We start from the raw sequence: 54,830 nt of genomic DNA, 5'->3' as shown, positions 1-54,830 counted from the left end.
CGCGAAATGACCGTGAACCCGTTCTTCCAGGCCAGCCCGCTGGTCTACGAGCTCCCGCCGTTCGCCGAGATCCGCGAGGAGCACTACCTGCCCGCGTACGAGCGGGGGATGGCCGAGCAGCTGGCCGAGATCGCGGTGATCACCGCGGACCGGGGCCTGCCGACCTTCGAGAACACCCTGGTGGCCCTGGAGCGCTCCGGGGAGCTGCTGCGCCGGGTCGACGCGGTGTTCCGCAACCAGTCCTCCTCGGACACCACCGACGTGCTGGACGAGGTGGAGGCGAAGGTGAGCCCGCTGCTCGCCGCCCACCACGACGCGATCCACCTGGACCTCGCGCTGTTCGCCCGGATCGAGGCGCTGCACGAGGACCGCGCCGGGCTCGGCCTGGACCCGGAGTCGCTGCGCCTGCTGGAGCGCCGGTACACCGCCTTCGTGCGCTCCGGCGCCCGGCTGGGCGCGGCCGAGCAGGCCCGGCTGCGCGAGCTGAACGCCGAACTCGCCGCGCTCGGCACCACGTTCCAGCAGAACGTGAACGCCGCCACCCGGGCCGCCGCGCTGGTCCTGGACTCCGCCGAGGAGCTCGCCGGGCTGTCCGGGGGCGCGATCGCAGGGGCCGCCGAGAACGCCCGGGTGCTGGGCCACGACGGCCGGTACGTGCTGAGCCTGAAGAACACCTCCGGCCAGCCCGAGCTGGCCCAGCTCACCGACCGCGCGGTGCGCGAGCGGCTGCTGGCCGCCTCGCTCGGCCGGGGCGTCGAGGCCAACGGCCCGCTGGCGATCCGGATGGCCGGGCTGCGCGCCGAGCGGGCCGCGCTGCTCGGGTATCCGAGCCACGCCGCGTACGTGGTGGCGGACGAGACGGCCGGCACCGTCGAGGCGGTCTCCTCGCTGCTGGCCCGGCTGGTGGAGCCGGCGGTGGCCAACGCCCGCCGGGAGGCCGCCGAGCTGGCCAGGGCGGCCGCCGCGGACGGCATCACGGAGATCGCCGCGCACGACTGGGCGTACTACTCGGAGAAGGTCCGGCAGAGCTCCTACCAGGTGGACGCGGCCGTGCTGCGCCCGTACTTCGAGCTGGAGCGGGTGCTGCGGGACGGCGTGTTCTTCGCCGCGAACCTGGCGTACGGGGTGACCTTCACCGAGCGGCCGGAGCTGACGGCCCACCACCGGGACGCCCGGGTCTTCGAGGTGTTCGAGGAGGACGGCACCCCGCTGGGCCTGTTCATCGGCGACTTCCACGCCCGGGCGTCCAAGCGCGGCGGCGCCTGGATGGACGCGATGGTGGCCCAGTCCGGGCTGACCGGGCAGCGCCCGGTGGTGCTGAACAACCTCAACATCCCGCGCCCGGCGCCCGGCGAGCCGGTGCTGATGGACTGGGACGAGGTGCGCACGCTGTTCCACGAGTTCGGGCACGCGCTGCACGGGCTGTTCTCGGACGTGCGCTACCCGCTGTTCTCCGGCACCTCGGTGCCCCGGGACTTCGTCGAGTTCCCCTCGCAGGTCAACGAGATGTGGATGGTCCGGCCGGAGGTGCTGGCCAACTACGCCCGCCACCACGCGACCGGGGAGCCGCTGCCGGCCGAGCTGGTCGAGCGGATGACGGCGGCCGAGGGCTTCGGGCAGGGCTTCCGGACGGTGGAGTACCTGGCGGCCACGCTGCTGGACTGGGCGTGGCACACCGTGCCGCGCGGCGAGGAGGTCGCGGACGCCGAGGAGTTCGAGGCGCGGGCGCTCGCCGCGGCCGGGATCGCGGTGGACGCGATCCCGCCGCGCTACCGGACGACGTACTTCCAGCACATCTTCTCCAGCGGCTACAGCGCCGCGTACTACGCGTACATCTGGTCGGAGGTGCTGGACGCCGACACCGTGCAGTGGTTCGAGACCAACGGGCGCGCGGTGCGGGAGAGCGGTGAGCTGTTCCGGCGCGAGCTGCTGGCGCGCGGGTTCAGCCGGGACCCGCTGGAGTCCTTCCGCGCGGTGGTCGGCCGGGCTCCGGAGACCGGGCCGCTGCTGGCCCGCCGGGGGCTGGTCTGACCGTCACCGTCACGGTCGGGCCGCGGTGAGCGTGACCGTCACGGTTGTGCCCCGGCGGGTGTGCGGGAGCCGGACGCGGACGGTTCCCGCGCGCCCGCCGGTCGGCTGGTCGACCTCGACCCGGGCGCCGGCGGGGGAGACGGCGACCCGGGCCCCGTGCGGGAACGCGGCCGGGGGGAGCAGGAGTTCGCTGCCGCGCCCGGTGCCGTCGGCGTGCCAGCGGACGGTGGCGCCGTCGGCGCGGGCGTCGGTGCGGACGTCCGTGCCCGCGACGGCCACCGGGTACGGGCCGAAGGCGGGTTCGTCGCCGGGGGCGGGGCGCCCGGCCGGGTCGAGCGCGCAGTAGCCGCCGTTGCCCCGGCACCAGTACCACATCGTCCAGCCCTCGGCGAAGCCGTCCATCGCGGCGGTCTGACGGCGGACCAGCTCGGTGTTGCCCGGGGTGCGGGAGTCCGGTGGGCCCCACTCGCCGACCAGGACGGGCAGGCGGTGGGCGGCCGGGTAGCCGGTGATCGCGGCGGTGTACCGCTCCACGAAGCCGTCGGCGGGGTTCCAGTCGGCGCCGCCCTCGACCGCGGTGTCGTAGAAGTGCGGCGCGTAGCCGAGCCGGGCCGCGCCGGGGCGGGGGTCGGCGAAGCCGGGCAGGCTGGTGGGCACGCCCTGGCCGACCAGCACGGTCGGCTCGACGAACAGCCAGGCGCGGGAGTCGGCCCGGCGCACGGCGGCGATCAGGCGGCGGTACATGTCGGCCAGCCGGCCCTGCTCCAGGGCGGAGGCGGCGGCGGCCAGCACGGCCGGGTCGCTCGGGTCGCCGTCCACCGGGCCGAACGGCTCGTTGAACAGGTCGTAGCCCAGCAGCGAGCGGTGGCCGCGCAGTTCGCGGGCGAGCCGGGTGTAGAAGTCGGCCTGCCAGGCGCGCAGGTCGGGGTCGTCGTAGAGGTGGCGGAAGGCGGCCTGGACGGCGGGCTGGAAGTAGCCGGCGAACCAGTCGTCCGGGTCCGGGGTGAACGGCAGGCCGTCGTCCCGGGTGGCCCAGACGGGGACGCCGTTGGTGCCGCCGCCGAACGCGGGCCCGTAGACGTCCTGGTGGAGGTCGACCAGGACCAGCAGGCCCAGCCGGTCGGCCCGGTCGAGGAGCCGCTGGACGCGGTGCAGTTCGGTGGGGTCGAGGCGGCCGCGCCGGGGTTCCAGCCTGGTCCAGGAGACCGGCAGCCGGACCAGGGTGAAGCCCTGGGCGGCGACGGAGTCGAGGTCGGCCGGGGTGGCCTCGGCGTACTTGTCGAGGTTGAAGCCGCGCAGGAGGAGCCGGCGGCCCTGGGCGTCGGTGAGGGCGGTGCGGCCGTCGGCGGCGGTGGCCGTTCCGGTGGGGAAGCGGTCCGGGGGGCCGTCGTGGGCCGAGGCCGGGACGGCGGTCAGGACGGCGGTGGCGGCGAGCAGCAGGGCGACGGCGGTGCGGCGCAGGCGCATCGGGGACCTCGCACGGCGGGGGGTGGGGTGGGGCCCGATGATGCCCGGACTTCCGTGCGCCGCACAAGAGTTCGGTCTACGGGGGACTCAGTCCGCGGCCGGTTCGGGCGCGGTCGGCAGGACGGCGGTCGGCCGGTCCGCGGCGGCGGCCAGCCGGCCCCAGAGCAGGTCGGCCAGCGCCTGCACCATCCGGGCGCGCGAGCAGGGTCTGGTCTCCAGCCACCAGTCCCCGGCGGCCAGCACCATCCCGGTGATGCCCCGGCCCCAGGCCTCGGCGAGCAGGTCGCGGTCGGCGCCGAGGTCGACCTGGCTCTGCACGGCCCGGGTGATCTCCTCGGCGATCTGCCGGAGCGCGGGGGCGAGGGCGTTGCCGGCGCCGCTCGGGTCGCCGGGCTCGGGGTGGGTGAGCAGCCGGTAGACCTGGGGGCGGGCCTCGATGCCGGCGAGGTAGGTGTCCAGGACGTGCTCGACCCGGTCGCGGCGCTCCAGCGGCTCGGCGAGGGCGGCCCGGACGGCGGCCAGCAGTCCGCCGGTGTGGCGCTCGGTCAGGGCTCTGATCAGGCCGTTCCGGTCGCCGAAGTGGCGGTAGAGGATCGGCTTGGTGATGCCGGCCTCGGCGGCGATGGCGTTCATGCTGGCGCCCGGCCCCTCGCGCTGGACGACCCGGTCGGCGGCGTTGAGCAGCTGCTCGCGGCGGGGCTCTCGGGACATGCGCTGCTCCTCGGAGTTGGGGTCTGTCTGGGCGTTGACACCGGTTACCAATCAGTAGCAGACTCCGACGATGTTACCCGAGGTAACACCCCGGTCGGCCGCACACGTCTTCGGAGGCACGCACCATGAGCAGCACGTTCTCGCTGGACCCGGGCGCGGACCAGCTCGCCGTACGCGACTGGCTGCACGGCTTCGCCGCCGACGTGATGCGCCCCGCCGCGGCCGAGTGGGACGAGCGCGAGGAGACCCCCTGGCCGGTCATCCAGGAGGCCGCCAAGCTCGGCATCTACTCGCTGGACTTCTACGCCCAGCAGTACTTCGACCCCTCCGGCGTCGGCATCCCGATCGCCATGGAGGAGCTGTTCTGGGGCGACGCGGGCATCGGGCTGTCCATCGTCGGCACCACCCTGGCCGCCGTCGCGGTGCTGGCCAACGGCACCGACGAGCAGATCGGCACCTGGACCCCGCAGATGTTCGGCACCCCGGAGGACGTCAAGGTGGCCGCCTTCTGCTCCTCCGAGCCGGACGCCGGCTCCGACGTCTCGGCGCTGCGCACCCGGGCGGTGTACGACGAGGCCAAGGACGAATGGGTGCTCACCGGCACCAAGACCTGGGCCACCAACGGCGGGATCGCCGCCGTCCACGTGGTGGTCGCCACCGTCGACCCGGAGCTCGGCGCCAAGGGCCAGGCCTCCTTCGTCGTCCCGCCGGGCACCCCGGGGCTGAGCCAGGGCCAGAAGTTCAAGAAGCACGGCATCCGCGCCTCGCATACCGCCGAGGTGGTGCTGGACGGCGTCCGGGTGCCCGGCAGCTGCCTGCTCGGCGGCAAGGAGAAGCTGGACGAGCGCCTCGCCCGGGCCCGCGAGGGCGTCAAGCGCCCCGGCGGCAGGGGCAACGCGGCGATGGCCACCTTCGAGGCCTCCCGTCCGGCCGTCGGCGCGCAGGCGATCGGCATCGCCCGGGCCGCGTACGAGGTGGCGCTGGACTACGCGAGGACCCGGGAGCAGTTCGGCCGGCCGATCATCGACAACCAGGGCGTGGCCTTCCAGCTCGCCGACATGAGGACCCGGATCGACGCGGCCCGGCTGCTGGTGTGGCGGGCCTCCTGGATGGCGGTCAACAACCAGCCGTTCACGGCGGCCGAGGGCTCGATGTCCAAGCTGTACGCGGGCGAGACCGCCAAGTACGTGACCGCGCAGGCGATGCAGATCCTCGGCGGCAACGGCTTCACCCGGGAGTACCCGGTGGAGCGGATGCACCGGGACAGCGCGATCTACTCGATCTTCGAGGGGACCAGCGAGATCCAGCGGCTGGTGATCGCCCGGGCGATCTCGGGGGTGCCGATCCGCTGACCGGTCGCCGTGGTCGCCCTGGCCGGTGGGCGGCCCGAGAGCGGGTGGCCCGTCAGCGGGCGGCCCAGAAGGTGAGGCCGGCGGCGAGCGCGCCCACCACCGCGCCGACGGCCGTCTGCGCGGCGGTGTGGTCCCGCAGCACCACCCGGGACCACCCGATCAGCGGGACCAGCGCGCCGAGCAGCAGCCAGAGCGGGCCGAGCGCGATGGCGAGGCAGACCACCGCGCCGGTGGCCACGGCGGTGTGCACGGAGACCTTCCACCAGACGGTGATCACCAGGATCGGGACCAGCGAGGCGAACATCGCCAGCACCAGCGCGGTCAGGTCGGCCGGGGCGTCCAGTCCGATCATCACCGCGAAGCTGAGCAGCACCGAGCCCATGATGAGCGGGAAGAGGGTCAGCCGGCGCTGCCGCCGGCCGACGTGACGGTCCGCCACGGTGCCCTTGCGCATGCCGTGGCCGATGATCAGGGTCGGGACGACGGCGGCGAACAGGGCGGCGAACAGCGCCCAGCCGATGCCCGCCCAGCCGTAGCGGAGGCCGCCCAGCAGCGGGAGCAGCACGAGGATCACGTTCTTCGGCTCCAGGCCGTCGGTGATCCGGCGGGCCAGGGCCGTCCGGCGGGTGGGGGCGGGCGGGGCGGGCACGGCCTGGGCCTCGGTCGTCATCGGGGTGGGTGCTCCGGGGGCGGGAAGGGGTGGACGGGTTCCGGCCGGATGATCGTACGGGTGCTGCTGCGACCCCTTCCGCCGGGCCCGCACCGTTCCCGCGTGGAAGCGTTCCCGCTCGGACCCGTTCCCGTTCAGAACCGGGCGGGCCGGCCCTCCAGGAAGGCGGCCAGGCCCTCGCGGACGTCCGAGCCCTCCCGGGCGCGGAGCAGCCAGGGGGCCAGGACCTCGTCGGCCCGCTCGGGTGGGGCGTCCAGGACGGCCTTGGCCGCGCCGACGGTCTGGGCGGAGCGACGGGTCAGCAGCCGGGCGAAGTCCAGGGCGGCGGCGTCCAGTTCGGCGTCCAGCAGGACGCGTTCGGCCAGGCCGAGCGGCAGCGCGTCCCGGCCGGCCACCAACTCGCCGGAGAACAGCAGGTACTTGGCCCGGGCCGGGCCGATCAGCCGGGCCAGCCGTACGGTCGGCACCGCCGGGTAGACCACGCCGAGCTTGGCCGGGGTGATCCCGAGCCGGGCGTCCTCGGCGACGAACCGCAGGTCGCAGGCGACGGCCAGTTGGCAGCCGCCGCCGACGCAGGCGCCGTGCACCACGGCGAGGGTCGGGTGCGGGAAGGCCGCCAGCGCCTCCTCGGCGGCGACGTTGGTCGCGTGGTAGGCCTCCGCGCGGTCCGGATCGCCGTACACCTCGGAGAGTTCGGCGATGTCCGCGCCCGCGCTGAAGGTGTTGCCGGCGCCGGTGAGCAGCAGGACGCGCACGCTCGGGTGGCCGGCCAGCTGCTCCAGCACCTTGGGCAGCGCCTGCCAGACCGCCAGGGTCACCGCGTTGCGGCGGTGCGGGCGGGCGAACTCCAGGACGGCGACGCCGTCCTCGCCGACGTACGCGTTGAGGCCCTCGGCCTGCGCGGGCAGGGCGGAGCGGTCCCGCGTGAGCAGCGGCTGGTCCATGCGCACCTCCGGTCGGTCGTGGTGCGCCAACTCTCTCAGGCGGCGCGGGTGCAGTAGTCGCCGAGGCCGTGCTCGAGCAGGGCGAAGGCGCGGCGGGCCTCCTCCAGGACGGCGGGCAGGGCGTCGGCGGCGCGCTCGCCGGCCAGCATCCGCCGGTGGTTGGCGGCGATCAGCGCGACCCGGACGGCGAGCAGCTGGGCGGTGGCGACCCGGGCGGTCAGTTCGTCGTGGGCCGGGTCCTGGGCGAGCAGTTCGGCGGCGAGCGCGGCGTGCGCCAGCCGGTCGAAGCCGTGGGTGGCGCGGGCGGTCAGCGCGGGGGTGCGGTGGATCAGCCGGACCACGTCGAGCACGATCCGGTCGTCGTTCAGCCCGGCGGCCGGGTCGAAGCGCTCCAGTGCGGCGAGGAACTGCTCGCGCAGCGCCGTCACCGCCGAGGTGCCCGGGGCGCGGTCGCGCACCGCCTGGGCCGGCTCGTCGAGGTGCTGCTCCATCGGGCCCATGACCAGGTCTTCCTTGGTGGGGAAGTAGTTGAAGACGGTCATCTTGGACACCTCGGCGGCGGCGGCGATCTCCGCGACCGAGACCTGGTCGAAGCCGCGCTCGGTGAACAGCGCGACGGCCGTGCGGAAGATCCGCATGCCGGTCTGGAACTTCTTGCGCTCGCGCAGCGGGAGGGCGTCGAGGTCGACGTCGGGGCCGAAGTCCTGTGCGGGTCGCATCGCCATGGGGGGACTGTACCAGGATCAAATGTTGACCTGGCAGAAAGATTGGTTGAGATGAAGAATTGACCGAGTCCAAAAACGCTGCGATGGTGAGGGCGTGCCGCCGGCCGCCCCGGCCCCGGCGTGAACCCGACGGACCCTGGGGGGACCCGACCATGGCCACCGCCGCCGCCGTATCCGCTGCCGCACCCGCGCCGCCGGACACCGCGCTGATGACCCCGGCCCAGCGCAAGCTGGGCATGCTGCTCTGCCTGGTCACGATCGTGCTGGCGGTGCTCGACATGAACATCGTGTCGGCCGCCACCGTGCCGATCGTCCGCGACCTCGACCCCGTCCACGGCGTGGACCGGCTGCCCTGGCTGGTCAGCGCGTTCGCCCTGGCCGCCACCGCGCTGCTGCCGCTGTACGGCAGGCTCTGCGACGTGTACGGCGCCAAGCGCGTGCTGCTCGGGGCCGTCGGCACCTTCCTGCTCGGCTCGGCGCTCTGCGGGGCGGCGCAGTCGATGGACCAGCTGATCGCCTTCCGGGCGGTGCAGGGCGTCGGCGGCGGCGGGCTGATGAGCGTCACCATGGTGGTCATCGCCCAGTTCAAGGACCCGGAGGAGCGCGGCGGCGCCAAGGGCGGGGCCGTGGGCGGGATCGTCGCCGGCCTCGGCATGGCGGTCGGCCCGCTGGTCGGCGCGCTGTTCACCGACCACCTCGGCTGGCGCTGGGTCTTCTACGTCAACCTGCCGCTCGGCCTGCTGGTGCTGGTCGGCGTCGCCCTGGTGGTCAGGCTGCCCCGGGCGACCGGCCGCCGGAGCCTGGACTTCGTCGGCGCGGCCCTCGCGGCGGCCTTCGCGACCGGGCTGCTGCTCGTCACCGAGTGGGGCGGCAAGGACCACGCCTGGACCTCCCCGGTGATCCTCGGGCTCGCCGCCGCGACCCTGGCCGCGCTCGGCCTCTTCCTGTGGCGTCAGGCCACCGCCGCCGAGCCGGTGCTGCCGCTGTCGCTGTTCCGGATCCGCGCGGTGCGGCTGGGCTTCGCGATCCAGGGGCTGGTCGGGATGGGCATGGTCGGCTCGATCATGTACGTGATGCTCTACCTGCAGATCGCCCGGGGCGTCGCCCCGACCTCGGCCAGCCTCTACCTGGTCCCGATGGCGGCCGGGATGACGGCGGCCGGCCTGCTGGTCGGGCGGCTGACCGGGCGCGGCCACCCGCCCCGGACCTTCCTGGCGGCCGGCGCGGGCTGCGCCACGCTCGCCCTCGCCCTGCTCGGCCTCAGCGGGCCGGACACCGGGCTGTGGGCGGTGCTGGCCGAACTCGCCCTGCTGGGCTGCGGGCTGGGGCAGCTGATCGGCCAGCTGGTCACGGTGGTGCAGGAGACCGCGCCCCGGCACCAGCTGGGGGTGGCGACCACCGGGATCCGGTTCTTCCAGAGCCTCGGCAGCGCGCTCGGCGCGGCGCTCTTCGGCACCGTGCTGACCCGGGTCTTCGAGGCGGGCGAGCCGGGGCGGCCGCTCGGCGCGGTCCGGGCGCTGACCGGGGCGGCGCGCGAGCACGCGGTGCGCAGCTTCACGGACGCGGTGGACGTGGTCTTCCTGTCGGCGGGCGGGGTGCTGGCGCTGGCGCTGGTGTGCGTGCTGCGGCTGCGGCCGGCCGAGCTGGCGGGGCCGGCCGGCTCGGCGGGCTCGGCCGGGGCGGCGGGGGTGGCGCCGGCCGCCTGACGGGTCGACGGCCGGCGGGCTGGTGGGCTGGTGGGCCGCCGGGACGGTGCGGTGCGGTTCGGTTCGGTGCGGGGCCCGGTGGGCGGGGGAGTCCACCGGGCCCGGCGCCGTTGCCGGTTCAGGCCCGGCCGGTCCACTCACTGGCCAGCACGGCCCAGATCTCCTTGTCGTAGCGGACCCCGTTGTACGGGTACCACTCGCGCAGCACGCCGTCGCGGGTCATGCCGACCCGCTCGGCGACCGCCCGGCTGCGGGCGTTGACGGAGGAGCACCACCACTCGGCGCGGTGCATGCCGCGGGTGGTGAAGGCGTAGTCGAGCAGCTGCTTGACGGCGGCGGTGATCAGCCCGTGGCCCTCGCCGGCCGGCTCCGTCCAGGCGCCGATCTCGCAGACGCCGGACCGGGCGTCGAAGCTCACGAACATCACGCCGCCGACCAGGGTGCCGTCCAGCCAGATCCCGTAGATCCGCTTCTGGTCGGCGGCCAGGCCGTCGGCGTAGCGCTGGAGGGTGGCGCGGGCGGACTCCAGGTCGACGGAGAAGGTGGCCCAGGGGATCCACGGGTCGGTGTGGGCGCGGGCGCGGTCGAGGTGGGTCAGGAACTCGGGCGCCTGCCAGGGCTCCAGCGGGCGCAGTTCGGCGTTCTCGGTGAGCGGTACGGCAAACACGGGCGGCCTTTCACGGGTGGTGCTGAGGTTGGCTGGACTATTCATAACAAACGTTTGGTACGTAAGATAGCCCCCATGACACCGGCCCGTGGAGACCATGACGCCCGACGCTCGGAAGTCTCCGAGGGGGTGTGGCGGGTGCTCTCCACCCGGGGCTTCGAGGGGCTGACCCTGCGCGCGGTGGCCGCCGAACTGGGTGCCTCCACCGGGCTGTTGACGCACTACTTCCCGAACAAGCGGGCGCTGCTGAGCCACGCCCTGGAGGAGCTGGACCGGCGCTCGCTGGCCCGGCCCCGGCGCACCGCCCCCGCCGACGGCAGCGCGCCGCCGGCCGGCCTGGCCCGGGTGCGGGCGTCGCTGCTGGACGTGCTGCCGCTGGACGGCGAGGCCGCCGCCGACAACCGGATCTGGGTCGGCTCCTGGGACCACGCCTTGGCCGACCCGGAGCTGGCGGCCGCCCACGCGGGCCGCTACGCGCGCTCGCGCACCGCGCTCACGGCGCACGTCGCGGACGCCCAGCAGCTGGGGGAGCTCCCGGTGCGGGCCGACCCGGCCGCGCTCGCGGCGGGGGCGCAGGCCTTCGTGCTGGGCCTGGTGGTCCAGGCGCTGTTCGCCCCGGAGGAGTTCCCGGCGGAGCGGCAGACGGAGCTGCTGGACGCCTACCTGGCCGGGCTGGCCGGGCTGGCGGGGTAGGCCGGGGTGCTTCCGGGCGCGCCGGCTCGGCCCGGGGCGGGCTCCGGCGTGTTCGGGGTGGGGGATTCACCGGGAATTCCGGTTGTTCCGGTTGGCCCCGTTTTTCGCCCCGTTTTCGCGGCGGCCCCGACACGCATGGTCACGAGTTCTGTGCGATGAGTGCGCGGAACGGTTGGTGTACGGGATTACCGACTGGTCCGGAGCGGACACGGAAAGTGTCCGCCGGAGTGGTGGCCTGCGGAATTGCGGGGTGGTGCCCCCAGCAGGATTCGAACCTGCGACCTACCGCTTAGAAGGCGGGTGCTCTATCCGCTGAGCTATGGGGGCGGGACGGGCGGTGCCCTGGCGGGCGCGACCGTGGCCGGGATCGGGCTGGCGAGCGCCGGGGCGCGCGCTGTCCGGCCCCGTACCTGAGGGTGGGGGTGGGGGTGGTGGGCCCTCGCCCTGTCGGGGACAGGATAAGGGTGACCGGTTCCCAGGCCGGGTGTGACGACACCGCCGTTGGTGTGTCGGTTCGGTGGAGCGGTCCGATAATCGCAGGTGAAGGCCGTGAGTGCAGCGGTCTGGGAGTGTTCCGCGCCGGACGTTGTGCAGTCGTTACGGGGCTGCCTCCTCACCCGTTATGGATTCGGCACGGAGAATGCGGCGCCGACGGTGCGGGTGGGGGCCTTAATCGCGGTTGCGCCGGTCGTATGACGTGCGCGGACGGCCGTCGGGGCGCCTTCCGGAGCGCGTTCCCGGGCGGGTTCCGGGGTGCGCCGGCCGGGCGGCGAGCAGCGAGTTTGTTGTCATGGCCGCGAAGAAGCGGGGTCGAAGCGGCGGCGGAAGGCTGAAATTCACCCCTGCGGGTGACAACAGTTCCACAGGCCCGAGTTATCCACAGGATTTCGGAAGTCGGTGGCCCGGATTTCCCCTGAAGTGCACGCTCAAGGCGCACCGGTCGATTCCGTACGGTGCATCGGCGAGAACGGAGGGTGCGCCGTGAGCGAGACGCATGTGACGGTGATCGGCAATGTGGCGACGGAGGTGAGCTACGCCGAAACCAGCGGCGGGGTGCCGATGGCGAACTTCCGGCTCGGCTGCACCGAGCGGCGGTACGACCGGCAGCGCGAGTGCTGGGTGGACGGCGAGACGCAGTGGGTGGCGGTGACGGCCTGGCGGGCGCTGGCGGTCAATCTGATCGGCTCGCTGTCCAAGGGCGATCCGGTGCTGGTGAGCGGCCGGCTGCGGGTGCGCGAGTGGACGGAGGGGGAGGTGAAGCGGAGCCGGGCCGAGATCGACGCCCGATCGGTCGGACACGACCTCACCCGTGGTACCACGGCGTTCCGGTGGGCGGCGGGGGTGCGCGGGCAGCCGCCGGGCGGCGCCGGTCCGGCAGGGGCGGAGGGCGGGGGCGAGGCCGTGCCGGGGTGGATCGTCAGCGCGGTGGAGGCGCGCAGGGGCTCCGGGGCGCCCCCGGCGCCGGCCCCGGCGGCGGTCGCGGCGCCCGTCGTCCGGGCGCTGCCGCCGGGCGGCTGGCCGGCTGCGGGGGAGTCGGGCGAGGTGTCCGGGGCGGAGCGGGGAGGTGGCGCCGAGGATGCCCTGACCTGATCGGTCGGTGACCTTCCCTGTCGACAAATATGTTGATCGAGAACGTCGTTGTGCCCGCACGCGCAATCCGACCGGATAACAGAAAGCGGCCCGGGACTTTCTGGCCGACCGTCAGCTTGTGTGGGACTTGAGGGGATTGATAACGATCCAGATACGGAATCGTCCTGATTTCGCATGGGGGTTTCCGGGCCTCTGGGGCTCAATAGGATTCGTCTGGTTCATACCCGTAGCAGTGCCACAGGGGGCACGCGCGGAACGGCAAGTCGGCGGGCCGCCCACTCGGTGCGGCCCGGCCCGGAGGGATCCCAGATGTTCCAGAGGCAGGGGCGGAGTCTGTCCCGGATAACCACTGTCATGCTCACGACCAGCTTGGCGCTTGGCGGAGGCCTGTTCGCGGCCGGTGCGGCGGTCGCGGCCGGCGCCCCGACCTCGGGCGTGACGGCGGAAGTCCAGAACGAGATGCTCGGCGAGAAGATCGACGTCGAGGGCAAGGGCACCGTCGACGGCGGTCTGTTCACCCTCAAGACGGCTGCCGGGGAGAAGCTCCGGACGTACTGCATCGACTTCGACAACCCGGTCTACCTGGACAGCGGCGCCAAGTACCACGAGGCGGACTGGGCGTCGAGCTCGCTCAACAGCAACGCGAACGCCCCCAAGATCCGCTGGATCCTGGACAACTCGTACCCGCAGGCCAGCCTGACGTCCCTCGCGACGGCCGCCGGCGTCGACAGCCTGACCGACGCGGACGCCGCCGCCGGCACCCAGGCCGCGATCTGGAAGTTCTCGGACAACAAGAACGCCGTCCCGCGCAACGACAAGGCCAAGAAGCTGCGCGACTACCTCGTCGGCGACGCCAACAAGGGCGTCGCGGCCGAGCCGAAGCCCTCGCTGACCCTCTCCCCGGACTCGGTCTCCGGGAAGTCGGGCGGCAAGCTCGGCCCGTTCCTGCTGAACTCCAGCGCGAACGAGGTCAAGCTGACCGTCACCGGCGACGCCGCGGACAAGATCAAGCTGCTGGACAAGGACAGCAAGCCGGTCAACGGCAGCCTGGCCGGTCCGATCGGCAAGGACACCCCGCTGTTCCTGGACGTGCCGGCCGGCACCCCGGACGGCAAGGCCGCCATCAACGCCACCGCCGAGGCCACCGTGCTCAGCGGCCGGGTCTTCATGAGCGGCGTGGACTCCCGCGGCCGCCACAGCCAGACCATGATCCTGGCCGGTTCCACCAAGGTGAACGTCGCCGGCGGCGCCAAGGCCACCTGGAAGCAGGGCAAGGGCGCGCTGATCGACAGCACCGCCAAGGAGGAGTGCGCCACCGGCGGCGTGCGGGTGTCCGTCACCAACAGCGGTGACGAGGCCGCCACCGTCACGGTCGGCAAGCAGCAGGTCGCCGTCCAGCCGGGCAAGACCGAGAGCGTGCTCGTCAAGGTCGAGGAGAAGGCGCACTACGACTTCACCGTGACCGGCCCGAACGGCTACACCAAGCAGTTCACCGGCGTCCTGGACTGCAAGGTCGGCGTGACGCCGACCCCGGCCCCGACCACCCCCGCCGCGACCGGCACGCCGTCCGGCACCCCGAGCGCGGCCCCGTCGGGCACCCCGAGCACCGGCGCCGGCCAGCCGACCCCGGCGACCACCAGCGCCGCCCCGGGCACCGGTGGCCTGGCCCAGACCGGTGCCAATGACTCCACCCCGATCCTCGCCGCCGTCGCCGGTGGCCTGGTCGTGGCCGGTGGCGCCGCCGTCTTCGTCCTGCGCCGCCGCGGCCGCCACGGTCGCACCACCGCCTGAACCGTCCGAACCGCCTGAGGCGCCCGAAGCGCCCGAAGCGACGGAACCGCCCGAGCGGGCCGGGGGTCACCGACCTCCCGAGGCCCTGAGAGCGGCAACCGGCCCGGCTCCCCGCACCCGCTGCGGGGAGCCGGGCCGTCGCGTTTCCCGGGCGGGCCTCCGGGGGCGTCGGCCACGGGGCGGCGGGGCCCGGGGTGGGCGGGGTGCCGGCCGGGGAGAGGCGGCCGGGAGGGCGGGAGCGGGGCACCGGGCGGCCGCCGTCCGGGCGGCGGGGCCGGGGCGGGCGGGAGCGCTTCCGGATACCCCGGTGGGGTCATCCAGGCGATTCGGGCCTCAGGGCCGGGTGCGGCACAATGGAAGGCTGCAAGCCGAATACTCCCGACGACGCCGGAGCGATCTCACGTGGCGGAATACATCTACACGATGCGCAAGGTGCGCAAGGCTCACGGAGACAAGGTCATCCTTGACGACGTGACGCTCAGCTTCCTCCCCGGAGCGAAGATCGGCGTCGTGGGCCCCAACGGCGCCGGTAAGTCCACCGTGCTGAAGATGATGGCCGGCCTGGAGCACCCCTCCAACGGCGACGCCTTCCTCTCGCCCGGTTTCACCGTCGGCATGCTGCTCCAGGAGCCGCCGCTGGACGAGACCAAGACCGTCCTGGAGAACGTCGAGGACGGCGTCAAGGAGATCAAGGGGAAGCTCGACCGCTTCAACGAGATCGCCGAGCTGATGGCGACCGACTACTCGGACGCCCTGCTGGACGAGATGGGCAAGCTCCAGGAGGAGCTGGACCACGCCAACGCGTGGGACCTGGAGGCCCAGCTGGAGCAGGCCATGGACGCCCTGGGCTGCCCGCCCGGCGACTGGCCGGTCACCAAGCTCTCCGGTGGCGAGAAGCGCCGCGTGGCGCTCTGCAAGCTGCTGCTGGAGTCCCCCGACCTGCTGCTGCTCGACGAGCCCACCAACCACCTGGACGCCGAGTCGGTGAACTGGCTGGAGCAGCACCTGGCCAAGTACCCCGGCACCGTCGTCGCCGTCACCCACGACCGGTACTTCCTGGACAACGTGGCCGGCTGGATCCTGGAGCTCGACCGCGGCCGCGCGATCGGCTACGAGGGCAACTACTCCACCTACCTGGAGTCCAAGCAGTCCCGCCTGAAGGTCGAGGGGCAGAAGGACGCCAAGCGCGCCAAGCGCCTCAAGGAGGAGCTGGAGTGGGTCCGCTCCAACGCCAAGGGCCGCCAGGCGAAGTCCAAGGCCCGTCTGGCCCGCTACGAGGAGATGGCGGCCGAGGCGGACAAGATGCGGAAGCTGGACTTCGAGGAGATCCAGATCCCGCCGGGCCCGCGCCTGGGCAGCATCGTCATCGAGGTCGAGAACCTCAACAAGGCCTTCGGTGAGAAGGTCCTGATCGACGACCTGAGTTTCACCCTGCCGCGCAACGGCATCGTCGGCATCATCGGCCCGAACGGCGCCGGCAAGACCACCCTGTTCAAGATGCTCCAGGACCTGGAGACCCCGGACAGCGGCACGGTCAAGGTCGGCGAGACGGTCAAGATCAGCTACGTCGACCAGACCCGCGCCAACATCGACCCGAAGAAGACCCTCTGGGAGGTCGTCTCCGACGGTCTGGACTGGATCAACGTCGGCCAGGTCGAGATGCCGTCCCGCGCCTACGTGTCGGCCTTCGGCTTCAAGGGCCCGGACCAGCAGAAGCCGGCCGGCGTGCTCTCCGGTGGTGAGCGCAACCGCCTGAACCTGGCGCTGACCCTCAAGCAGGGCGGCAACCTGCTGCTCCTCGACGAGCCCACCAACGACCTCGACGTCGAGACGCTCTCCTCGCTGGAGAACGCCCTGCTGGAGTTCCCCGGCTGCGCCGTGGTCATCTCCCACGACCGCTGGTTCCTGGACCGGGTGGCCACCCACATCCTCGCCTACGAGGGCGAGAGCAAGTGGTTCTGGTTCGAGGGCAACTTCGAGTCGTACGAGAAGAACAAGATCGAGCGGCTCGGCGCCGACGCCGCCCGTCCGCACCGGGCCACGTACAAGAAGCTGACCCGAGGCTGACACCCAGCCGTCACAACGGCCCGGCAGACTGCCCTCCGGGGCGGCCTGCCGGGCCGCGGCCCGTCGCCGACCGCCCGCCGCCCGGCGGTGGACGGCGGCGGGCGACCGGACACCGAGGAGAACTCCCGTGGCTCGCCACATCTACGCCTGCCCGCTGCGCTGGTCCGACATGGACGCCTTCGGGCACGTCAACAACGTGGTCTTCCTGCGCTACCTGGAGGAGGCCCGGATCGACTTCATGTTCACCCAGGCCGCCGCGGCCGGTGCCGGGGAGTTCGCGGGCGGCTCGGTGGTGGCCCGCCACGAGATCGACTACAAGCGTCCGCTGGTGCACCGGCCCGAGCCGGTCACCATCGAGACCTGGGTGACGAAGATCGGCGGCGCCTCGCTGACCGTCTCGTACGAGATCAAGGACGTCGCCGAGGACGGCGGCGACATCGTGTACGTCCGGGCGTCCACCGTGGTCGTCCCCTACGACCTGGCCGAGGGCCGGCCGCGCCGGATCTCGCCGGTGGAGCGGGAGTTCCTCGGCCGCTTCATGGACGAAGAGCCGGTAGTCGCCGCCGTCTGACCGCACCCGACGATTCGAGCTGAACCACTGTGACCATCACCGCCCGTCTCGCCCTGACCGACACCGGGGAGGCCGCCGACCTCTCCGCCTTCCTGCTGCGCCTGCTGCGCTTCGACCGGGCGGCGGCCGTCCGGATCCAGGCGGTGGGCCCGGGCGAGGGGGACGGCGTGCTGGCGGTCTTCGGACGGCTGCCGCTGGGCGACTCGGGCGTGCTGGCGATCCGCACGGCCCGGCTGGACGGTCTGGACGAGCCGGTGGACCTGACCGTCTCCGCGGGCCAGCTGCTGGACGGCGTGGACGCCGGGTCGGGCGCCGTCGCGCTGCCCGCGCCGGTGACCGGTCCGGCCTGGGCCGGGCTGCTGCCGCCGCGCACCGGCTGGCGCCCGGTCGGCACTCCGCCGGCGGCCGAGGTGTGCCGCGAACTGATGGCGGCGGTCAGGGAGTTCCGCGAGCGCAGCGAGGCCGTCCCGGAGCACCACCGCACCCGCGCGGTGCTGGACCGGCTGGCGGACGAGGTGTGGTCCCGTCCGGTCTCGGTGCTGCCGGAGCTGCCGCTGCGCGCCGTGCACGCCTCGTACCGGATCGGCTTCCTGAGCCCCGAGGCGCCGCTCTCGGTGCACCGGGCGGGCGGCTGGCTGCGGTTGAGCTCCCCGGTGGGCTCGGTGGTGGTGCGGACCGCGGCCGCGCCGGGCGCGGGGCTGGGCCTCAGCCCGCTCCGGTAACAGCGGTCCGGGGCCAGTCCCGCTCCGCCGACGAGTGGTCCGGCCCCGGCCCGCCCCGCCGAGGAGCGCTCCGGGCTCAGCCCGGGGTGTTGATCATCGAGGCGGCGGCGTAGACCAGGTACTCGAGCAGCTGCTGCTCGTGCTCGGCCGGCAGCTCCAGGTCCGCGACGGCCGCCCGCATGTGGGTGAGCCAGGCGTCGTGCGCGGCCTTGTCGACCTTGAACGGTGCGTGCCGCATCCGCAGCCGCGGGTGGCCGCGCCGCTCGCTGTAGGTGCGCGGGCCGCCCCAGTACTGCATCAGGAAGAGGGCCATCCGCTCCTCGGCGGGCCCGAGGTCCTCCTCGGGGTACATCGGCCGCAGCAACTCGTCCTCGGCGATGCCTTCGTAGAACCGGTGGGCCAGCCGCCGGAAGGTCGGCTCACCGCCGACCTGGTCGTAGAAGGTCTCCTCGCTCAACGTGCCTCGCTGGATCTCTCTCACCCGACCATGGTCGCAGACGCCGACGGGGTCGTACACCGGGACCAAAGGCGTACGACCCCGTCGGGAGGGGACCGGCGGACGTCGGCGCGGACGTCGGCGTAGCAGATCAGCGCCGGACGGTCAGTCCTCCCAGCGGAACAGCTTCCAGGAGATGCCGGTCAGCACGGCCGCGAAGAGCAGCAGGCCGCCCATGGTCGGCACGGCGTCCATGACGCCGCCGCCGCGGGTGAGCACCGACTGGGCGGATTCGACCAGGTAGTGCAGCGGCATGACCTTGGAGACGGCCTTCAGCCACTCCGGGGCGCCGTCCAGCGGGAAGAACGAGCCGGACAGGAAGGACATCGGCAGCACGATGATCTGCGAGATGCCGTTGGCCGCCTCCTCGGTCTTGGCGACCGAGCCGGCCAGCAGGCCGATCGACATGAAGGCGAGCGTCGCGCAGGCCACCAGCGGGATGACCAGCCACCAGTTGCCGGTGAGTTTCAGCCCGAAGAAGCCGGTCGCGACCACCAGGAAGACGGCGGTCTGCAGGAACGCGGTCAGCAGCGAGACCAGGACCCGGGAGCTGATCACGGTTCCGGCGCTGAGCGGGGCCAGCCGCAACCGGCGCAGCACCTTGGTCTTGCGCCAGTTGACCAGGGTCAGCGCGGCACCGAACACCGCGCCGGTGGCGACGGCCCAGCCGAGCAGGCCGGGGGTGAGGAACTGGATCGGCTTGAGCGACTTGTCCTCGACCTGCTGGGAGTCCAGCACGAAGGCCGGCTTCTGCCCGGTGGCGGCCTGGTTGGCGCTCTGGACCACCGAGTTGAGGATGCCCTGGAGCGCGCCGGCCCGGACCTGGTCGGCGGCGGTGTAGCGCAGCTCGACCGTGCCGTTCGGGCCCTGCTTGATCAGCGCGTCGTAGTCGCCCTTGCGGACCTTCTCCAGCGTGCCGGCCTCGTCGTCGGTCTTCGTGATGGTGAGGACCTTGTCCAGCCCGGCCCGGTCCTCGCCCTGGATCGAGTCGAACAGCTTCACCGCGCCGACCTGCGCCACCTTGGCGTGCGGGCTGCCGGAGCCCTTGGTCACGGAGCCGAAGAAGACCAGGAACACCAGCGGGAACAGCAGGATGAAGAAGGCCGCGGTGCGGTCGCGCTTCATCCCGAGCAGCATGGCGCGGGACAGGCTCCAGAACGCGCTGACCCGCTCCCGCTCGCCGGCGGCCGGGCCGCCGCGCCGGGCGGGGGCCTGCGGCTCGGTGGGGGTGGTGGCGGTCATGCGCGGAACTCCCGTCCGGTCAGCTGGAGGAAGACGTCCTCCAGGGTGGCGCCGCGCACTTCCAGGCCGCGCAGCGCGTTCTGCTCGGCGAGGACGCTGAGCACCGGAGCCGGGAGGCGGGTGGAGACGGAGAGCGAGACGCTGTCGTCCTCCAGGGTGGCGATCTCCGCGCCGGCCGCGGTCAGCAGCTCCCGGGCGCGCTCGAGCGGGAGCTGGCCGGAGGCCACGCTGATCCGGACGGTGTCGTCGATCTCGCGGATCAGCGCCGCCGGGGCGCCGGTGTGCAGGATCTTGCCGTGGTCCATGATCGAGACCCGGTCGCAGAGCACCTCGGCCTCGTCCAGGTAGTGCGTGGTCAGCACGACCGTGCGGCCCTCGGCGTTGATGTCCCGCAGGAGGTCCCAGAGGTTGCGCCGGGCCTGCGGGTCCAGCCCGGTGGTGGGCTCGTCCAGGAAGACGAGCTCCGGGTCGTGGGCCAGCGCGCAGGCGATCGACAGGCGCTGGGCCTGGCCGCCGGACATCTGGTCGGTCAGGGTCTCGGCCTTGTCCGAGAGGCCGACCCGCTCCAGCATCGCGTCGGCCCGCTTGGGGCCGACCCCGTAGAACGACGCGAAGGTGCGGATGGTCTCCCGGGCCGTCAGTTTCCGGAAGAAAGCGGAGGCCTGGAACTGCACGCCGATTCGCGGCAGCAGTTTCGGATTTCGCGGCCAGGGCGCCATGCCCAGCAGCTCGACCCGGCCCTCGTCCGGTTTCCGGACGCCCTCCAGGATCTCCATCGTGGTGGTCTTCCCGGCGCCGTTCGGGCCCAGGATCCCGTAGAACTCGCCGGCCTCGACGGTGAACGACACCCCGTCGACGGCCTGCACATCCCCGTACCGCTGGCGGATGCCGTCAGCGGATATAGCAGCAGTCATGTGGCCTGAGCCTAGGGGCAGGGAAGGCTCCGGCGCACGCCCGCGGCGGCGAATTTGCGGATATTTTGAGGATGACCCAAACAAATCCGGGCCGGGCGGATGTCGAATTCCGCCCGGCCCGGCCGGAGTTGTCACCGACGTGTGGTCAGGTAACGATTTGACGGGTTTTCAGTCGGAGAATCCCCTCCGACCGGCGGCCGGTCAGCCGCGGTGCACGGTGATGGTGGTCCAGGCGCCGATGTGGATCCGGTCGCCGTCGTTCAGCGGTACCGCGGTGTGCGGCGGGACGGGCTCCGCGCCGCCGTTCATGGTGGTGCCGTTGGTCGAGTCCTGGTCCACCAGGACCCAGCTGCCGTCCGCCTGTTCGGCGAGCAGCGCGTGCTGGTGCGAGGCGCCCGGGTCCTCCGGCGGGACGGACAGGTCGATCTCCGGCACCGTGCCGCGGTGCTGGCTGCGCCGCCCGATCCGCAGCTGGCCGCGGCCGGTCAGCGGGATCCGGCGCTCGGGGCAGTACGGCGGGAAGAACAGGCCGGCCGCCTCGGGGCCGCTGCGGGCCATCATGTCGGTGAAGTAGTCCCGGTCGGCCGAGACCACGGCGATCCAGTTGGTCCGCACCGGCTCGGCCGGGGCGGTCTCCTGGGGCTGCTGGGGGACGGGCGGGGCCAGGTTGAACGAGGTGCCGAAGTCGCCGCCGCGGTTGTTCGGGCCGGGGCCGGTCGGCTGGGCGTACACCGGGCCGGAGTCCTCGCGCACCGAGGTGTCGGGGAACGCGCCCTCCGGCGGCGGGTAGCCGTAGGTGTGCTGGTGCGCCGGGGCCTGGGGCTGCTGGGGGACGGGCGGGGCGACGGCCTGCTGGGCCGCCGGCGGCTGGCCGAGCGGGGACTGCCCGAGCGGCTGCTGGCCGAACGGCGGTTGGCCGTGCGGCGGTTGTCCCGCCGGGGCATGGCCGTGCGGCGGCTGACCGGCCTGGGCGTGGCCGTGCTGGGCCTGCTGCGGCGGGGGGCCGCCGTAGGAGGCCGGGATGTTCAGCGGCGGCTGCTGCGGCGGCTGTTGCTGCTGCTGTGCCGCGCCGGGCACCTGGCGGCGCGAGGGCGTGGAGAGCTCGTAGTCGTAGCCGCACTCCTCGCAGAACCGTCCGGTCTGCGGGCTGCGGCAGATCGGGCAGACGGCCAGGCCCGCGGTGAGGCCCTGCGGTCCGGCCTGCGGCGGGACGGCCCCGTGCGGGGGTACGGCCCCGTGTCGGCCCGGGGGCACCAGGCCGGGCGGCGGCAGGGGTGCCCCGGGCGGCGGGACGGCCCCCGGCGGCATCGGCGGCGGAGGCGGCGGCGCGCCGAAGGAGGCGCCGCCGTACCCCGGGTGTCCGGAGTGCGCGCCGGGCGCGGAGTCGCCCCCGTGCGCCCCCGGGTAGCCTCCGTGCGCCCCCGGCGCAGGGGCCGGCGGAGTCATCGGGAAGCCGCAGAAGTCGCACCAGTCCTCGGCCTGCGACTCGTGGCCCCTCGGGCAGATCGGCATCAGGTCCCCCTCGTTTCGGGCCGGCTCCGTGCGGCGTCGCGCCGGGGTGCCGGCCCGGTCACGTCTTCAGCGGTCACTTCTTCACACGTACCGTCTTGGTCGACCGGGTCTCAAGGGTCATCGAGTCGGCCTCGCTCACGTTCTTACGGAACCGAACCGTACCCTCCTTCGGGTCCACCACGTCCACCACCTTCTGGAGCAGCTTGTAGGTGCCCTCGTTCCCGGTCGCGTGGGCGATCCGGACGGCGGCGCCCAGCTTGGCGGTCGCCCGGTCGACGTCCCCGGCCCGGTGGGCCTCCAGGCCCTCCTGGATGGAGGAGGCGAGCTCGGCCTGCCCGGTGTAGTGGGCGACCTGCGGGCTGATCCGGGTGGAGGAGGCCAGGTCGTCGGTCCAGACCGCCTTGACCAGGCCCTGGGTGAGCACCTCGGGGGTGCCGCCGGCGACCTGCTCGGGCAGCACCAGGCTGATCCGGGCGGCCAGCATCTCGTTGCCGACCGAGGCGGCCGGCACCTCGACGCAGACGTGGTAGTCGCGGCTCTCGTCGCCCCAGGAGCCGGTGGGGTAGTCGCCGGCCCGGGGGCCGGCCTCGGTGCGGCGGGAGCTCAGGTCCTCGACCGCGGGGGCGACCTGCTTGACGAACCGGACCCTGGCGTTGGCCGGGGTCCAGATCCGCAGCGCGACGTCGGCGACCTGCTTGCCCATCGCGCCGGCCATCATCGAGCGGAAGTCCTCGGCCAGGCCGGAGGGCTCGGCGACGATGTCGGTGGTGCCGAGCAGCGCCGAGGAGATGCGGCGCAGCTCGTCGATCCGCCAGTCGGTGCCCACGCCGCGGCAGTCGGCGGTGAAGTGGCCGGTCACCCGTTCGACGGTGCGGGCCAGGTCCTCGGCCGACTCGTGCTCGTTGTTGCCGTCGGTGAGCAGGACGGCGTGCCGGATGGCGATGTCGCGGCGGGTGAGGAAGAGCTGGTCGGCCTTGGCCAGCCAGGTGCCCATCGCGGTGCCGCCGGCCGCGGTGAGCCGGCGCAGCGACTCCTTGGCCTGCGCGCGGGTGGTGGCGGAGGCGGTGGCGAGGGTGCCGTCGCCGGGGTAGATGTCGCGGGCCTCGTGGGTGCCGGCGACGACCGCGAAGGCGGTGCCGTCGCGCAGCGCGTCGATGGCGGCGGCGGTGGCCTCGCGGGCGCCGTTGATCTTGGTCTTGGGGTAGTCCATCGAGCCCGAGCAGTCCACCAGGACGACCACGGCCGCCGCGGTGCCGGCGCCCGCCGCGGTGGCGTCGGCGAAGCCGAGGGGCCGGCCGCCCGAGGTGCCGCCGCCGGTCGCCGTGACGGTGACGATGGCGTTGACCTCGCGGGCGCCGTCGGCCAGGTACTCGTTCTGGAAGATCTCCACGTTGAACCTGGGCAGGTTCGGCTTCGCCAGTGTTGCCATGGGGCGGTCGGCTCCCGTCGGGTGAGGGGTGGACGTGCTCAGGACGGTGGGGCGGCCCGCCGGGCGGGGCCGGCGGGCCGTGCCGCCGGAGCGTCCGGCGGGTGGTCGGGTCAGGCCGTCGGCGGGTGCGGCGGCTGCGGCGGGACGGGCGGAACGGCGGGCGCGGTCGGCGGGACGGACGGCGCCGGGGGGACCGGGGGTACGGGCGGGGCCGGGGGCAGCGGGGCGGCGGCGGAGCCGATCACCGGGAGGTCCGGCAGGGTCGGCTCGTAGTCCTCGTCCTCCTCCGGGGCCGGCCGGGCGGCCGCGCGCGGAGCGATCACCGGCAGGTCGAACGCGGTGGGGGTCTCCTCGGCCGCCTCGAGGGCGGCGGCCGGCGGGTCGATCGGCAGCACGGCGACGGTGATGTTGTCGTGGCCGCCGGCCGCGACCGCGAACTTCACCAGGGTCTGCGCCGTGGCGAGCGGTTCGGTGCGGGCGTCCGGGCGCACGTAGTACGCCAGGTCGGTGGCCGCCTCGGCGTAGTTCCACAGCCCGTCGGTGCAGATCAGCACCACCCCGGGGACGTGCGGGGTGAAGTCGAGGGTGTGCGGCACGACCTCCTCGGCGTCGGCGCCGAGCCAGCCGGTGATCGCGTGCGCGCGGGGGTCGGCGTAGGCCTCGGCCTCGCTCATCAGCCCGGCCTCGACCATCCGGGCCGCCCAGGAGTCGTCCTGGGTGAGCCGGAACGGCTCGGCGGCGGCGCGGTCGTCCGGGATCCAGTACGCCCGGGTGTCGCCGACCCACCCGATGGTGACCCGGCCGCCCGCGGCTATCGCGCTGACGAAGGTGCAGGCGGGCGCGTTGAGGTCGGGCCGGGTGGGGCCGGCGCCGTCGGTGGCGAGGCCGGCGACCGCGTCGGCGGCGTCGGCGACGGCTTGGCGCATCGCCGAGTTCGGGTCCCGGCCGGCCTCCAGGGCGGTCAGCAGCGACTCGGAGGCGGCGTCCACGGCGGTCTCCGAGGCCTCGTCCGGGCGGTCGGAGGAGGAGACGCCGTCGCACACCACGGCGACCACGACCGGCTCGCCGCCGGGCAGCGAGGTCGCGGCGACGGTGAAGGAGTCCTCGTTGCGGTGGTGGCGCACGCCGCGGTCGCTGACCCCGGCGACGCCCCCGAGCGCCTTCTCCATGTGGTCGCGCGGGCGCGGCTGGGCGCTGCCGCAGCCCTCGCAGTAGCCGTCCGGGGCGACCTGCGGCTGCCCGCAGTGCACGCAGACCTGCCCGCGCGGCGACGGTACGGCCTCGCCGCGGGCGGCGGCCCAGCTCGTGGGCATCGAGCCGGGGGCCGCCCGGCCGTCCCGGCCGGTCCCGCAGGAGCCGCAGTAGGCGTCCTCCTGGTCCATCGGCTCCGAACAGCTCGGGCACTCGGTCTGCTGCGGCATCTGCTACACCCACGTCCTGGGACGGGCACGGTTGGCCCGTTCCACCATCTCGATCCTGGTCTCCGCCCGGTCGGCCAACCGGGCGAGTACCCGGTAGGACTGTTCCAGGGCGAAGCGCAGTTCCCGCTCCTGTGCGGGACGTCCCAGTACCACCAGGTCGGTGGTCCGCCGGCCGGCCGCCTCCTCGGCGCCGACCCAGCCGAGGGCCGTGTCGAGCACCTCGACGGCGAGCTCCTCGCGGCGGCGGGCGTCCAGCCGCAGCGCGGTCAGCTGCGCGGAGCTCGCGCCGAGGTCGGCGGCCAGGTCGTCGGTGGTCCGGCGCTCGCGCAGCCGGGCCCGGACGGCGGCGATCCGGGCGGCGGTGTAGTGGCTGGAGGTGGCCGGGACGGTCTCCAGGACGCGGACCGCGGCGGTCCGGTCCTCCTCGGCCAGCCGGACCCGGGCCAGCCCGAAGGCGGCGCTCAGGTAGGCGTGGTCGGTGGCCCACACCAGCCGGTAGAACTCGGCCGCGTCGCCGCCGTCGCCGAGCAGCTCGGCGCAGATGGCGAGGGCCAGCTTGGGGGCGGCCTCGCCGGGGAAGGCGTCGTAGACCGCGTCGAAGGCCTCCGCGGCGGCCCGGAGGGCGGTGGAGGAGCCGTCGACGAGGGCGGTCAGCCCGCGGTACCAGACCACCCGCCAGTCGTCCGGCTGGTCCCGCTCCAGCTCGGTGAGGCGGTTCACGGCGTCGTCGTGGCGGCCGAGTTCGAGCAGGGCGCGCAGTTCGCGCAGCCGGCTCTCGACCGAGACGGCGGGCGCGGCGGCCAGTGCGGCGAGCGTCTCCTCGGGGTCGGGGGTGACCAGGACGGCGAGGAAGCCCGCGTTCGGGTCGCCGGGGTCGACCCGGGGGACGGGCAGCGCGAGGGCGGCGGCGGCCGGGTCCAGGGGGGCCACCCGGAGCTGCCCGGCCTGTTCGGTGGGCAGGACCAACTCGGTGTCCACGACGCGCAGTTCGGGGCCGAACAGGGTGGAGGGCGCGGGCCGGGGCCGGTCGTCCTGGAGGGCCAGGACCTCCCGCAGCACGCCGGTGAGCTGGTCGGCCATCTCCTCGGCGGAGGCGAAGCGGCGGGCCGGGTCCGGGTCGGTGGCGCGGACCAGGAAGCGGTAGTACGACTCGTACCTGGCGAAGACCTCGACCTGTTCCGGGCCGGGCAGCGAGTCGCGGTAGGTGCCGCTGTAGCCCTGGAAGTCGAAGGTGAGCACCGCGAGGGTGCGGGCCACGGTGTACAGGTCGGAGGCGACGGAGGGGCCGTCGGTGGCGATCTCCGGGGCCTGGTAGCCGATGGTGCCGTAGATCGGGCCGTCGTCGTCGAAGCGGCGGACCGCGCCCATGTCTATGACCTTGAGCGTGTCGCCGCTCTGGATCACGTTGTCGATCTTGAAGTCGCAGTACACCAGGCCCCGGCCGTGCAGGTAGCCCAGGGCCGGCAGCGCCTCCAGCGCGTACGCGATCCCCTGCTCGACGGGCAGCGGTTCGCGCCGGCCGTCCGCGGTGCGGCGCTCGTTGGCGATGTCCTTGAGCGACTTCCCGCCGACGTACTCCATCACGATGTAGCCGTCGGTGGAGCCGGTGCGCAGGTCCGGGTGCTCGGCGAAGTTGATGATCCGGACGATGTTCGGGTGGTCCACCTCGGCCAGGAAGCGCCGCTCGGCGACGGCCGCCGCGAGCGCGTCCTCGTCCCCGGTGTCCAGCAGGCCCTTGAGCACCACCCACTTGTCGTGGACCCGCCGGTCCACCGCCAGGTAGATCCAGCCGAGCCCGCCGTGCGCCAGGCAGCCCACCACCTCGTACTGCCCGCCGACCAGGTCGCCGCGGCGCAGCTTGGGCGTGAACGAGTACGGCGTGCCGCACTTGGTGCAGAAGCCGTCCGGGCGGCCGGGGCGGCCGTTCTTCTCCCGGCCCACCGGGGTCTCGCACTTGGAGCAGAACCGCTTGCGCTCGGGCACCTCGGGGTCGGCCAGCACCGCCTGGGACGGGTCGGCCGCCTCGACGGTCGGCACGGTGACCAGGCCGGCGCCCAGCCGGTTGCGGGTGCCGGCGGTGGAGCCGCCCCGGGTGGAGCGGACCGAGAGGGAGCGGCTGCTGCCGGTGCGGGTCGAGCGGTGCGAGCGGGAGCGGCCGGACATCGAGCGGGCCGAGCCGGTGCGGACCGACAGCGAGCGGGCGGAGCCGTCGTGGCCGGAGCCGCGGCCGGAGCCGTTCCGGCCGGGGCCGGGGGAGACCCGGGCGGAGGGGACGTGGGGCTGGGTGACGCCGGTGTCGCCGCCGGGCGGGGTCAGGCCGCACTCGTCGCAGTAGCCGTCCGGGTCGATGGTGCCGGAGCAGTCGCGCGGGCAGGGCGCGCCGGGGCCGGCGGCCGGTGTCCCCGTGGCCCCTGTCGCCCCCGCGCCCGGTGCCCCCGCCGCTCCGGTCGTCGCGGTGGTCCCGCCCGCCGGGGCGAGCCCGCACTCGTCGCAGTAGCCGTCGGCGTCGATCCTGCCGCTGCCGGAGCACTCCGGCCGTTCGCACGTCCCGCCCATCACCCTCAGCCCCCCTGGACCTGTCCGTCGGCCGGCTCCTGGCCGGCCGCCTCCTGTGCCTGCCCGGCCTCGGTCTGGGCCGGGCGCAGCGACTGCTGGAACCGGGCCACCGCGGCGGCCGCCGCCCGCAGGTCGCAGGGCGCGCTCCACAGCAGCCAGCGCGCCTTCTCGTACCGTTCGATCACTTCGGGGTCCTCGGAGACCCGCAGCCGGGCCGCCATCGCCTTGTAGGCGTCCAGCCGGCCGCGCAGCTCGGCCCGGACGGCCAGCGGCTGGGTCACCTCGGTGAGCGACTGCCGGGCCCGGCCCAGCTCCTTGGCGGCGGCGTCCTCCAGCGTGTCCAGCAGCGGCGCCAGCCGGCCCCACTGCCCGGCCTGGCGCAGGTCCAGGGCCGCGACGATCCGTTCGCGCAGCGCCGAGGCCGGTCCGGGCACCGCCGGGACGTCGCTGGACGCTATCTTCGCCAGCACCTCGCCGCGCGCCCGGCGGGCCTCGGCCAGGGTGGCGTCGGCCCGCTGGAGGAGGTCGCCGACGCCCTGGAGGCGCTCCTCGGCCTCGTCACGCAGCCGCAGCAGGTCCTCCAGCTCCAGCCGGACGCCGTCCAGCGCCCGCCCGGCCCGGTCGAACCGCTCGGTGTCGACCACCCCGGCCGGGCCGGCGAAGGCCGAGCCCTCCGGGACGGTGCCGCGCTGGGCGGGCACCCGGGCCGGGCGCCACAGCGCCAGCGGGTCCCCGTGGACCTCGGCGCGCAGCCCGGTGAGGTCCTGCTCGATCCCGGCCAGGTCGTCGCCCAGCGGGTGGCTCCCGGTGCGCACGCCGAGCGAGGCGGCGAGGGTGCGCACCCGCTGGAGCTCGGCCAGCAGCAGGTCGATCCGGGCGGGCAGCGCCGACCAGACCGCGTCGGCGGCGCTGACCACCTCCAGCACGGTGGCGTACCAGGAGTTCATCCGGACCATCAGCGCGTCCAGGCTGATCCGCTCGACCAGCCTGGCCGGCGCGCCGAGCACCTGCGGGCCGTCCGGCACCACCCCGCCGGGGACGGTCACCGCGTCGCCGGTCAGCAGTTCGCTCAGCTCGGCCAGTTCGGGCGCGCCGGGCTTGGCCTTGCGGGCCCGGACGGCGCGCGCCGAGGCCAGCGCCTCGGAGTAGCGGTCGAACAGCGCCCAGAGCAGGGGCAGGCCCTTGCCGGCGACGGACCAGCGCTCCAGGGTGCGTCCGGACAGCTCGGCGCCGTCCAGCAGCCGCAGGCCCGAGTGGTCCTGGAGGGCGAGCAGCGCCGACTCGACCGCGTCCCGCTCCGCGCCGAGGCGGGCGAGCGCGCGGTCGACCTCCTCCCGGTTCAGTACCGGGCCAGCCGATGCCGCCACCGCGGTGTCCTTCCTTCCTCGCGTGCGATCCCGACGTGCCTGACGTACCTGACGTGCCTGACGTACCGGACGTGCGGTCCCACGACAACCCCCGTGTCCACCACCGGTCTCCCCGTGGTGATCGTCCCGAACCCTAGCCGGTGGCCGTTCGGGCGGAGCGGGCGCGGGGCGTCAAGGCACCGTCAACGCCCCGCTGACGGCCCGCGCGCTACCTCCTCCGCGCCGTCCCCCGCGTCGCCCCCGGACCGGCCCGGGGCGGACCCCGGGGCGGCCCCGACGCCGGCTCAGCGGGTGCCCGGCCAGTAGCGGTCGGCCTCGTTGAGCATGTACGGCTTGAGCCAGTGCTCGTACGAACGGGCCCAGTCGCCGCGCGCGTAGTAGTCGGCCAGGACCTGGTTGACGCGGGCGGTCAGGTCGGTGCTGTCCTTCAGCATGGCGACGCCGACCACCTCCGGCTGGGCCTCGCCGTCCACGATCCGCACGGTCTGGTCCTGCGCGGCCTGACCGGCCGCCAGGCCGTTGTCGGTCATGGTCGCGTCGACCTTGCCGAGCTGCATCAGGACCAGGCAGTCCAGCTGGTTCTCCACCGTGACGACCTGCCGGGCGGTCTTCTTCTCCGTGACCACGGTCAGCGCGGTGGAGCCGGCGGCGGCGCAGACCCGCTGGTCCTTGACGGCGTCGTCGATGTTCTTCGCCGGCGAGGCCGTCGGCACCAGGACGCGCTGGGTGATGTTGAAGTACGGCTTGGAGAAGGCGACGTCCTCCATCCGCTTGCAGTTGATCGTCATGGTGCGGACGATCAGGTCGACCCGGCCCTTCTTGATGGCGTCGATCCGGTCGGCCGTGGCCACCGGCTTGAGCACCACCTTCTCCGGGTCGCCCATGACGGCCGCGCCGATCGCCCGGGCGAGGTCGATGTCGAAGCCCTCGATCTGGCCGGTGTTCGGGTTGCGGGCGCCCCAGCGGTAGCTGTTCTGGTCCACGCCGATCACCAGGCTGCGCCTGGCCTTGATGGCCTTCACGGCCGGGCCGTCGTCGGTGCTCGGCGGCACGCTCTTCGTGACGTCGCAGCCGTCGGCCTGCTCCTGCTGGTCCTGCTTCGTCCGGTGCACGGCCGCCGGCGCGGCGCCGACCGGGCCGCCCCCGGCGAGCACGGCCGCGCCGGCCGCCAGCAGGGCCACCGCGACGGCGGGCCTGGTCCTCCTCCCGGAACCGCCGGAACCGCTGGAACCTCTGAAGCTCCTGAAACCCCTGGTGCGCATCGGTCGCTCTCCCCCTTGCCCGTTACCGGTACTCGGCCAGTCGCCGGCCCAGGCCGCGCAGCGCGGCGGCCGCGGCCACCAGGCCGAGCAGCGCGGCGGCGACGGCGGCGGTGCGCAGGTCCCCGCCGGTGCCCTCGGCGGCCTGCTTGAAGCGGTCCTGCTCGATGTCGGCGGCCTGGGCGAGCGCCTTGTCGGTGGCGTTGAAGGAGGCGTCGGCGGTGGCCGCGTCGCCCTTGGCCGTCACGGTGGCCTCCAGCGCGCCCTGGTAGTCGGCCTCGAACACCTCCCGCTTCCGGGCCTCGTCGTGCCGTTTGCGCCACTCGTCGAACTGCTTGGCGGCCTCCCGGACGCCCGGCTGGGCGGCCGAGGGGGCCAGGCGGAGGGCCTCCGGCAGCGAGCCGGCGGACCGGTCCGCTGGGACGTCCGTGGTTCCGGCGAGGTCTCCGACGGCCTTCGTCCACTGGTCGGCGTACTTGGTGGTCGAGCCGCGGGCGACGAAGTGGAGGTTCTCCGCCAGCCGGGCGGTCAGTACGTCCGCCCGGGCGGTGTTGAGCGCCTTCAGCGGGGCCGCGCCCTCGTGGACGCTCCGCTTGAGCGCCGCGCTGGTGGTCAGACCGGTGACGGCCAGCCACAGCCCGCCGGCCAGGACGGCGGCGGTGGCGCCCAGCAGCCCGATGTTGAACACCCGGTTGGTGCGGCGGAACAGCGTGAGCTGCACCCAGGCCAGCGCGGCCAGGGTGACCAGCGCCAGGCCGTACGCCCCCCACGGCACCGCCTTGGCCTCGGCGTAGTCGTCGGCCAGCTCCTGGTTCTCGGCCGCGGCCAGTTCGGCGGCGGCCGGCAGCAGCACGGTCTGCATCTGCTCGGAGGCGTACCGCAGGTAGGCGCCGCCGAGCGGGATGCCCTGCCGGTTGTCGGCCCGCGCGGTCTCCACCAGGCCGGCGTAGGCGGGGAGTTGCTGGTTCAGCCGGGAGAGCGAGCCCTGGGCGGGCGAGGTCGCGGTGGTCCGGGCGGCGGCCTGGGCGACCAGCTTGGCGGCGGTGGCGATGTCCTGCTCGTAGCGGGTGCGGACCGCGTCGGGCTCGGCGCCGGCCAGCAGGAAGCCGCTCGCCGCGGTGGTGGCGGCGTCGGCCAGGCTGCGGTGGATCTCGGCGGCGTCCCGGCTGAGCGGCTGGCTGTACGAGACCACCCGGTCGGCGGCCTGCGCCCTGGTCTCCAGCTGCCAGGCGGTGAGCCCGCCGAAGGCGACGGTGAGCACCGCGAGCACCACGCCGGCCAGTCGCAGCCGCCCTGGGGGCGTGCGGGTGGCCTGTGCGAGCCGGGCGCGCACGCCGGTGGCGACGGCTGCCGGAGGGCGCTTCTCGGGCGCCCCACCGGGTCTGGCCGCCGGGGGCGCCCCGCCGGACTTCGCGAGCGGGGCCGATCCGGGGACGGCCGGTGCCCCCGGTGCGGCCGCCGCCACCGGCACGGCCGTCGCCACCGCGGCGCCCGGCGCCCCCGGCAGCTGGTTCGGCCGTGCCGGGAACGCGGCGCCGGACGCGCCGTTGCCTACTGGTGTTGCCACCCGCCTCATCCTCCCCTGGGGCCGGGCCCGTCCCCGGGGCCCGACCGATGGCAGCAGTATGGCCGTGACTCCCCCCGACCACACCTGACTTGCGCCGATCTTGAGCATGTCGTGCACGTCCCCCGGACGGCCCGTGGCACCGGCGCGGCCGGTGCCGTCGGCGCCGTCGGTGCGGCCCGTACGGTCCCGTACGGCCCGTACGGTTCGTGCCGCTCCCGCCGGTCGTCTCCTGCCGGTCGTCCCGAGAGGTGGCGAACCGTCCGACGCGGGCCGCACCCTACGCGGTTCCCCCGGCCGGGCGGAGCGCGGGGGTCCGGTTGCGGGCGGGCTTTCCCGGGTGCGGCGACCCCTCGCTCCGTACGATGGAGGTATGCGCCTGCTTGGAACGATCTCGCCCGACCGTCCGCTGCTCGTCGTCGCCGTGCGCGAGGAGGCCGCCCACCTGGACGACCGCCTGCCCGTGCTGCTCACCGGGATAGGGAAGGTCAACGCCGCCGTCGCGCTGGCCACCGTCCTCGCGCAGGGCGAGAAGCCGTCCGAGGTGATCAACCTCGGTACGGCCGGCGCGCTGCGCCCCGGCTGGGAGGGCACCCACCACGTGGTCCAGGTGATCCAGCACGACCTCGACACCGCCGCCCTGCACGCGCTCACCGGGCGTGAGTACGGGGCCCCGCTGGTGATCGGCAAGGGCGACGGCCCGGTGCTGGCCACCGGCGACCTCTTCGTCTCCGACACGGACGCCCGCGACCGGCTCGCCGAGCACGCCGACCTGGTGGACATGGAGGGCTACGCCGTCGCCACCGTCGCCCACCGCGCCGGGCTGCCGGTGCGGCTGGTCAAGCACGTCAGCGACCAGGCCGGGGACGGTGCGGAGCACAGCTGGAAGGAGGCGGTGGACGACTGCGCCCGGAAGCTGGCCGACTGGGTGGTCGCGCAGGGCTGGTGACGTCGCCTCAGGGGCTGGTCAGGGTGGCGCGGTGACCGGGAGGAACGCAGGGCCGACCGGGCTTGACCGGGGAGGGCGCGGCCGCCCTCCCCGCCCCGCCTCCCGGGTCAGCCGTTCCGGAAGTCGGTGAGGTCCAGGCCCGCCAGCCGCTCCGGGTCGGTGAGCACGTCGATCGCGACGATCGCGCCGTCCACCACGGTGAACGCCATGACCGACAGCGGCCGGCCGTTGTCGCCGATGACCACCGCGCCCGCGGTGCCGTTGACCAGCGCCGGGCGGGCGAACGGCGACAGCGTGCCCCACAGGACGGCCTGGCCGGCCACCGTGCCGGCGCCCGAGAGCACCACGGTGTGCCGGGCCAGCAGCGCGCCGCCGTCCGAGCGCAGCACCACGTCCGGGTCGAGCACGGCGAGCAGCGCGTCCAGGTCGCCGTTGCGGGCTGCGGCGAAGAACGCGTCCACGGCCGCCCGCTGCCGGCCGAGGTCCGGGTCGGGCGCGGGCGCCTGCCCCTGCACCTTGCGGCGGGCCCGGCTGGCCAGCTGGCGGGTGGCGGCGGCGGTCTTCTCGATCAGCGGGGCGATCTCCTCGAACGGCACCGCGAACAGGTCGTGCAGCACGAAGGCGACCCGCTCGGCCGGTGACAGCGACTCCATCACCACCATCAGCGCCAGCCCGACCGAGTCCGCGAGCATCACCTCCTGCTCCGGGTCCACCACGCCCTCGCGCCGCAGCAGCGGGTCCGGGATGCGCGGCGGGCCCGGCTCGCCGCCCGGCCCGGCGGGCTCCAGCGGCTCCTCGCGGCGCTGGGCGCGGGTGCGCAGCAGGTTCAGGCAGACCCGGGAGACCACCGTGGTCAGCCAGCCGCCGAGGTTGTCCACTCCGGCGGTGTCGGTCCGGTCGTAGCGGAGCCAGGCCTCCTGGAGGGCGTCCTCGGCCTCGCTGATCGAGCCGAGCATCCGGTACGCGACCGCGCGCAGGTGCGGGCGGTGCTCCTCGAAGAGCGCGGTCCGGGAGGATTCCCCGTCCACCTTCTCGTCCACGTGTCACATTCCTTCGTCGCCGGGGGTCAGGGCAGCAGGAGTCACCCAACAACGGCCGCGGCGGGGAGATCAACTCCTCTCCCGGGACGAATCGGAGACGGTCATGACGAAGAACACGGTGCTGGTCACCGGAGGTACCGGGACCCTGGGCCGGCAGGTGGTCCCGCTGCTGCGCGCGGCCGGGCTGCCGGTGCGGGTGCTCAGCCGGCGGGAGCGCCCGGACGCCGACGGCGTCGCGTACGTGCGCGGCGACCTGCTCGGCGACCCGGCGACGGCGGCCGCCCGGCTGGACGAGGCGCTGGCGGGCGTGGACACCGTGCTGCACCTCGCGGGCGGCCCCAAGGGCGACGACGTCGCCACCCGGCTGCTGGTCGCCGCCGCCCGGCGGGCCGGGGTGCGGCACCTGGTGTACATCTCGGTGATCGGCGCGGACCGGCTGCCGCTCGGCTACTTCCGGGCCAAGCACGCCGCCGAGCGGGCGGTGGCCGAATCGGGCCTGCCGTACACGGTCCTGCGGGCCGCGCAGTTCCACGACCTGGCGTTCACGGTGGCGGAGAAGACGGCCCGGCTGCCGCTCGTCCCGGCCCCCGGCGGGGTCCGCTGGCAGCCCGTGGACGTACGGGAAGTCGCCGCCCGGCTGGTGGAGTTGGCGCTGGGCGAGCCGGCCGGGGCGGTGCCCGACCTGGCCGGTCCGACGGTGTACGCGATGGAGGAGCTGACCCGCGGCTACCTCGCGGCGCGCGGCCGTAGCCGCCGGCGGCTGCCGCTCCGGGTGCCGGGCAAGGTCGGGCGGGCGTACCGGGCGGGGGAGAACCTGGCCCCGGCGGGCGCCGACCACGGGCGGCGGACCTGGGAGGAGTACCTGGCGGAGCGGCTGGCGGCCTGACGGCTGCCCCGTCGTGGTCCGTGGGGTGGCCGCCGTGCCCCTCCTCGACGCCGTCCGCGCCGACTCCGCCGCCGCGCTCGGGCTCAGCGGCCCCCCGGCCGCCGTGCTCGGGCCCGACGTCCCCCGGCCTTCGGGGCCCTGGCGCGGCTGCGGGAGCTCGCGCTGGGCCCCGGGGCGTCGTACGTGCTGCTCGACGCCGAGGAGGGCAACGCCTACGAGCCGCTGTTCAGGCCCGGGCGGCTCCGGTGACGTCCTCGGTGGTCACCACCTTGGCGAAGCGCATCGCGTGCAGGGTGGCGGCCGTGGCGCGGGCGAGGTCGGCGGCCGGGATGGTGGTGCCGTCCGGGCCGGCCATGTCGAAGGAGTGCATGGCGTCGGTGGGGAAGATCGCGTCGTAGCCGAGGTTGCCGGCCATCCGGGCGGTGGTCTCGCAGCACACGTTGGTGATGATCCCGGTGACCACCACCTGCCGGGCGCCGCGCTCCTGCAGCCAGGCGTGCAGGTCGGGGGTGCCGTAGAAGGCGCTGTTGACGGTCTTGGTGACGTGCAGCGCCGGGGTGAGCCCGGCGACGAAGTCCTTCAGGTCGTGCCCCGGGGTGCCCCCGGCCAGCGGCGTGCCCGGGCCGTCGTGCTGCACGGTGACGATCGGGCGGTCGGTGTCCTGCCAGGCGGTGATCAGCTCGGCCATCCGCTGCTCGGCCTGCGGGTTGTCGCGGGGGCCGAAGGCGGGGGCCTCGAAGCCCTTCTGGACGTCGATGAGCAGCAGGACGGCGTCGGGGTCGAGGGCGAGGGGGGCGTCGAAGGCGTCGAGGTTCGTCATGCCGTCCATGGTGGTCGGCGGGGCCGGGGAGGCGTGATGGGCGGAGATGCCGACCATCGATAGATTCCTGCCATGCGTACGGTGGGTTGCCTGATCTTCGACGGTGTCCGGGCCTTCGACTACGCCGTGATCGGCGAGGTGTGGGCGAACCGGGCCATCCGGCCCGGCCAGCCCCTCTTCGACCTGCGGGTCTGCGGGCCGGAGGGCGCCCGGGTGCGGCTGGGCGGCGGGCTGGAGCGGCTCCCCGACCACGCCCTGGGCGCGCTCACCGACTGCGACCTGGTGGTGGTGCCGGGCGTCGAGGACCCGGGGGCCCGGCACGCCCCGGAGGTCCTGGGCGCCCTGCGGGCCGTCGCCGCGGCGGGCGTCCCGATCGCCTCGCTCTGCGCGGGCGCCTTCGTCCTCGCCGAGGCCGGCCTGCTGGACGGCCGCGAGGCCACCACCCACTGGGCGCTCGCCCCCGAACTCGCCCGCCGCTTCCCGGCGGTGACGGTCCGGCCCGAGGTGCTCTTCACCGGCGGCGACGGCCTGTGGACCTCGGCCGGCGTCGCGGCGGGCATCGACCTCTGCCTGCACCTCGTCCGCACCGCCCACGGCCAGCGGGCCGCCGCCACCATCGCCCGCGCCATGGTCACCGCGCCCTTCCGGGCGGGCGGCCAGAACCAGTTCCTGCCCTCCCCGGTCCCGGACGCCGCCGTCGGCGACGACCCGCTGGCCCGCCTCCGCGCCGAGGTCCTGGCCTCCCTCGACACCCCCTGGACGGTGCGCCGGATGGCCGCCGCCGCCCTGATGTCCGAACGCACCTTCGCCCGCCGCTTCACCGCCACCACCGGCACCACCCCGATGCGCTGGCTCCTCGACCAGCGCGTCCTCTCCGCCCAGCGCCTCCTGGAGGAGACCGACCTGCCCGTCGACACCGTCGCCACCCACTGCGGCTTCGCCTCCGCGGTCTCCCTGCGGCCGGTCTTCGTGGACCGGGTCGGCGTCGCACCCCGCGAGTACCGCCGGGCCTTCCGCGGCCGCGAGGAGGGCTGAGCGGTTCGGACCGGCTGAACCGGTTGACATCATCAGGGAGTTGATGGAGCGGTGGCGGGGCGGCGGGGGCCGGTCGCGGCGGAGAGGGCGAAGACCAGCAGGCCGAGGGCCGTCATGGCGGCGCCGGCGAGGTTGGTGAGGGGGAGGGCGGTGCCGGGGTGGGGGCCGCCGTGTTCGATGACGGCGGCGCCGAGCAGGGAGCCGAGGGTGATGCCCACGCCGAAGGCGGCGGTGTTGGCGGTGCCGACCAGGGCGGAGTCGCGGCCCGCGACCCGCAGGACGTAGGCCTGGGTCGGGGTGAGCAGGCCGAAGCCGCAGAAGCCGAGCAGGAAGAGGGTGGCCACGGCGGCGCCCTTGTGGTGGACGGTGGCGGTGAAGAGGGCGAGGGTGAGGGCGAGGGCCGCGAACAGGGCCGCCGTCGTCGGGACGAGGGCGCGGTCGGCGGCCCGGCCGGCCAGCCAGTTGCCCGCGACCAGCCCGGCGCCGTAGACGGCCAGCAGCCAGACCACGTCGCCCGTTCCGAAGCCGGTGACGGCGGTCAGCATCGGCTGGACGAAGGTGAAGGAGGCGAACAGCCCGCCGAAGCCGACGGCCGTCGCGGCGAGGGCCAGCCAGAGGCGGAGGTCCGCGAAGACGGCCAGTTCGGCGCGGAGCGAGGGCGCGGCGGGGGCGTCGGTGGGGGCGGTGTCCGTACGGGGGAGGAGCCGCAGCAGGCCGAGCAGTCCCGCCGCGCCGAACACGGCGACCAGCGCGAACGCCCCGCGCCAGCCCCAGGCCTGCCCGGCCAGGGTGCCGATCGGCAGGCCGAGCACGTTGGCCAGGCTCAGCCCGGTGAACACCAGGGCGATCGCGGCTCCCCGCCGGGCCGTCGGGACGAGCCGGGAGGCCACGACGGAGGCGACGCCGAAGAAGGCGGTGTGGGTGCACCCGGTGAGGAAGCGGGTGGCCAGGAGCAGGCCGAAGGTCGGCGCGAGCGCCGAGGCGAGGTTGCCCGCCGTGAACAGCAGCATCAGCAGGACGAGCAGGCGCCGACGGGGCATCCGCAGGGTGAGCAGGGCGAGCGCCGGACCGCAGGCCTGGCCGACGGCGTAGGCCGTGGTGACCAGCCCGGCGCGGGCGACGGTGACGTCGAAGTCGGTGGCGAGGGCGGTCAGCAGGCCGTTCGTGACGAACTCGGTGGTGCCGATGGCGAAGGCGCTGAGGGCGAGCGCGAGCAGGGCGGGGGGCATGGCGGTGGAGGGTCCTTGGCTGGGGCGAGGCCGGGGCGCGGCCGGACGGGGCCATGCTCCGGCGCCCCGCGCGCCCCCGGCCAGCCACCTGTCGTTCCTACTCCTCGGAGGGTCACCCACGGCGCTGGCCTGCGGAAACCTTCCGCCGTAGCCTCGGTGGGCATGGGAGCCAACAGCGAGCTGGGCGAGTTCCTGCGCCTGTGCCGCGCCGCCGTCACCCCGGCCGAGCTGGACCTGCGCGTGCCGGCCGAGCACCGGAGGGTGGCCGGGCTGCGCCGGGAGGAGCTGGCCGGGCTGGCGGGCATCAGCGTCGCCTACTACACCCGGCTGGAGCAGGGGCGCAGCACCAACGCCTCGGACCAGGTGCTCGACGCGATCGCCCGCGTCCTGCGCCTGGACGCCACCCAGCGCACCCACCTGGGCGACCTCGCCCGCCGCCCGCCCCGGGCCGTACGGAGCCGCCCTCCGGCCGAGCAGCCGGACCCGCGCTCGGTGCACCTCCTCGCCTCGCTGGACCACGTGCCCGCCCTGCTGCTCGGCCGCCGCAATGACGTGCTCGCCTGGAACCGGCTCGGCCACGCGCTGCTCGCCGGACACCTCCCGTACGGGGCGCCGGACGATCCGGCCACCCGGCCGTCGATGAGCCGGCTGCTGTTCCTGGACCCGCGCACCCGCGCGCTCGAACGGGACTGGGAGCACTACGCCCGCACCCATGTCGGCTACCTGCGGCTGGTCGCCGGGCGGTACGGGGAGGACCGTGAGCTGGCCCGGCTGATCGGCGAACTCAGCATGAAGAGCCCGGAGTTCGCCGCCTGGTGGGCGGGCGGGAACGTGCGGGAGTGCACCTTCGGCAGCAGGACGCTGGACCATCCGGCGGTCGGGCCGCTGGAGGTGACGTACCAGGTGTGGCTCCAACCCGACCGGCCGGACCACCGGTTGGAGGTCTACACCCCCGGCCCGGACCCGGCCGCCGCGGCGGCGCTCGACGCGCTGGCGCGGTCGTGGCGGCCGTAGCGGGGGAGCGGGGGGAGAAGCCGACGGGGTGGCGGCCCTCAGCGCCGCCACCCCGTTGGCTTCTCGGCACGGGGCCCGTGGCGTGTTGAGCCAAACCCCACCTTGGGGTGAAGCCGGGTGGGGATTCCCGTGGGGACCGGTGCCGGTTCGGTGTGCGGCCGCCACTCCGGCCGCGCACCCCGGCCGCCGCGCCCGCTGCGGTCCGGCGGGTGCGGTCCGGCGGGTGCGGGCCTTCAGGCCGTGGCGGCCGCGCGCAGCCGCTTCTTGTCCGGCTTGCCGACGGGCGTCAGCGGGATCTCGTCGACGAGGTGCAGCACCTCGGGGGCGAAGATCCGCCCCTTGCGCTCGGTGACGAACGCGCGGAGGGTGTCCAGGTCGGGCCGCTGCCCCGGGGCGGGGACGACGGCGACGTGGACGTGCTCCGCCTCCTGGTCGTCGCGGACGCCGAAGACGGCGCAGCGGGCGACCGCCGGGTGGGTGAGCAGGAGGTCCTCCACCTCGGAGGGGTAGACGTGGCCGCCGACCACGATGATCAGGTCCTTGACCCGGTCGGAGAGGTAGAGGTAGCCGTCCTCGTCGAAGTAGCCGACGTCCCCGGTGTTCAGCCAGCCGTCCCGGAGCACCGCGGCGGTGAGGTCGGGCCGCTTCCAGTACCCGGCCATGACGGCGTCGGAGCGCAGGTGGATCCCGCCCTGTTCGCCGGTCGGCAGGTCGGTGCCGTCGTCGGAGCGGATCGCCACCTCGACGCCCGGGACGGGCCGGCCGACCGGCACCTGGCCGCCGGGGCCGATCCGGTCGTGCTCCTGCGGGGTGAGGAAGGAGATCAGCTGGGCCTCCGACATCCCGTAGAGGCCGACCAGGACCGGCCCGAAGACCTTGAGCGCCTCGCGGATCCGGGTCGGTGAGGCGGCGCTGCCCCCGTACCCGAGGAACCGCAGGCTGGACAGGTCGGTGCGGCCGATCGCCGGGTGGTCGAGCAGCTGGTGGAGCAGCGGCGGCAGCACCCAGAGGTCGGTGATGTGCTCGCGCTCGATGGCGGCCAGGACCGCGCCGGGCTCGAAGGAGCGCTGGAGGACCACCGTGCCGCCGTGCTGGAGGGTCAGGTCGGCGAAGATGCCGGCCAGGTGGGCGAGCGGGGTGGCGGCGAGGAGGCGGGGCGCGCCGGCGGCGGGGTCGCTGCCGATCGGGGCGTCGAAGATGCGGCGGTACGGCCCGTGCAGGCTGAGGATGCCCTTGGGGATGCCGGTGGTGCCGCCGGTGTGGCGGATGCTGAGGTCGTCCTCCGGCCCGACCCGGACGTCCGGGGGTTCGGCGGGGCGGTGGGCGGAGGCGGCGATGACGTCCTCGCCGAGGGCGGCGGGGTCGCCGCCGGGTCCGGGGCCGAGGGTGAGGACGGTCGGCACGTCGATCAGCGGGAGCAACTCGGCTGCCTCGGCGTACCGTTCGGCGTCCACGAGCAGCACGGTGGTGTCGACGCTCGCCGTGATCTCGGCCAGGACCGGGGTGCTCATGCCGTCGTACAGGTTCACCACCCGGGCGCCGGCGAGGCCGGCCGCGTACCGGGCGCTCAGGGCCTCGGGGGTGTTGCCGGTCAGCAGGGTCACGGTGGTGCCGCGGGCGGCGCCCCGGGCGATCAGCTCGTGGGCGAGGCGGTAGCCGGCGGCGGCGAATTCGCCGGCGGTGATCTCGGCGCCGTCGGCGGTGACGACGGCCTGCCGGTCGGGATCGGCGGCGAGGGTCTGGAGGATCAGAGCGGGACCGCTGACGAACTCCGCGTCGGGCATGGCTACTTCTTCCTTGTAGTTTGCAACCATGTCCACAGGCTAACCCCAACCTCCGCCCCTGGTCCGGGAACTGCCGAGGAGGGCCGAATGTGATCGTCCGTCACCCGGACAGGGGAATGATCGTGGGCGCGCGCCTGTTTCGGGGCGCACACCCGCTCAGGGGCCCGCGTGGTCAGAACGCCGCCGGGGGCCGGAGGGCGAGGTCGGTGGCGGTGGCCCAGTGCTCGGTCGCGGCGGTGACGATCGCGTAGCCGGGCTGGGAGGGGAGCCGGGAGATCAGGGCGCTGCGGCAGCCGTGGCTGCGGTGGACCTCGACGGGGACGGGGACGCCGTGGAGCCGGACCTCACCGGGGGTGGGCGGGCCGTCCGGCGGGGCGAGGTGGATGCGGGGGTCGAGGCGGTCCGAATTCGCCAGGAAGGTGGAGAGTTGGGACCGCGGGGTGGTGAGGGAGCCCACCCGGTGGCCGGACGGGACGGGGCGCGAGGTCTGGACGACGGCCACGAGTTCGCCGTCCAGGTGGTAGTTGAGGTCGAGGTGGCAGAGGTAGCCGTCGGAGGACAGCCGCCCCAGCAGGAAGCGCCACCCGCGCGGGGCGTCGCGGAGCACGGCGATCTGCTCGCCCCACTCCTCGGCGGTCTCGCGGTGCGTCGGTATGCGGATGCCGTGCGGGCGGGTGTCGCGGAACAAGGGCTCCCCCAACGGGCTGGTGGTGACCGGGCGTCGGCACGATGATCGCGCCGCGAGGGGCACCGCGGGAGGGGGAGACGACTTTTCGGCCGTTCGCCGCGTCGGCGGATTGCTTCGGGCCGGGGTGGGACAGAAGCTTCGGGGCGTCGGCTTCGGCGGCGTCGCGGGGACATCCGGGCAACGGCCCGGTGAACCGCGGTCGACGCCGGTCGAACGGCAGCGGCAACCGGACGGGGGACGGAACATGGGTCAGGGCGGTGTCGCGACGTTCCGTGCGGGGGCGGCGCGGCGCCCGGTCGGCCCAGGAAGACGGGCGCTAGCCGCGGCCCACGTACGGCATGGCGCTGGGCATGACCAGGACGGACTGGATGTTCACCCCGAGCGGCAGTCCGGCCATGGTCCGCACCATGTCGACCACGTGCCGCACGTCCATGGTCGGTTCGACCCGCCGTGAGCCGTCGGCCTGGAGGACGGCCGGCTGGGGGTGGTCGGGCGGGGTCACGTTCCCGATGTCGATCTGGCCGCAGGAGATGTCGTGGCGGCGGCCGTCCAGGGACAGCGAGCGGGTCAGCCCGGCCACCGCGTGCTTGGCGGCGGTGAAGGCGGCGGAGTCCGGGCGGGGCGTCTGTGCGGAAGGCGCGCCGTTGTTGATGATCCGTCCGCCGCGCGGGGTCTGACGCTTCATGATCCGGAAGGCCGCGCGCGAGCAGAGGAAGGTGCCGGTGGCGATGGAGTCCATCACGCGGTGCCAGTCCTCGACGGCCACGTCCTCGGTCGGGGTGTACGGCATGACGTCGGCGGCGTTGTTGAACAGGAGGTCCAGCCGTCCGAACCGTTCCTCGACGAACTCGAACAGGCCGTCCACGGCCACCGGGTCGGTGATGTCGGCGGGGAAGGGGACGGCGCGGTCGCGGTCGGCGGGGGCGGCGAGCCCGGCCGTCTCCGCGAGCGGCTCCTTGCGGCGGCCGACCAGGACCACCGTCCAGCCGTCCGCCAGCAGGCCCAGCGCGCTCGCCCGCCCGATGCCGCGCCCCGCCCCGGTGACGACCGCCGTCCGCTCCGCCATTCCCCACGTCCCCTCTGCTCCGCTCTGCTCTGCTCGCGATGCCGTCCGGCAGGAACCCGTCCCGACGAAGGGCACCCCGAGCGTGCCCGGACAACCCTCGACCAAACAGGAGTCGCACATGAATGGCCGTAACCCGGCGGCGCAGTCGAACGGCCGCAGCCCGGCGCACGTGGATGTCCCCGACCCGGTACCGGGCCGGACCGACGGCAGCCGGCAGTGGTTCGAGCGGGCCAAGGAGTCGCTGGCGGGCGGCGTCAGCTCCTCCGCCCGGCTGACCTCGACCGGCCCGGACCCCTACCCGCTCTACCTGGTGGGCGGTTCGGGCGCGCGGGTCCGGGACGTCGACGGCAACACGTACGTGGACTACCTCGCCGGCTACGGGAGCGCGGTGCTGGGCCACGCCGACCGGCAGCTCGCCGAGGCGCTCGGCGCCGTCCTGGGCGCCGGCACGATGTTCGGCACCTGCAACACGGTGGAGGTCGAACTCGCCGAGCTGATCCGGGAGATGGTGCCCTGCGCGGAACTGGTCCGGTTCGCCAACTCGGGCAGCGAGGCGGTGCAGGGGGCGGTGCGGGCCGCCCGCGGGTACACCGGGCGGTCCAAGGTGCTCAAGTTCGAGGGTCACTACCACGGTTGGTCGGACACCCTGGCCGTCTCCAACCGGCCCGACCCCGCCGAGGCCGGGCCGTACGGCGCGCCGCGCTCCGTGCCCCACTCGGCCGGCATCCCGGCCGGTGTCGTCGGCGACGTCGTGGTCTGCCCGTGGAACGACCCGGGAGCGCTGCGCGCGGTCCTGGACGCCCACCGGGGCGAACTCGCCGCCGTCGTCTGCGAACCGATCGTCGCCAACAACGCCTGCACCATGCCCGCGCCGGGGTACCTGGCGCTGCTGCGGGAGGAGTGCACGGCGCGCGGCATCGTGCTGGTCTTCGACGAGGTCTGCACCGGCTTCCGCACCGGCCCCGGCGGCGCCCAGGCGCTGTTCGGGGTCGTGCCGGACCTCGCCGTCTACGCCAAGGCGCTCGGCGGGGGCCTGCCGATCGCGGCCTTCGCGGGGCGGCGCGAGGTGATGGAGCCGGTGGCCGAGGGACGGGTGAAGCACGGCGGCACGTACAACGCCTCGCCGCTGTCCGCGACGGCCTCGCTGGTGACGCTGCGCAGGCTGAACCGGCCGGACACCGTGAAGCACATCGAGGAGAGCGGCCGACGGATCATGGAGGCCGTCCGGCGGGCCGCCCGGGACCGGGGCGTCCCCTGCGCGGTCCAGGGGGTGGGGGCGATGTTCCAGGTGGTGTTCACCGCCGACGGCGAGCCGACCCGGCACTACCGGGACCTGCTCCGCAGCGACCAGGCCCGCCACCACGCGTTCCGCCACGAGCTGCTCCGCCGGGGGATCCACGTCAACGCGTACGGGATGGCCTGCTGGTTCGTCTCGGCCGCCGTGACGGAGGACGACCTGGACGAGACCTGCGAGGCCGTGGAGGGCGCGTTCCGCACCCTGTGAGCCTGCGCTGTTTGCGCGGGAAGTCGGAGGGGCCGACTTCCCGCGCGCGGCCGGGCGGAGGCGGCGGGTGCACCGGTGACTGTCGGAGGCGGGTCGTACACTCGCGCGCGGCAAGGGAGTTCCGGGATACCGGAGTCGGCCGGCGTACGAGGGGGACTGTTCCATGGCGACGTTCGTGCTGATCCACGGCGCGGCTGCCGATTCCTGGTGCTGGGAGCCGCTGGCGGCCGAGCTCCGGGGGCGGGGCCACGAGGTGGTCGCGCCGGACCTGCCGTGCGAGGACGACACGGCCGGGCTGGCCGAGTACGCGGACGCGGCGGTGGCGGCGGTGTCGTCGTCGGATGCGTCGGCGGTGGCTTCTGAATGGCCGACCAGCGACCGGACGGGCCCGCTCGTGGTCGTCGCGCACTCCTTCGGCGGCTTCACCGGCCCGCTGGTGTGCGCCCGGCTGCCGGTGGACCTGCTGGTCATGCTCCAGGCTCAGGTGCCGGCGCCGGGGGAGACGCCGGGCGCGTGGTGGGAGAACACCGGCTACCCGGAGGCCCGCCGCGAATCCGACCACGGCAGGGGCGTGGCGGAGGGCGCGGAGGAGGACGAGCGCGCCCTCTTCCTGCACGACACCCCGCCCGCCCTGGCCGAGGAACTCCTCACGGAGCACGAGCGACGCCAGTCGGCCACGCCGTTCGGGACACCGTGGCCGCTGGAGGCCTGGCCGCAGGTGCCGACCAGGTTCCTGCTGGCCACCGGCGACCGCTTCTTCCCGCCCGCCTTCCTGCGCCGGCTCGTCCAGGACCGGCTCGGCCTCCGGCCGGACGAGATGCCGGGCGACCACCTCCCGATGCTCGGCCACCCGGAAGAACTGGCCGAGCGCCTGGAGGCCTACCTGGCGGCGCTGTAGCGGGCCCGCACCGCGCGGAAGGTCGGCGGCGCGTGAACGCCGTCAGTCGGGGGCGTTCGGTCAGTCGGGGTTCTGTACGACCTTGATGGACTGCAGCTGGGCCGGCGTCAGTTGGGCCTCGGTGAGGCCGCGCTTGGTGAAGCGCGCGCGGGAGAGGTCGGCGCCGGCGAAGGAACAGCCGCTCAGCACCGCGCCGGTGAGGTCCGCGCTGGCGAGCTTGGCGTGGTCGAAGTGGCAGTTCGTCAGGACGGCCCACTTGAAGCTGGTCTCGCTCAGGTCGGCGTGGCGGAAGTCGGCGCCCGAGGCCTTGCATCCCCGCAGCCTGGCCTGGGGGGCCGAGGCGCCCACCAGCTCCGTTCCCGTGAGGACGGCGCCGGACAGGTTCGCGTCCGGGATCCTGGTGTCCACCATGGTCGTGCCGGAGAGATCGCACCGGGTGAGGTCGGCCGAGGTGAGATCGGCGGAGTCCAGGTCGACACCGGTGAGGGTCGCCTCCACGAGTCGGGCGTCTCCCAGCTGCGCGTACTCCAGGGAACTGCCCGACAACAGGCTCGAACTCAGGTTGGCCCGCCACAACCGGGCCCCGTCCCAGACCAGGTTCCGGAGATCGAGCCGCGAAAGGTTGAAGTGGCCGCCGGAATACCGCTCGGGCAGACGGCCCAGGATCAGCACCGCCACCTGGACGTCCTCGGCCGGATCCGGCTCCGGGCTGGTGGAACCCCCGAGTGGGCGGGCCTCCCGGAGGAAGTCGCGCAGCATCGACGGCCAGGACGGCTCGGTGGCCTCCTGGTCCTGCGGCGGGGTGCGCCAGGCGAGCCGTTCCAGGCGGTAGAGGGCGGCGATGCGGCGCTCCGGGTCGGTGGACCGGAGCTCCTCCCGTAGCGCCGCATCCGTGGTGCCCGCCTTGGGGGGTGGCGCCGGCACGTCCCGGTCCGCGTCGTCGGCGGCCAGCCAGAGCCGGTGGAAGCGTTCGACCTCGTCCTCCGGGTCCGGCTTCTGCCGCCCGACGGCGGTGCCGGCCAGGTACCGGACCATGGACTCCACCCGCGCCCAGGCGGGTACGGCCACGCCGTGCAGCAGTTGGCTCGCGGTGTCGTGGCTCACCGTCGTCGGCAGCTCGTCGCGCTGCTTGATGCCGAGGGAGATCTCGCGGAGGCTGGGTTTGCCCGCGCCCCGGTACAGCCCGTGCAGGGCTTCGACCAGGTCCCTGCGTGGCCCGGGCGGGAGTTTCTCACTGGTCGGAACGACGATTCCCGCCAAGGCCGCGCTACCCCTCGATGGACTGTCAGATTTTGTCCGTAACTGTCGGTCCATCATGAAGTGGCGGGGCGGTTCTGTCAGTTGAACGCGGGTTCCTGGCGGCAGGCCTCCGGTTTCATCCGGTCTCATCGACCGGGCGCGGTGCTGCCTCCGTCCGCCGCCAGGGTTGATCCAGGCCGTGAGGGGCGGCCGTCCCGAGGGATGAGGAGGAGCGCGATGTTCGAGCACGGTCGGCCCGGTGGGGTGGGACGGAGTGGCGAGGTGGCCGGACGGCGCCGTCGGTGGCGGGTCGTCCGGCGCACCGTCGCCCTGTACTTCGTCCGGGGCATGGCCACGGCGGCGGGCGGTGCCACCGTGACCGGCCTGCTCGCCTGGCTGGTCGCCCAGCGGGGCTAGTCCGGCGCCGCACTAGCGCTGGAAGACCACTTCCGGATTGTCCGGCGAGGGGCCGTCCAGCAGCGGACCGTCGATCCCCTTCAGCGTCCGGTCGAAGAACGCCGTCACGTACTCGCGGGTGATCTCCAGCCCGCGTGCCGGGGAGAGGGGCGGCGCCGGGAACCCGGCCTGCTCGTGCAGCAGGTCCAGGTCGCTGAAGCTGAAGTGGTCGGCGCCGGTGACCGTCAGCCACTTCTTGTAGCCGCCGAGGGCGTCCCAGGCCTGCCCCCAGGTGGTGTCGCCGCCACCGGCCGGGTGGTTGTCGGGCGAACCCAGCATGAGGAACGGCCGGTTGATCTGGCCGGGCGTCGGGACCGGCTTGAAGGCGCCGTCCATGTTCACGCCGGCCCGTACGCGCGGGTCGGCGACCATCGTGGCGGAGGCCGCCGCTCCGCCGATGGAGTGTCCGGCCATGCCGATCTCGTGCTTGTCGATGAGGTGTGCCAGGCGCCACGCGGTATTGCCGTGCGTCAACTGGTCGATCAGGAAGGACACGTCCCGCGCGCGGTTGGCGGGGATGGAGTCGATCCGCGACGGGTCGCCGCAGATCGCGCACGGCGTCGTCTGGCCGTTCGCCAGCGTCTCGCCGCTGTCCTCGTAGGTGTCGCCGACGAGCGCGACGACGTAGCCGTGACTGGCCAGGTCGGTCGCGAGCGCGGTGAGCGTGACGCGCGGGTCCTCGTACGCGGGTGAGAGGACCACCAGCGGATACTTGCCGGGCTGCGGCCGCGCGCCGTCGAAGGCGTGCGTGGTGACGCCGGCGATGGTCTGTGGGGTGACGCCGGAGCTCGCCGGCAGGTTCTGCCGCTGGACGATTCCGGTTGCTTCGCCGAGGGACATGTAGGGGGCCGGGGTCCCCGTCCCGGGGACGGCCGGGTAGACCATGGTGACGGCCAGTTGGCGGGGGCCGGATGACGGCACCCACGGGTCGAGGCGGCTCGTGTCGGTGAGGTGGATGACGTCCTCGCCGGCGGCGTAGGGGCCGGTCGGCGCGGGGAGCGCGCCCTGGAAGGTCCGCGCGGGCGCGGCGGCCGCGGCCGGTGCGGTGTCGAACGCGCGCGTGGCCACCGGTGCGGCCACCGGTGCGGCCGACGGTGCGGCCGTGGCGGCGAACCCGGCGCCGGTTCCGGTGGCGAGGGCGGCGAGCGTCAGCACCGCGACTGCGCTGATACGGCGATTGCGTTTCATGGGACAGACGCTAGGGTCCCGAGGCTCCGTGTCGGATCAACCCGTCGAGGTAACCGTCCTGTTGTCGTTCGTAGCCCCCACGGGGTACCGGGTCATACGCCGGGGCTACGTCGTGCGGCGCGGGGCTCCCTTGGTCGGCTCGTGGGGCCCCACCGCCGGTTCGAGCAGAGCGAGCGTCCGCTGCCGCGCGTCGAGGCCGACGCGGATGCCGACCGGCATCGGCAGGTTGGGGCCGGCGTGCCCGAAGTCGACGTTGCCCAGGACCGGGATGTCACGGTCCCCGAGGACGTCGAGGACGATCTCGCGCAGGGTCGGGGACGCGCCGGGTTCGAGGCCGTCGATCTCGCGCGGGACGCCCACGACCATGCCGGCGATCCGGTCGAGGATGCCGCTGTGCCGCATCACGTGCAGGTAGCTCCACACGTACGAGGCCAGGCCGCCCATCTCCTCCCAGAACAGCACCGCACCGTCGAACCGTTCGAGCGGCAGCGCGAAGGGCGTCGCCTGCGCCAGCACGATCCGGTTGATCAACCCGCCGATCAGCGGCCCTTCGACACGGCCGGGACGCCAGCACTCCCATGACGGGCTCGCGGGCAGTGCGCCGATCGCCTCGGTGCCGGTCAGCAACCTGGCGTAGAGCGCCTCGAGTTCTGCCTGGCGCGCCGCGGGCGCGGACCGCCAGTGTCCGCCGAAGCCGGGGACGGCCATGTCGGCGTGGAACCCGACCAGGCCCGTGCGCGCGTGGAGCACCAGGTGCAGCAGCGAGATGTCGCTGTAGCCGAGGATCGGTTTGGGGTCGGCCCTGATCGCCTCGACGTCGATCAGGTCGAGGTAGCCGAGCGCCGTCTGGCCGCCGTCACTGGCGACGATCGCGCGCACCTCGGGATCGCGCAGGAGGGCGTTGAGCTCCCCGGCGATCTCCGCCGGGGTGGCGGCGCTCCACCAGTGGCGGCGGCCCGCTTCGAGGAGCGGAGCGCGACGCACCCGGAATCCCATCCGCTCCAGCACGGCCACCGTCCGCTCGACGTTGGGCTCGTACGCGGGCGGCAGCGGACCGGACAGCGCGGCGATGACGACGAGGTCTCCGGGCCCCAGGGCACGCGGTCGAAGCAGTCGAGGCGGTGCGGAACCAGTCATGGCGCCAGTGTCGCCGCCGCCGTCGGCGGGGTCACCCGACTTTCGCCGGAAGGGTTCTGCCACCGCACCCCCGGCGTTCGGACGGGCGTCGCGGCACACCCGACCGGCCCGTCCGGCACCGAGGGGAGGACGTTCGTGGGTGGCCAGAGCCTCACCGGGCCGTCGGAGCGGCCGAGTTCGGCCCGGTACCCGGTCGGCCCACCCCGGGGTGCCGTCCGGAGGACGGGTGGAGAGAGTGGGGCCAGGTGTTCGCGGTCGCCTCGGGACCGCCAGGTCACGAGAGGGTGAGCATGGGCAGCACGCTCAGGGCAAGGTGCGCGAGGTTCACTGTAGTTGTGGGGGCCGCCGCGTTGGCCGTGGCCGTGCAGGCGGGTCCTGCGGCCGCGATCGAGGGTGGCGCGTCTGCCCAGCTGGACGAGTTTCCTTGGATGGCACTGCTTAACTACACGACCTCCTCGGGCAACTCGTTCCGCTGCGGTGGCTCGCTCATCGGGAACAGGTACGTCGTGACCGCAAGCCATTGCCTGCGGAACGCCCAAGGCTCCACCGTCAGGCTCGGTTCGACCCGGCTGGACTCGGGCGGGACGACGGTGGGTGTCAGCCGCGTGGTCACGTATCCCGGATTCGACCCCTCGACGATGGACAACGACATCGCTGTCCTCCAGCTGGCCACGCCCGTTCCCGCCGGGGTGGCGGCGCCGGTCGCGCTGCCATCCCAGGGCAGCGATCCTGCGGCCGGTACCACTGCGGAGCTCTCGGGCTGGGGTGCGACGAGCCCGCTGTCCGCCGCTCCGTCGCCGGACCTGCTGCACTCGGCGGTGGCTGTGGAGAGCCGAACCCTGTGCCAGTCCGAGAACGCCGGGCACCCGGTCGGCCTGGACCAGCTCTGTGCCGAGCGGCCGGGTGAGAGCGCCTGCGAGGGAGACGGCGGCGACCCGCTCGTGGCCGGTGGCGTCCTCCTCGGCATCCAGTCCTTCCACCGTGACGCCTTCCTGCTCGATCCTGGGCACTGTCGGGCCGCCACCAGCCCGGACGTCTACACCAACGTCGGCCAGTACACGGACTGGATCAACAGCGTGGTCTCCGCCGGGTAGGTCGGGCTGCGGGTTCGAGAGGGCGTCCGCCGCGACGGACGCCCTTCTCGGTGTTGGCGTTGGTGCCGCGTCGGCGAGGGCCGGCGAAGGCGATCCCCAGGAGCCGACGCAGGAAGTCGGCGGGGCCGACTTCCTGTGCGCGAGGGAGTGGCGGGGGCGGAGCAGGCGGGCTGTCGCATTGCGGCGCTCTAGAACGAGGACTCCTGGAAGGACTCCCGCTCCCGGCGTCCACCGCCCGCGCGCGCGAGAAGTCGGCCGGTCCGACTTCTCGCGTGCGCGGGGCTGGCCCGTCAGGGCGTGGGTTCGGCTTCGCGGAACACCGCGGGGGTCGTCCAGCCGCGCAGTGCGGCGTGGATCGTCGACTTGAACGCGGCCCGCGCGGTGGGGGCGTCGAGGGCCCCGGCGAGTTCGAGGGTGACGAGCCCGTGCAGGGTCACCCAGAGCGAGAGGGCGATCGAGGGTGCCGGGCCGTCGAGGACGGACTCCGCGACGGCCCGGTCGATCGCGGCGGTGAGCGGTCGGACGGGGTCGCTGGTGCCGATCGTGTCCGACGGCTCGAAGGACTGCACCCCGCCGAACAGCACCGTGTACAGGTGGCGGTGTTCGAGCCCCCAGTGCCGGTAGGCCGTGGCGAGGGCGTAGATGTCGGCGAGGGGGTCCGCGGAGGTGGGTACGTCCGCGACGGCGCGGAACAGGCCGGCGACGGCCTGGTCGCGGACGGCCGCGATCAGTCCGTCCTTGCCGCCGAAGAGGGAGTACACCGCCGTCGTCGAGGTCCCGGCGGCCGCGGCGACGGCCCGGACCGTGACGGTCTCCTGCGGGCGGGTGGCGAGCCACTCGGTCGCGCACGCCACGAGGCGCTCTCCGACGGTCTCGTCGTTCGTCTTCGGCCTTCCCATGACGGGGAGCCTACCGCCTTTGATAACGTCGTTTTGAAACAGCGTTACGAAACAAGGAGGGCTCCACCTTGTCCACGTTCGCCCTGCCCGCGCCCCTCTTACGCCGCGCCGCCCGCTCGCTGTCGGCCCTGGCCGCCGTCCTGGCGTCGGTCCTCGCCTTCCTCGCCCTGGTCGTCCTCACGGACGGCGCGGGCTCGGGGCTCGCCGCCTGGCTGCCGGTCCTCGCGGCCGGGACCGCCCTCGCACTGTGGCGGAGCCGGAGCCGGAGCCGGAGCCGGGACCGGAGCCGGAGCCGCACCCGGGCGGCCCGGCTCGTGCCGTTCCTGCCGGTGGTCGCCGCGGCGGCGCTGACGGCGCCGGTCTGCGTCCCGACCGTGCCCACGGCCCGGCAGTACCCGCCGGACCTGCCGTTCGTGGCCACGGAGCACTGGAGCCTGGACACCGGCAGCAGCGTCGCGGTGTACCACTACCCGCCCGCCGGGCCCGGCCCCCGGCACCCCGTCCCGCTCGTGTACCTCAACGGCGGTCCGGTGCGCGGCATTTCGCTGCTCGACCACCGGTTCCTGCAACTCCTGGCGGGGCAGGGCTACGACGTCTACGCCTACGAGCAGCCCGGCGGCGGACGCAGCGGCCTGCTCCCCATGGACCAGTACACGGCCGACCGGTCGGTCCGCGACCTCGGCGCCTTCGTCGACCGCCTGGGCGCGGGCGCGGTCGACGTCCTCGGGTTCTCGTCGGGCGCGGTCGTGCTCACCCGGGCCCTGGCCGATCCCGGAACCGCCGCGCGCGTGCACCGGGCGGTCATCGCCGAACCCGGCCCGATGGACGGCCCCACCGCACGGACCGCCGGGCACCAGGGCCGCGAATCCGCGCGCGGCCTCGCCCCGGACCCGACCGGGCCGCGGTCGACGCACGTCCCCCGCTACGCGGTGGCGTTCGGCCTCCTGCGGCTCGGACTCCTCAGCCCCGGCACCGGGTTGATCGGACAGGCCGAGGGCGACAACGCCTTCACCGCCGCCGACCTGGGCGGCGACACCGCATCCGCCTACTGCGCGCGCGACGCGCACCGCATCCCCGCCGAGGACAGCGCGCGGAACTTCTCCTTCAGCCCCGCCGCCAGCCTCCGCGCCCAGCGGACGGTCCGGGACTCGGCCTCCATCGCACCGCAGTTGGGGCGGTCCCGGACCCCCGCGATGCTGATGATCGCCGAGTGCTCCTCGCAGGTCCGCCAATGGGCGACCGCCGTCCTCGCCGCCGACCCCGCGATCCAGCGCACCCAGTTCATGCCGGGGGTCGGGCACCACATGTGGAACGGCCTCGACGGCAACAACGACCGGGCCGCGGCCGTGATCGGCGCGTTCCTCCAGGATCAGCCGGCGCCCCTGCCGAACTCCCCGACCCGCGAGGGGATTCCGGCCTTCCTGCGCGACCACGAGTGAAGGCCCGGCAGCCGCGTACGGGGTGGACCGCCGGCGGCCGTGCTGGGAGAGACCGTGCTGCACGAGAAGTCGGCGGGGCCGACTTCTCGTGCGGGGCGGGGTGATCGGGGGGGCAGTCGCGGGCGGCCGCCGGGGCGCGGCCGCCGTGCCGGGGATGTCACCCGATGCGGTGAATTGTGTGCAAACCCCGATGGCACCTAGAGTCCAAGGACTGGTGTTCGTGCGCCGGCGGCGGTGAGGCTGCCTCTCTCTGACGTGCCGCTAGCCCGGCTCGACGACGCCAAGTCCCTTATCCGAAAGGAATATCCATGAGTGACACTCTGTACGCTGGCAATGAACTCGGTCTCGGCCAGTCCCTGACCGGCGGTGCCTACACGCTGACCCTCCAGGGGGACGGAAACCTGGTGCTCTCCGAGCCGGGCGCCGTCGTGTGGGCGACCGAGACCCAGAACCAGGGCGTCGAGCGGGCCGTGCTCCAGGAGGACGGCAACTTCGTGCTCTACAAGGGCGACGGTGCGGCCTGGTCCACCGGGACCGACGGCCAGGACGTCGACCGCCTGGTCGTGCAGGCCGACCGCAACGTGGTGCTGTACGCCCGGGACGGCGGGGCGCGGTGGGCGACGGACACCAACACCGATTTCCCCCTCGCCGCCGAGGCCCCGGTCTCGGCCCCGGCTCCGGTCGCGGAGCCGGAGCCGGTCCCGACCCCGGAGCCCGTCGCGGTGCAGACCTACACCGTCGAGCCCGGGGACTCCCTGTGGGCCGTGGCCGAGCGCTTCTACGGTGACGGCAGCCGCTACCTGGAGATCGCGCAGGCCAACGGCATCGACGACCCGGACCTGGTGAACGTCGGTCAGGTGCTGACGATTCCGTAATCGTGCGGTCCGGGCGCCCGCGTCCGGGCACCTCGCCCTGATCACCGGATCGTCGATCCGGTGTGCCGGTGACCGGCTCGTGGGAAGTCGGCCCCGCCGACTTCCCACGCAGGGCGTTCAGGTGCGGGCGGCCTGGGTGCGGCAGTGGGAGAGGGCGTACTTGATGCGGCTGTCGGGGCCGGGGGCAGCGGTGAGGAGTTCGCCGGCGGTGACGAGCGTGGCCCAGTACAGGGCGGGGTCGCCGGTGCGGGGCATGGGGTGGGCGGCGGCCAGGGAGAGGTAGGCCGTGGTGAGGTTGCCGGTGGTGAACCAGCGCTGGAGGCCGTGCCGGTGGCCGGGGCGGAGGCTCCCGTGGGCGTCGATGGCGGCCAGGAAGTGTTCGACGACGGCGAGTTCGGTGTCGGTGAGCGACTTGGGGACGTCGAAGACGCCGAGGGCTTCGAGGAGTTCACCGGTGTCGTTCTCGGAGTCCGGGCGGGGGTTCGAGAGCAGGGCGTCGTAGCACTCGGCCAGGCGGCGGCTGGTCTCGGCGAGGGGGATGTCGAGGGCGAGGCAGACGGCGCGCGCGACGGGCAGGGACGGGTGGCCCAGGCGGGCGATCAGGGCGAAGGCCGCGGCCGGGGTGGCGCCACGGGAGAGGGCGTGCCGGGCCAGGGTCGTGAGGTGCATGGGGGTTCGGGCTTTCAGGCGAGGGCGGGGGCGGGCGCGGGGGCGACGAGGACCCAGACGAACTTGCCGATGCCGTCGGGACGGGAGGTGCAGCCCCAGCGCTCGGCGAGCTTGTTGACGAGGAACAGGCCGCGCCCGTGCTCGTCGCAGGCGGTGGGGGTGTGGAGGGACGGCAGGCCGCTGCCGGCGTCGTGGACCTCCAGCCGCAGGCGGGAGTTGATCAGGGCGATGCGGATCTCGATGTGGCGGTCGTCCGGCGCGTCGGAATGCTGGACGGCGTTGGCGAACAGTTCGCCGAGGAGCAGCTCGGCGGTGTCCGCGTAGCGGTCGCCGGAGGGCAGCCCGGAGAGGTAGGCGCGGAGCAGGTAGCGCGCCAGGGGCGTGGACTCGGCGCGGGAGTCGAGGTGCGCGACGAACGCGCGGGGCCTGCGGGACGAGAGCATGGGGGAGCACCTCACGGGGGCGGAGGGGGGCGTGCGACAGGAGCGCACGGTTCACGCTGCGCATGCAGATGACTGCGTTCCGGTAACAATGATCGGCCTGTGGGGATACCGTGGTCCCCAATTCCGCGTGTTGGGCACGCGAAGCACAGCTGGGGGCAGTCATGGCACAGAGGAAGACCGGGCACGGACCGACGGCGAGCTCCGCCATCATGTTCGGCGAAGAGATCCGCCACGCGCGCGCGGCGATGGGCTACCGCCAGGAGGACCTGGGCAGGAAGATGCACCTCGACCGCACGGTGATCTCGCGGATGGAGGGCGGACGGCGGAAGCCGTCGCTCGAGGAGCTGGCGCAGCTCGGGCAACTGCTGAACGCCACCGAACTGCTCACGCGGCTGTACGGCTGGGTGGACTGGACTGCCGCGATCGAGCACCCGGACTGGTTCCAGGAGTATGTGGACCAGGAAGGCATCGCAGTCGGGCTGCGTGCGTACCAGGAGGGCGTGATGCACGGCCTGTTGCAGTGTCGGCAGTACGCGCGGGCGGTCTTCGAAACTGGTGACGCGGCCGGAAAGCCTGAGGAGATCGAGGAGCTGACCAATGCGCGACTCGATCGGCAGAGTCGCTTCCTTGTGCCCGACGGGCCGTTGCTGCTCGTCATTCTTGCTGAGAGTGCCATCCGTACGGCCATCGGCGGTCCGAGTGTGATGCGGGCTCAGATGGAACACCTGTTGAGAGTGGCCCAGCTCCCGAATGTCGTCCTCCACGTGGCGCCGTTCTCGAATCGGCGGACTCTCCTCAATGCGTCCATGGTGTTGCTGGATCTGCCGGATGGGCAGCGCTTCGTGTACTCGGAGAGCCTCGAACGAGGGCACCTGAGCGATGCTCCCGCCAGTGTGGTCAGGTACCAGCGCCACTATGATCTGCTGCGTGGCGAATGCCTGTCAGAGAGTGACTCGCTTCGGCGGTTCGCCGAGGTGCTGGAGGGTTTCAAGGATGAAGAGCAACGAGCTC

The 54,830-nt window shown here is 73.9% G+C and carries 48 protein-coding genes, 1 tRNA gene and 1 pseudogene (1 of these 50 cut by a window edge); 21 read left to right on the top strand and 29 right to left on the bottom strand.

The features are described from left to right. Positions 1-6: 6 nt before the first annotated feature. Positions 7-2,031 carry a M3 family metallopeptidase gene (locus ACWDD9_RS31055; RefSeq protein WP_449813391.1) on the top strand — a complete coding sequence of 675 codons (2,025 nt, stop codon included), beginning with the start codon at positions 7-9 and terminating at the stop codon, positions 2,029-2,031. 9 nt (positions 2,032-2,040) lie between these two features. Here ACWDD9_RS31055 and ACWDD9_RS31050 read toward each other — a convergent pair whose 3' ends face one another. Both ACWDD9_RS31050 and ACWDD9_RS31045 read right to left on the bottom strand, forming a co-directional pair. Further along, on the bottom strand, positions 2,041-3,498 hold the full coding sequence (locus tag ACWDD9_RS31050; RefSeq protein ID WP_449813390.1) for a cellulase family glycosylhydrolase: 1,458 nt from the start codon (positions 3,496-3,498) through the stop codon (positions 2,041-2,043). An 87-nt stretch (positions 3,499-3,585) separates the two neighbouring features. Further along, a complete protein-coding gene (locus ACWDD9_RS31045; protein WP_049655722.1) occupies positions 3,586-4,209 on the bottom strand; it encodes a TetR family transcriptional regulator in 624 nt (207 codons plus the stop codon). A gap of 125 nt (positions 4,210-4,334) precedes the next feature. Here ACWDD9_RS31045 and ACWDD9_RS31040 point away from each other — a divergent pair, with 125 nt between their 5' ends. Further along, the gene (locus ACWDD9_RS31040; RefSeq protein ID WP_049655719.1) at positions 4,335-5,561 is read left to right on the top strand and encodes an acyl-CoA dehydrogenase family protein; all 1,227 of its coding nucleotides are present in this window, start codon (positions 4,335-4,337) and stop codon (positions 5,559-5,561) included. A gap of 52 nt (positions 5,562-5,613) precedes the next feature. Here ACWDD9_RS31040 and ACWDD9_RS31035 read toward each other — a convergent pair whose 3' ends face one another. The 3 genes from ACWDD9_RS31035 to ACWDD9_RS31025 all read right to left on the bottom strand — a co-directional run bounded on the left by ACWDD9_RS31035 (position 5,614) and on the right by ACWDD9_RS31025 (position 7,900). Beyond that, on the bottom strand, positions 5,614-6,231 hold the full coding sequence (locus ACWDD9_RS31035; protein ID WP_449813389.1) for a hypothetical protein: 618 nt from the start codon (positions 6,229-6,231) through the stop codon (positions 5,614-5,616). Between the two features lie 134 nt (positions 6,232-6,365). Beyond that, positions 6,366-7,175, bottom strand: a complete 810-nt coding sequence (locus ACWDD9_RS31030; RefSeq protein ID WP_449813388.1) for an enoyl-CoA hydratase/isomerase family protein — start codon at positions 7,173-7,175, stop codon at positions 6,366-6,368. A 35-nt stretch (positions 7,176-7,210) separates the two neighbouring features. Next, positions 7,211-7,900, bottom strand: coding sequence for a TetR family transcriptional regulator (locus tag ACWDD9_RS31025; protein ID WP_241853153.1), 690 nt, complete (start codon positions 7,898-7,900; stop codon positions 7,211-7,213). A 152-nt stretch (positions 7,901-8,052) separates the two neighbouring features. Between ACWDD9_RS31025 and ACWDD9_RS31020 the strand changes: the two genes are divergently transcribed. Next, positions 8,053-9,606, top strand: coding sequence for an MFS transporter (locus ACWDD9_RS31020; protein WP_449813387.1), 1,554 nt, complete (start codon positions 8,053-8,055; stop codon positions 9,604-9,606). 118 nt (positions 9,607-9,724) lie between these two features. On the opposite strand, the gene ACWDD9_RS31015 is transcribed toward ACWDD9_RS31020, so the two are convergent. Next, positions 9,725-10,273, bottom strand: a complete 549-nt coding sequence (locus tag ACWDD9_RS31015; RefSeq protein WP_380782304.1) for a GNAT family N-acetyltransferase — start codon at positions 10,271-10,273, stop codon at positions 9,725-9,727. 75 nt (positions 10,274-10,348) lie between these two features. On the opposite strand from ACWDD9_RS31015, the gene ACWDD9_RS31010 reads away from it, so the two are divergent. Beyond that, positions 10,349-10,966: a TetR/AcrR family transcriptional regulator gene (locus ACWDD9_RS31010; protein WP_449813386.1), complete on the top strand. Its 618-nt coding sequence runs from the start codon at positions 10,349-10,351 to the stop codon at positions 10,964-10,966. 251 nt (positions 10,967-11,217) lie between these two features. Here the strand turns inward: ACWDD9_RS31010 and ACWDD9_RS31005 are convergent. Further along, positions 11,218-11,293, bottom strand: a tRNA-Arg gene (locus ACWDD9_RS31005). A gap of 654 nt (positions 11,294-11,947) precedes the next feature. Between ACWDD9_RS31005 and ACWDD9_RS31000 the strand changes: the two genes are divergently transcribed. The 5 genes from ACWDD9_RS31000 (at position 11,948) to ACWDD9_RS30980 (ending at position 17,707) form a co-directional block, all read left to right on the top strand. Continuing rightward, a complete protein-coding gene (locus tag ACWDD9_RS31000; protein ID WP_449813385.1) occupies positions 11,948-12,556 on the top strand; it encodes a single-stranded DNA-binding protein in 609 nt (202 codons plus the stop codon). A 354-nt stretch (positions 12,557-12,910) separates the two neighbouring features. Continuing rightward, the gene (locus ACWDD9_RS30995; RefSeq protein WP_181970694.1) at positions 12,911-14,347 is read left to right on the top strand and encodes a Cys-Gln thioester bond-forming surface protein; all 1,437 of its coding nucleotides are present in this window, start codon (positions 12,911-12,913) and stop codon (positions 14,345-14,347) included. A 402-nt stretch (positions 14,348-14,749) separates the two neighbouring features. Further along, positions 14,750-16,414 carry an energy-dependent translational throttle protein EttA gene (gene ettA / locus ACWDD9_RS30990; RefSeq protein ID WP_049657863.1) on the top strand — a complete coding sequence of 555 codons (1,665 nt, stop codon included), beginning with the start codon at positions 14,750-14,752 and terminating at the stop codon, positions 16,412-16,414. A 127-nt stretch (positions 16,415-16,541) separates the two neighbouring features. Then, positions 16,542-16,985, top strand: coding sequence for an acyl-CoA thioesterase (locus tag ACWDD9_RS30985; protein ID WP_049657866.1), 444 nt, complete (start codon positions 16,542-16,544; stop codon positions 16,983-16,985). A gap of 35 nt (positions 16,986-17,020) precedes the next feature. Next, positions 17,021-17,707: a hypothetical protein gene (locus ACWDD9_RS30980; protein WP_449813399.1), complete on the top strand. Its 687-nt coding sequence runs from the start codon at positions 17,021-17,023 to the stop codon at positions 17,705-17,707. A gap of 76 nt (positions 17,708-17,783) precedes the next feature. Here ACWDD9_RS30980 and ACWDD9_RS30975 read toward each other — a convergent pair whose 3' ends face one another. The 10 genes from ACWDD9_RS30975 to ACWDD9_RS30930 all read right to left on the bottom strand — a co-directional run bounded on the left by ACWDD9_RS30975 (position 17,784) and on the right by ACWDD9_RS30930 (position 31,470). Beyond that, positions 17,784-18,188 carry a globin gene (locus tag ACWDD9_RS30975; protein ID WP_449813384.1) on the bottom strand — a complete coding sequence of 135 codons (405 nt, stop codon included), beginning with the start codon at positions 18,186-18,188 and terminating at the stop codon, positions 17,784-17,786. Between the two features lie 120 nt (positions 18,189-18,308). Further along, the gene (locus ACWDD9_RS30970) at positions 18,309-19,445 is read right to left on the bottom strand and encodes an ABC transporter permease (protein WP_449813383.1); all 1,137 of its coding nucleotides are present in this window, start codon (positions 19,443-19,445) and stop codon (positions 18,309-18,311) included. Then, positions 19,442-20,359, bottom strand: a complete 918-nt coding sequence (locus ACWDD9_RS30965) for an ABC transporter ATP-binding protein (RefSeq protein WP_049657872.1) — start codon at positions 20,357-20,359, stop codon at positions 19,442-19,444. The genes ACWDD9_RS30970 and ACWDD9_RS30965 overlap by 4 nt, the downstream gene beginning before the upstream one ends. A gap of 201 nt (positions 20,360-20,560) precedes the next feature. Then, positions 20,561-21,871: an FHA domain-containing protein gene (locus ACWDD9_RS30960; RefSeq protein ID WP_449813382.1), complete on the bottom strand. Its 1,311-nt coding sequence runs from the start codon at positions 21,869-21,871 to the stop codon at positions 20,561-20,563. Between the two features lie 73 nt (positions 21,872-21,944). Then, positions 21,945-23,300, bottom strand: coding sequence for a vWA domain-containing protein (locus tag ACWDD9_RS30955; protein WP_049660919.1), 1,356 nt, complete (start codon positions 23,298-23,300; stop codon positions 21,945-21,947). 110 nt (positions 23,301-23,410) lie between these two features. Beyond that, positions 23,411-24,721: a PP2C family serine/threonine-protein phosphatase gene (locus ACWDD9_RS30950; RefSeq protein ID WP_117489804.1), complete on the bottom strand. Its 1,311-nt coding sequence runs from the start codon at positions 24,719-24,721 to the stop codon at positions 23,411-23,413. 3 nt (positions 24,722-24,724) lie between these two features. Next, complete coding sequence (locus ACWDD9_RS30945) at positions 24,725-27,277, bottom strand: tetratricopeptide repeat protein (RefSeq protein WP_449813381.1); 2,553 nt, start codon at positions 27,275-27,277, stop codon at positions 24,725-24,727. Positions 27,278-27,282: 5 nt separating this feature from the next. Next, positions 27,283-28,644, bottom strand: coding sequence for a hypothetical protein (locus ACWDD9_RS30940; RefSeq protein WP_234348701.1), 1,362 nt, complete (start codon positions 28,642-28,644; stop codon positions 27,283-27,285). Positions 28,645-28,928: 284 nt separating this feature from the next. After that, the gene (locus tag ACWDD9_RS30935; RefSeq protein WP_449813380.1) at positions 28,929-29,906 is read right to left on the bottom strand and encodes a glutamate ABC transporter substrate-binding protein; all 978 of its coding nucleotides are present in this window, start codon (positions 29,904-29,906) and stop codon (positions 28,929-28,931) included. Between the two features lie 22 nt (positions 29,907-29,928). After that, a complete protein-coding gene (locus ACWDD9_RS30930) occupies positions 29,929-31,470 on the bottom strand; it encodes a hypothetical protein (RefSeq protein WP_449813379.1) in 1,542 nt (513 codons plus the stop codon). 370 nt (positions 31,471-31,840) lie between these two features. On the opposite strand from ACWDD9_RS30930, the gene ACWDD9_RS30925 reads away from it, so the two are divergent. Continuing rightward, positions 31,841-32,416, top strand: a complete 576-nt coding sequence (locus ACWDD9_RS30925) for a nucleosidase (protein ID WP_049649370.1) — start codon at positions 31,841-31,843, stop codon at positions 32,414-32,416. A 107-nt stretch (positions 32,417-32,523) separates the two neighbouring features. Here ACWDD9_RS30925 and ACWDD9_RS30920 read toward each other — a convergent pair whose 3' ends face one another. After that, positions 32,524-33,456, bottom strand: a complete 933-nt coding sequence (locus ACWDD9_RS30920; protein ID WP_259316751.1) for a sigma-70 family RNA polymerase sigma factor — start codon at positions 33,454-33,456, stop codon at positions 32,524-32,526. 103 nt (positions 33,457-33,559) lie between these two features. Between ACWDD9_RS30920 and ACWDD9_RS30915 the strand changes: the two genes are divergently transcribed. After that, positions 33,560-34,342: an SDR family oxidoreductase gene (locus tag ACWDD9_RS30915; protein ID WP_387974819.1), complete on the top strand. Its 783-nt coding sequence runs from the start codon at positions 33,560-33,562 to the stop codon at positions 34,340-34,342. 226 nt (positions 34,343-34,568) lie between these two features. Here the strand turns inward: ACWDD9_RS30915 and ACWDD9_RS30910 are convergent, their stop codons facing one another. Then, positions 34,569-35,219, bottom strand: a complete 651-nt coding sequence (locus ACWDD9_RS30910) for a cysteine hydrolase family protein (protein ID WP_338016376.1) — start codon at positions 35,217-35,219, stop codon at positions 34,569-34,571. A 15-nt stretch (positions 35,220-35,234) separates the two neighbouring features. Here ACWDD9_RS30910 and ACWDD9_RS30905 point away from each other — a divergent pair, with 15 nt between their 5' ends. Next, the gene (locus tag ACWDD9_RS30905; RefSeq protein ID WP_449813378.1) at positions 35,235-36,197 is read left to right on the top strand and encodes a GlxA family transcriptional regulator; all 963 of its coding nucleotides are present in this window, start codon (positions 35,235-35,237) and stop codon (positions 36,195-36,197) included. Positions 36,198-36,229: 32 nt separating this feature from the next. Here ACWDD9_RS30905 and ACWDD9_RS30900 read toward each other — a convergent pair whose 3' ends face one another. Then, positions 36,230-37,426: an MFS transporter gene (locus ACWDD9_RS30900; protein ID WP_449813377.1), complete on the bottom strand. Its 1,197-nt coding sequence runs from the start codon at positions 37,424-37,426 to the stop codon at positions 36,230-36,232. A 162-nt stretch (positions 37,427-37,588) separates the two neighbouring features. On the opposite strand from ACWDD9_RS30900, the gene ACWDD9_RS30895 reads away from it, so the two are divergent. Next, on the top strand, positions 37,589-38,440 hold the full coding sequence (locus ACWDD9_RS30895) for a helix-turn-helix domain-containing protein (protein WP_449813376.1): 852 nt from the start codon (positions 37,589-37,591) through the stop codon (positions 38,438-38,440). 233 nt (positions 38,441-38,673) lie between these two features. Here ACWDD9_RS30895 and ACWDD9_RS30890 read toward each other — a convergent pair whose 3' ends face one another. The 3 genes from ACWDD9_RS30890 to ACWDD9_RS30880 all read right to left on the bottom strand — a co-directional run bounded on the left by ACWDD9_RS30890 (position 38,674) and on the right by ACWDD9_RS30880 (position 41,978). Then, positions 38,674-40,224, bottom strand: a complete 1,551-nt coding sequence (locus ACWDD9_RS30890; protein ID WP_449813375.1) for an AMP-binding protein — start codon at positions 40,222-40,224, stop codon at positions 38,674-38,676. A gap of 172 nt (positions 40,225-40,396) precedes the next feature. Then, on the bottom strand, positions 40,397-40,924 hold the full coding sequence (locus ACWDD9_RS30885) for a hypothetical protein (protein ID WP_159028323.1): 528 nt from the start codon (positions 40,922-40,924) through the stop codon (positions 40,397-40,399). Between the two features lie 304 nt (positions 40,925-41,228). Beyond that, positions 41,229-41,978 (bottom strand): SDR family oxidoreductase, encoded by a 750-nt coding sequence (locus tag ACWDD9_RS30880; protein WP_074005568.1) that lies wholly within the window; start codon positions 41,976-41,978, stop codon positions 41,229-41,231. Positions 41,979-42,096: 118 nt separating this feature from the next. On the opposite strand from ACWDD9_RS30880, the gene ACWDD9_RS30875 reads away from it, so the two are divergent. Both ACWDD9_RS30875 and ACWDD9_RS30870 read left to right on the top strand, forming a co-directional pair. After that, entirely contained in the window at positions 42,097-43,482 is a 1,386-nt protein-coding gene (locus tag ACWDD9_RS30875) for an aspartate aminotransferase family protein (protein ID WP_387826115.1), read from the top strand. Between the two features lie 163 nt (positions 43,483-43,645). Further along, positions 43,646-44,380, top strand: a complete 735-nt coding sequence (locus ACWDD9_RS30870; RefSeq protein ID WP_449813374.1) for an alpha/beta fold hydrolase — start codon at positions 43,646-43,648, stop codon at positions 44,378-44,380. 60 nt (positions 44,381-44,440) lie between these two features. On the opposite strand, the gene ACWDD9_RS30865 is transcribed toward ACWDD9_RS30870, so the two are convergent. Next, the gene (locus ACWDD9_RS30865; RefSeq protein WP_449813373.1) at positions 44,441-45,640 is read right to left on the bottom strand and encodes a pentapeptide repeat-containing protein; all 1,200 of its coding nucleotides are present in this window, start codon (positions 45,638-45,640) and stop codon (positions 44,441-44,443) included. Between the two features lie 216 nt (positions 45,641-45,856). Here ACWDD9_RS30865 and ACWDD9_RS30860 point away from each other — a divergent pair, with 216 nt between their 5' ends. Next, positions 45,857-46,036, top strand: a complete 180-nt coding sequence (locus ACWDD9_RS30860) for a hypothetical protein (RefSeq protein WP_143204706.1) — start codon at positions 45,857-45,859, stop codon at positions 46,034-46,036. A gap of 12 nt (positions 46,037-46,048) precedes the next feature. Here ACWDD9_RS30860 and ACWDD9_RS30855 read toward each other — a convergent pair whose 3' ends face one another. Continuing rightward, the gene (locus tag ACWDD9_RS30855; protein WP_449813372.1) at positions 46,049-47,263 is read right to left on the bottom strand and encodes an alpha/beta hydrolase family protein; all 1,215 of its coding nucleotides are present in this window, start codon (positions 47,261-47,263) and stop codon (positions 46,049-46,051) included. A gap of 105 nt (positions 47,264-47,368) precedes the next feature. Then, positions 47,369-48,400, bottom strand: a complete 1,032-nt coding sequence (locus ACWDD9_RS30850) for a S66 peptidase family protein (protein WP_449813371.1) — start codon at positions 48,398-48,400, stop codon at positions 47,369-47,371. Between the two features lie 290 nt (positions 48,401-48,690). Between ACWDD9_RS30850 and ACWDD9_RS30845 the strand changes: the two genes are divergently transcribed. Continuing rightward, a complete protein-coding gene (locus ACWDD9_RS30845; RefSeq protein WP_449813370.1) occupies positions 48,691-49,494 on the top strand; it encodes a S1 family serine peptidase in 804 nt (267 codons plus the stop codon). A 290-nt stretch (positions 49,495-49,784) separates the two neighbouring features. Here ACWDD9_RS30845 and ACWDD9_RS30840 read toward each other — a convergent pair whose 3' ends face one another. Further along, on the bottom strand, positions 49,785-50,393 hold the full coding sequence (locus ACWDD9_RS30840) for a TetR-like C-terminal domain-containing protein (protein ID WP_449813369.1): 609 nt from the start codon (positions 50,391-50,393) through the stop codon (positions 49,785-49,787). Between the two features lie 68 nt (positions 50,394-50,461). Here ACWDD9_RS30840 and ACWDD9_RS30835 point away from each other — a divergent pair, with 68 nt between their 5' ends. Both ACWDD9_RS30835 and ACWDD9_RS30830 read left to right on the top strand, forming a co-directional pair. Further along, positions 50,462-51,832, top strand: a complete 1,371-nt coding sequence (locus ACWDD9_RS30835) for an alpha/beta hydrolase (protein ID WP_449813368.1) — start codon at positions 50,462-50,464, stop codon at positions 51,830-51,832. 308 nt (positions 51,833-52,140) lie between these two features. Then, complete coding sequence (locus ACWDD9_RS30830) at positions 52,141-52,707, top strand: LysM peptidoglycan-binding domain-containing protein (protein WP_049649385.1); 567 nt, start codon at positions 52,141-52,143, stop codon at positions 52,705-52,707. 117 nt (positions 52,708-52,824) lie between these two features. Here the strand turns inward: ACWDD9_RS30830 and ACWDD9_RS30825 are convergent, their stop codons facing one another. Both ACWDD9_RS30825 and ACWDD9_RS30820 read right to left on the bottom strand, forming a co-directional pair. Then, positions 52,825-53,376, bottom strand: coding sequence for a hypothetical protein (locus ACWDD9_RS30825; RefSeq protein WP_449813367.1), 552 nt, complete (start codon positions 53,374-53,376; stop codon positions 52,825-52,827). Between the two features lie 14 nt (positions 53,377-53,390). Beyond that, positions 53,391-53,819: an ATP-binding protein gene (locus ACWDD9_RS30820; protein ID WP_449813366.1), complete on the bottom strand. Its 429-nt coding sequence runs from the start codon at positions 53,817-53,819 to the stop codon at positions 53,391-53,393. A gap of 161 nt (positions 53,820-53,980) precedes the next feature. On the opposite strand from ACWDD9_RS30820, the pseudogene ACWDD9_RS30815 reads away from it, so the two are divergent. Both ACWDD9_RS30815 and ACWDD9_RS30810 read left to right on the top strand, forming a co-directional pair. Beyond that, positions 53,981-54,778 (top strand): annotated as a pseudogene (locus ACWDD9_RS30815) (helix-turn-helix domain-containing protein); the annotation flags it as partial. A gap of 34 nt (positions 54,779-54,812) precedes the next feature. Continuing rightward, positions 54,813-54,830, top strand: the 5' portion of a protein-coding gene (locus ACWDD9_RS30810; protein WP_449813365.1) for a DUF397 domain-containing protein. The gene runs 192 nt beyond the window's last position; only the first 18 of its 210 coding nucleotides appear in the window; the start codon lies at positions 54,813-54,815; its stop codon lies beyond the right edge, outside the window.

It is taken from the genome of Kitasatospora sp. NPDC001119 (genome assembly GCF_053598475.1).
The sequence above is the reverse complement of the archived record's forward strand: the minus strand, read 5'-3'. Positions and strand labels throughout refer to the sequence as shown.

What these genes read in the sequence shown, in the direction of transcription:
- ACWDD9_RS30845 (WP_449813370.1), top strand. Translation starts at nt 48,691, where the DNA reads ATGGGCAGCACGCTCAGGGCAAGGTGCGCGAGGTTCACTGTAGTTGTG.
- ACWDD9_RS30830 (WP_049649385.1), top strand. Translation starts at nt 52,141, where the DNA reads ATGAGTGACACTCTGTACGCTGGCAATGAACTCGGTCTCGGCCAGTCC.
- ACWDD9_RS31035 (WP_449813389.1), bottom strand. Translation starts at nt 6,231, where the DNA reads ATGACGACCGAGGCCCAGGCCGTGCCCGCCCCGCCCGCCCCCACCCGC.
- ACWDD9_RS31025 (WP_241853153.1), bottom strand. Translation starts at nt 7,900, where the DNA reads ATGGCGATGCGACCCGCACAGGACTTCGGCCCCGACGTCGACCTCGAC.
- ACWDD9_RS30935 (WP_449813380.1), bottom strand. Translation starts at nt 29,906, where the DNA reads ATGCGCACCAGGGGTTTCAGGAGCTTCAGAGGTTCCAGCGGTTCCGGC.
- ACWDD9_RS30870 (WP_449813374.1), top strand. Translation starts at nt 43,646, where the DNA reads ATGGCGACGTTCGTGCTGATCCACGGCGCGGCTGCCGATTCCTGGTGC.
- ACWDD9_RS30850 (WP_449813371.1), bottom strand. Translation starts at nt 48,400, where the DNA reads ATGACTGGTTCCGCACCGCCTCGACTGCTTCGACCGCGTGCCCTGGGG.
- ACWDD9_RS30860 (WP_143204706.1), top strand. Translation starts at nt 45,857, where the DNA reads ATGTTCGAGCACGGTCGGCCCGGTGGGGTGGGACGGAGTGGCGAGGTG.
- ACWDD9_RS31045 (WP_049655722.1), bottom strand. Translation starts at nt 4,209, where the DNA reads ATGTCCCGAGAGCCCCGCCGCGAGCAGCTGCTCAACGCCGCCGACCGG.
- ACWDD9_RS30890 (WP_449813375.1), bottom strand. Translation starts at nt 40,224, where the DNA reads ATGCCCGACGCGGAGTTCGTCAGCGGTCCCGCTCTGATCCTCCAGACC.
- ACWDD9_RS30895 (WP_449813376.1), top strand. Translation starts at nt 37,589, where the DNA reads ATGGGAGCCAACAGCGAGCTGGGCGAGTTCCTGCGCCTGTGCCGCGCC.
- ACWDD9_RS31040 (WP_049655719.1), top strand. Translation starts at nt 4,335, where the DNA reads ATGAGCAGCACGTTCTCGCTGGACCCGGGCGCGGACCAGCTCGCCGTA.
- ACWDD9_RS30900 (WP_449813377.1), bottom strand. Translation starts at nt 37,426, where the DNA reads ATGCCCCCCGCCCTGCTCGCGCTCGCCCTCAGCGCCTTCGCCATCGGC.
- ACWDD9_RS30995 (WP_181970694.1), top strand. Translation starts at nt 12,911, where the DNA reads ATGCTCACGACCAGCTTGGCGCTTGGCGGAGGCCTGTTCGCGGCCGGT.
- ACWDD9_RS30880 (WP_074005568.1), bottom strand. Translation starts at nt 41,978, where the DNA reads ATGGCGGAGCGGACGGCGGTCGTCACCGGGGCGGGGCGCGGCATCGGG.
- ACWDD9_RS31010 (WP_449813386.1), top strand. Translation starts at nt 10,349, where the DNA reads ATGACACCGGCCCGTGGAGACCATGACGCCCGACGCTCGGAAGTCTCC.
- ACWDD9_RS30955 (WP_049660919.1), bottom strand. Translation starts at nt 23,300, where the DNA reads ATGGCAACACTGGCGAAGCCGAACCTGCCCAGGTTCAACGTGGAGATC.
- ACWDD9_RS30840 (WP_449813369.1), bottom strand. Translation starts at nt 50,393, where the DNA reads ATGGGAAGGCCGAAGACGAACGACGAGACCGTCGGAGAGCGCCTCGTG.
- ACWDD9_RS30905 (WP_449813378.1), top strand. Translation starts at nt 35,235, where the DNA reads ATGCGTACGGTGGGTTGCCTGATCTTCGACGGTGTCCGGGCCTTCGAC.
- ACWDD9_RS30950 (WP_117489804.1), bottom strand. Translation starts at nt 24,721, where the DNA reads ATGCCGCAGCAGACCGAGTGCCCGAGCTGTTCGGAGCCGATGGACCAG.
- ACWDD9_RS30855 (WP_449813372.1), bottom strand. Translation starts at nt 47,263, where the DNA reads ATGAAACGCAATCGCCGTATCAGCGCAGTCGCGGTGCTGACGCTCGCC.
- ACWDD9_RS30915 (WP_387974819.1), top strand. Translation starts at nt 33,560, where the DNA reads ATGACGAAGAACACGGTGCTGGTCACCGGAGGTACCGGGACCCTGGGC.
- ACWDD9_RS30965 (WP_049657872.1), bottom strand. Translation starts at nt 20,359, where the DNA reads ATGACTGCTGCTATATCCGCTGACGGCATCCGCCAGCGGTACGGGGAT.
- ACWDD9_RS31020 (WP_449813387.1), top strand. Translation starts at nt 8,053, where the DNA reads ATGGCCACCGCCGCCGCCGTATCCGCTGCCGCACCCGCGCCGCCGGAC.
- ACWDD9_RS30910 (WP_338016376.1), bottom strand. Translation starts at nt 35,219, where the DNA reads ATGGTCGGCATCTCCGCCCATCACGCCTCCCCGGCCCCGCCGACCACC.
- ACWDD9_RS30825 (WP_449813367.1), bottom strand. Translation starts at nt 53,376, where the DNA reads ATGCACCTCACGACCCTGGCCCGGCACGCCCTCTCCCGTGGCGCCACC.
- ACWDD9_RS30970 (WP_449813383.1), bottom strand. Translation starts at nt 19,445, where the DNA reads ATGACCGCCACCACCCCCACCGAGCCGCAGGCCCCCGCCCGGCGCGGC.
- ACWDD9_RS31030 (WP_449813388.1), bottom strand. Translation starts at nt 7,175, where the DNA reads ATGGACCAGCCGCTGCTCACGCGGGACCGCTCCGCCCTGCCCGCGCAG.
- ACWDD9_RS31050 (WP_449813390.1), bottom strand. Translation starts at nt 3,498, where the DNA reads ATGCGCCTGCGCCGCACCGCCGTCGCCCTGCTGCTCGCCGCCACCGCC.
- ACWDD9_RS30945 (WP_449813381.1), bottom strand. Translation starts at nt 27,277, where the DNA reads ATGGGCGGGACGTGCGAACGGCCGGAGTGCTCCGGCAGCGGCAGGATC.
- ACWDD9_RS30925 (WP_049649370.1), top strand. Translation starts at nt 31,841, where the DNA reads ATGCGCCTGCTTGGAACGATCTCGCCCGACCGTCCGCTGCTCGTCGTC.
- ACWDD9_RS30960 (WP_449813382.1), bottom strand. Translation starts at nt 21,871, where the DNA reads ATGCCGATCTGCCCGAGGGGCCACGAGTCGCAGGCCGAGGACTGGTGC.
- ACWDD9_RS30875 (WP_387826115.1), top strand. Translation starts at nt 42,097, where the DNA reads ATGAATGGCCGTAACCCGGCGGCGCAGTCGAACGGCCGCAGCCCGGCG.
- ACWDD9_RS30820 (WP_449813366.1), bottom strand. Translation starts at nt 53,819, where the DNA reads ATGCTCTCGTCCCGCAGGCCCCGCGCGTTCGTCGCGCACCTCGACTCC.
- ACWDD9_RS31055 (WP_449813391.1), top strand. Translation starts at nt 7, where the DNA reads ATGACCGTGAACCCGTTCTTCCAGGCCAGCCCGCTGGTCTACGAGCTC.